Raw genomic sequence first — 55,437 nt, forward strand, 5'->3', positions numbered from 1 at the left:
CGGACGTGCGAGTCCCTCGTTTCGGCAGGCCGAGTTCCCCATTTCGGTAGGTGACCCCCCGGGCACCCCGACGAGCACGGCCTCGTTGCGGCCCTCTTGGCCGACAAAGCGCGACGAGCATCGGGGTGGCAGCCAGGCGACGCCTGCACACCCAAACCCCGTTCACCGACTCTTGTAAGGGAACCAAGTCTGAGGGTCGAGGTGTACAACGTACACACGGCTCGTGTACGTTGTACACATGCAGGAGGAGACCCCACGTCGTAAGCGTCGCTGGCCGCGGATCACCATCGTGGCCGGAATCGTGCTGGTCCTGCTCGCCGCCGCCGGGCTCTTCGGGGTCGCGTGGTGGGCGAGCGATCAGGCCGTCAAGCCGAACCACGACCCCGCCAACCACCCGACCTATCCCGACACCGTGCTCGACGTGCGGGACACCGGCTCCGGGAAGACCGTGGTGCTCAGCGCGTCCAGCCCGATGACCCACCGGCGCGGGACGTACTGGCTGGCGTGGCGCGAGGGCTCCGCGCGGATCGGGGACATCACCGCCCAGGCCCCGGATTCCGTGGAACGGCCGCTGCTCGACGGCCCGGTTCCGCCGAAGGGGACCCCGGTCGCGGTGACCATGGTGGTGCCCTCCGATCCGAAGATCGGGATCGGCCTCGATTTCACCGAGGTCTCGGTGCCGACCGAACTCGGCCCCGCGCCGGCCTGGTTCGTCCCGGCCACCGGGCCCGCGGAGTCGACCTGGGTGATCGCGGTGCACGGCCAGAACGGCCGCCGCAACGCCCTGACCCCGGTGCTGCCTACCTACCACCGGCTCGGCCTGCCGGTCCTCGCCATCACCTACCGGAACGACGACGGGGCCCCGGCCTCCGAAGACGGGCTGATGCACCTCGGCGAGTCGGAATGGCGGGACCTCGAATCGGCGGTCCGCTACGCGCAGGGCCAGGGCGCCCGGCGGATCTTCCTGCACGCCGCTTCCAACGGCGGCCAGATCGCCGGTCAGTTCCTCGCCCGCTCACCCCTGGCCGGGATGGTCACCTCGGTTCTCATGGACGCGCCGACGAGCAGCATGCGAAGGGTGGGCGAGCACAGCGCGGAACAGTACGGCGCACCGGGTTTCGCGACCTGGCTGACCGGTCAGGTGATCAAATGGCGCACCGGGATGGACCTCGAGCAGCTCGATCTGCTCAACCATCCGCCGGCCGTCAAACCGCCGACGCTGCTCCTCCAGGGCGACGCGGACACCCAGGTCCCCGTGCAGCTGAGCCGGGACTTCTTCGCCTCGGCCCAGCGGGTGGGGTGGCCGATGGAGTACCACGAGTTCCCGGGCGCCGAGCACGTCGAAACCTGGAACAGCGACCCCCTCCGCTACGAGAAGCTGCTCGCCGATTTCGTCACCCGCACCGTGCTCACGTCCCCGCCGGGCCAGCGCAACTGACCGGCGGGGGCGTGGCCCGGATCAGCGCGGACTGTCGTGCATGAACAGCACGGCGAACACCAGGAACACCATCCCGGCGACACCGAGGACGGCGATCACCGTGCTGCGCACCCAGTCGGTGAACCGCTTCCCGATCCGCGTCCGGTAACTGCTGAACTGCGCGTGCGCTTCCCGGGCGGCGTTGACCCGGCTGCCCACGTACAACCCCGCGGCCAGGACGAGCAAAATGCTGACGACGACTGGCACGATCTACTCCCCTTATCCGGCTGTGATCACGGCTGACCAGTGCCTCGCGACCAGACCTCTTGTTTAGCGCGGCAGATTCTCAGCAACTACGGCCGACAGTCCCGGCGACTCAGGGACCTGTGGCCTTGTGTTCAAGCTTCCCTCTCGGTCCGTAGTCCGTTCGTCGCTCCGGGCACATCCGAGCGGACCTGTTGACGGGTCCGCTCGCCGCCGTTATATTCAACGCATCGGTTGATAAACGAAACGGTTGATAAAGATGGCGGTTGACGACGACTGGCTGGATCGGGCGTTCACGGCACTGGGCGATCCCGTGCGCCGAGCACTGATCGCGCGGCTTTCCCGCGGTGAGGCGACGGTGAACGAACTCGCCGAGCCGTTCGAGATCACCAAGCAGGCGATCTCGCGGCACATCCAGGTCTTGGAGGCGGCCGGGTTGATCACCCGCAGCCGGGACGGCCAGCGCCGGCCCTGCCACCTGGACCCGGCCGCGCTGGAAGCGCTGACCAGCTGGATCGACGACTACCGGCTCACTGCCGAACGTCGCCACCGCCGGCTCGATGCCGTACTCGACACCTTGAAGGAGAAGGAAAAATGACCAACCCCACCACCATCACCGCGCAGCCGGGCACCCCGTTCATCGAGATGCGGCGCGAGTTCGACGCGACACCCGCGCAGGTGTTCCGCGCCTACACCGAGCCCGAACTCGTCGTCCAGTGGCTGGGCCCCCGCGACCTGAAGATGGACCTCCTCGAATTCGACGCCCGGCCGGGCGGCAGCTACCGCTACGTGCACCGCGACGACCAGGGGAACGAATACGGTTTCCGCGGGGTCTTCCACACCGTGCTCGACGGCGAACGGATCATCCAGACCTTCGAATTCGAAGGGGCGCCCGGCCAGGTGACCCTCGAGTACGCCACGTTCGAGGAGCGGAACGGGCGCACCCTGCTGCGCACGCACGCCGTGTTCCCCTCGGTCGAGGCCAGGGACAGCGCGGCCGCCTCCGGTATGGAGAGCGGCATGCGCGATTCGATGGACCGCCTCGCCGAACTCCTCCCGGCGCCGGGCGAGTGACCGCGGGAAACGTCGTTTCCAGCTTTTCGATGTCCCTGGACGGTTCGAACGGGTCGAGGTCGTCGAGGGCGTGCGCGTGACGCACCTGCGCTACCGCGTGGCCTATCCCTGACCCCGCTCGCCGGTCCTTTGTGGACGCTCGGCGCGGGCTTTGACCGCGGCGAGGGTGTGCTCGATCGACTCGACGTTGAAGCCCGGCCGATCGGCCCGGCCGGTGACGCGGGGGCCCAGGAAACGGCGGACGAACCAGCTGCCGACCCGGTACCAGTTCTCGGTGAGGACGCAACCGTCCCCGGCCGGGGTGATCTCGTAGGACCAGCGGGACACCCGCACGCCGATCGGCGCGCGCACGTCGAAGGTGAACAGGCGGCCGGGCCGGCAGGCGATCACCCGGGCCGTGGTCTCCCACCGCTTGCGGCCGTTGCGGTTGACGCCGCGGAACTCCGCGCCCAGGGCCGGTCCGGTGGCACCGCCCAGCCAGCGGCCGCCGATGTTCTCCGGGCTGAACGCGCCCATCCCCGGCAGATCGGTGACCAGCGACCACACCACGTCCGGCTCGGCGGCGATCTCCACACTGCGCGAGATCGACGGTTCCATCCGGTCAACGTAACCAGTGCGGGGCGACGGCGACAACACCCGGGCAGCGACCGCGCACTCGGGGAGAAATGTAGTGGTGTCAAGAGATCGGCAGTTCGACGTCCGCGGGTTCCTTGTCCGGCCGCAATCCGCGCCAGGCCGAATGGCGGAGGCGCCGTTCCTCGGTCGTCGAGTTGCCGGTGAACTTCCGGTAGACGACCTCGCCGACCAGGCGGGGTTCGACCCAGCGGGCGTCGCGGACGCGGTCGCGCGGCACCGGGTTGGCGAACGGGCTGGTCGGACGTTCCAGCGGCCGGAGCCGGTCCAGCAGATCGTGCAGGGCCCGTTCGGTGAACCCGGTGCCGACGTGACCGATGTAGCGCAGGTCGCCGCGCTCGTCGTGCGCGCCGAGCAGCAACGAGCCGATCATGTCGGTGCGGCGGCCTCCACCGGGCTGCCATCCGCCGATCACCACCTCGTGCGTTCTGACCAGGGCCCGTTTGATCCAGAACCCGGACCGTTTCCCGGGCTGGTACGGCGAATCCAGCCGTTTCCCGACGATGCCCTCGAGGTGCCGATCGGCCACCACTCGGAGCAGTTCGGCGGGCGTGATCTCGGCGTCGGTGTAATGCGGCGGGACCACCACCCGGCGGGCGTCCGCGAACTCGAGCCCCGCCAGGTGGTCCCGGCGTTCCGCGTACGGTTCGCGCACCAGCGAAGCCGAGCCGAGCCGGAGCAGGTCGAACGCGAAGAAGGTGACCGGGTACTGCCGCAGCAGCGCGGTGGCCGGGCCGCGCTGGTGCCGGATCTGCATCCGCCCGAAATCCGGGTGCCCGCGCTCGTCCACGACCACCAGCTCACCGTCCAGGACCCCGGCCCGCCCGCCGAGCGCGTCGGTGAACGCGCCGCCGAGTTCGGGGTAGGTGGCGGTGATGTCGTTGCCCAGCCGGCTGGTCAGCCGCGTGGTGCCGTCCGGCGCGACCTGGACGCAGCAGCGGAAACCGTCCCATTTGATCTCCAGGCCGTAGCCGCCGGAAGGCACCTCCCCGTCGACCGCGAGCATCGGAGCGACCGGCTCGGGAACCGCGGCCATGGTCACTCCCTTCCGGTGCACCTGCACAAGTGCGGACGCCGTGCCAGCAGCGTAACCCGAATGGCCTAGTAACGCCGGATCATGCCCCGTCGGTATGGTCGCCGGGTGGCCCAGCCGACCTTGCGCGTGACGTCGGTGTCGATCTCGGCGCCCGACCCGCGGGAACTCGCCGCGTTCTACAGCCGGTTGCTGGGATGGCCGGTGACCGCGACGGAGCCGCCGCGCGACGGCTGCCCGCCCGAGGACGGGTGGGCGCAGATCCGGCCGCCCGAGGGTGCGGCGGGGCCGACGTTGAACTTCGAGTACGAATCCGGGTACCTGCCGCCGGTGTGGCCTTCGGTCGCGGGCGAGCAGCAGGCGCAGACGCACCTCGACATCGCCGTCGACGAACTCGAGGCCGCCGTGGCGTGGGCCCGGCAGGCCGGTGCGACGCTCGCCGAATTCCAACCACAGGACGACGTCCGGGTCATGCTGGATCCGGTCGGCCATCCGTTCTGCTTGTTCTTGGCGGGTTGACCGGAGTCCCGCGCGCTACCCGGCGCAGGCGCCGCTGTCCCGCACCGGGCACTGAAGCTCGACCACCTCGTGGTCGTCGTCGGTGTCCCGGAGGTGGACCAGCCGGTACGTCCCGTAGGACTCGAGGCCGCGCTCCGCGAGGGCGACGTCGACGGTGAGCCAGGGATCAGTGGTGTCTTCCGCCGCGCGGCGGTGCGTCACCACCGCCGCCCGTTCCTCGGCGGGCAGCTCGGCCAGTTCCAGCCCGGTCACCGGATCGGCGTCCGGGGCGAGCGGCACCCCTGCCGCGACGTCGATCTTCGACCCGTCCGGGCGCCCGTAGTAGGTGCGGACGCCGCGCCCGCTCATCGGCACCCCGGCCGCGGCCAGCCGCGCGGCGAGGGTCTCGGACAGGGCATCCACCATGTCGCCGATCTCGCTGACGTCGTTGACCTCGCCGCTGACCTGGGCGAGGCGGAGCGCGGGCAGCGGTTCGAGCCGCAGCGTGCTGGTGGTCATGGTCAGCCCTTCCTCGATCGATCGGAGCCGCCGCTCGACCTCCGCGAGCCGCCGCGTGTCGGTCTCGATGCGCTGTTCGAGCTCGGCCTGGCGCAGGAGCAGCATGCCGCGCAGCTGTTCGACGGTGACCCGGTCGTCCAGGACGGTGCGGCACTGGTCCAGGGTGAACCCGAGCTCCCGCAGCGCGACGAGGCTGTTGACCCGGCCGATCTGCGAGGTGGCGTACCAGCGGTAGCCGGTCACCGGATCGACCCGTTCGGGCACCACCAGCCCCACAGCGTCGTAGTGGCGCAGCATCCGGACCGAGACCCGGGCGCGCCGAGCGAGTTCTCCGATGCTCAACATGACGAACCCACTGCAGACCATGACACGGTGTCAGGGTCAACTACGCTCACTTCCGTGGGTTCGGCATTGCTGATCATCGATATGCAGGATGCCATCGTTCCCGGGATCTGGCGGGGTGCGGAACTGGTCGATCGGATCGCCGCGCTGGTGGAGTCGGCCCGTGCTCGAGGGGTGCCCGTCATCGCCGTGCAGCAGACGGGGCCGGCCGGTACGCCGCTGGCCGAAGGGTCGCCCGGATGGCAGCTCAGCCCGCGCCTCGGCGTGCGCGAAACCGATCCGCGGGTGCGAAAACAGGCCACCGACAGCTTCTTCCGCACCGAACTGGCCGACCTGCTGGCGGCCCGGGCGGTGGACACCGTGGTGATCACCGGGGTGGCCACGGACTACTGCGTCGATGCCACGGCTCGCTCGGCGCTCAGCCATGGCCTGGATGTCGATCTGGTCAGCGACGGGCACGCTCCCATGACCGACGGGGATCCCGCCGCCGGGCTCACGCCCCAGCAGGTCGTCGAGCACCACAACGGGGTGCTCAGCCGCGCCGTCCACCCCGGCGGGCGGCTGCGCCTGGTTCCCGCCGCCGACTGCTGGTGAAGCTCAGCGCGCGGAGAGGGTTTGCCGCCAGTGCTCGGCCGCCTGGATCATGTCGTGGCCGAGGTGCTGGAAGAACTGGCTGGTGGCGTGCAGCCGGGCTCCCGCGGCGGTGCCGGCGCCGAACAGGTCCGCGCCCCGCTGGGCGAACTCCGCCCACTGGGCCATGGACTGGACGCTGGCCAGCCACGCCTGGTACCAGACGTGGTCGTCGATGAGGTACCGCTCTCGCCGGCCGTCGCGTTCGCGTCCGACCAGGCCGCGCTGCTCGAGCCAGGCGACGGCCTTGGAGACGGACGCGGGGCTGACCCGCAGCCGGGCGACGAGTTCGGCGGCGGTGAGGCTGCCGGTCTCGCTGGTGAACAGGCAGGCGAGCACCTTCGCCATCATCGCCGGGACCCCGGTCCGGGTCATCATCTCGGCGAATCCCGCCTCGAATTCGTGGCGTGCCAGCGGTTCGCCACCGCGGCTGCCGGCGGCCGGCGCGACCGGTTGCGGGACCGGCTTGCGGCGGCGGGACCGCCACTTGGTCGCCTGCTGTGCCTGGTTGGCCCGATAGGCGTGCGCGCCGCCGTTGCGCGCCACCTCGCGGATGATCGTTGACCGGGGCCGCCCCAGCCGGTGGGCGATCTCGGCGTAGCTGAGCCGCGCGGCCAGTCCCGCGGCGATGCGCTGGCGCTCCTCGTAGGTCAGCCGTTCCCCCGGCATCCGTCCTCCCTCGGCCCGAGTGCACCCCTTGGTGCATTCAGCTGCAGGGTCATTGCATCAATTGCATCGATCCTACCTCGCTATTTGGGAATCTTTGGTTGCCCGCTTCGGAAAATCGCTCCTAGTGTTTCGCATATCGCAAACGAAAAGGAGGCGCACATGGCCCCATCACTGCCGACCGAGCGGCTCGCCGGCCGGCCGTTCGATCCACCCGCCGGGCTGGCCGAACTGCGCGAGCAGCGCCCACTGAGCCGGCTGAGCTACCCGGACGGGCACACCGGGTGGCTGGTGACCAGCCACGCCCTGGTGCGCGAGGTGCTGGCCGATTCGCGGTTCAGCGTCCGGCCCGAGCTGCGGCATCTGCCGGTTCCCGGCGCCCCCGGCGGCAACCAGCCCGCACCGCCCGGGATGTTCTCCGGCATGGACGAGCCGGAGCACGGCCGCTACCGCCGCCTGCTCACCGGCCAGTTCACCGTCCGCCGCATGCGCCGGCTCACCGAGCAGATCCAGAAGATCACGGACGAGCACCTCGACGCCATGGCGCGGCACGGCGGACCGGTGGACCTGGTGCGGGCGGCGGCGCAGCCGATTCCCGCGCAGGTGATCTGCGAACTGCTCGGCGTGCCGTACGCGGACCGGGCGCGCTTCCAAGGGCACGCACTGGATTTGTTCCGCCTGGACGCCTCGCCGGAACAGTTGGCGGCGGCCTACTCGGCGGTGCACGAGTTCATCCGCGAACTGGTGGCGGCCAAGCGCGCCGCGCCCACCGACGACCTGCTCAGCGGCCTGACCACCAGCGACCTCACCGACGAGGAACTGGTGAACATCGGGTTCGTGCTGCTGGGCGCGGGTCTGGACACCACGGCCAACATGCTCGCGCTCGGCGTCTTCGCCCTGCTCAGCCACCCCGGCCAGCTGGCCGCCCTGCGCGCCGACCCGGGCCTTGCCGGGCACGCGGTCGAGGAGCTGCTGCGCTACCTGAGCATCATCCCGTTCACGGTCCGCACCGCGCTGACCGACCTCGAGCTGCACGGCGAGCGGATCTCGGCCGGGGAGACGGTCACCGTCTCGGTCCCCGCGGCCAACCGCGACCCCGCGCGCTTCGCCGATCCGGACACCCTCGACCTGCTCCGCCCGGCGAGCGGGCACGTGGCGTTCGGTCACGGCGTCCACCAATGCCTCGGTCAGCAGCTCGCGCGGGTGGAGTTGCAGGTGGTGCTGCCCGCGCTGCTCACCAGGTTTCCGGCGCTGCGCCTGGCGATTCCCGCCGAAGACGTCGCCCTGCGCGCCGACATGCTCATCTACGGCGTGCACGAACTGCCCGTCAGCTGGGAGGAATGAACGATGAAGGTGTGTCTCGTCACCGGGGCCTCGTCCGGGATCGGGCTGGCGACCGCGCTCGAGCTGCTGCGCGCCGGGCACCGGGTCTACGGCGCCGCGCGGCGTGTGTCCAAAATGGACACCATTCGCGCCGCAGGCGGCCACGCACTGGAGATGGACGCGCGGAAGGGCGCGGACCTCGAGCGGGCGGTCACGACCGTCCTCGAGGCCGAGGGGAGGATCGACGTCCTGGTCAACAACGCCGGGACCGTGCTGCACGGCGCCGTCGAGGACGTGCCGATCGACCGGGCGCGCGACCAGTTCGAGGTCAACCTCTTCGCACCGGCCAGGCTGGTCCAGCTCGTCCTGCCGGGGATGCGCGCGCGGAAATCCGGCACGATCGTCAACGTCTCCTCGATCGGCGGCGAGATCTCGCTGCCGCTCGGCGCCTGGTACTACGCGTCGAAACACGCGCTCGAGGCCTACTCCGACACGCTCCGCATGGAGGCCGAGCCGTTCGGCGTCGACGTCGTGGTCATCCAGCCCGGCATCATCAAGACCGAGTTCGAAGACCAGACGGCCGCGCAGCTGACGGAGTTCTCCGGCAACGGCGCCTACCGGGAGATGGCCGAGGCCATGGCGCGGCGCGGCGAGACCGGGCTGAGCGAGGGCTCCGATCCCGCGGTCGTCGCGGAGACCATCCGGCGGGCCGTCGAGTCCGGCCGCCCGGAGACCCGGTACGCCGTCGGCCACCTCGCCGACGAACTGCTGCGGCTCAACCGGACCTTGCCGGATCGCGAGTTCGACGAACTGGCCACCCGCTCGATCAAGTAGGAGAACCCGCGCTGCCCGCGGCCGGATAGCCTGGACCGATGCGTATCGGCGTCAACGTGCCCAACTTCGGCCCCGGAACCGACCCCGGCGTGCTGCGCGGCTGGGCGCAGACGGTGGAGGGGCTCGGCTTCGACCGGCTCATGGTGTCCGACCACATCGCGGTGACCGCCGATGTCGCCGACAAATACCCGGCGCCGTTCTACGAACCCTTCACCACGCTCTCCTGGCTGGCCGGGAGCACGCACCGGATCCGGCTCGGGACCACGGTGCTCATCGTTCCCTACCGGCACCCGTTGCTCATCGCGCGGATGGCCGCCAACCTCAACCAGCTCAGCGGGGGACGGCTGGTCCTCGGCGTCGGCGTCGGCTGGGCGCGGCAGGAGTTCGACGCGCTCGGCGTTCCGTTCCGGCAGCGGGGAAAGCTGACCGACGAGCACCTGCGCACCCTGCGGACCGCGTGGGAGAACGACCAGGACTACCGGAGCGGGCGGATCCCGATCTGGGTCGGCGGCAACAGCGACGCCGCACTGCGCCGGGCGGTGCGCCTCGGTGACGGGTGGCATCCGCTGCACTCCACACTCCCCTGGCTGGAAGCGGCGGCGGACCGGTTGACGGCCGCCGCGGCCGAGGAGCGGCGGCCGGTGCCCGCGCTCGCGCCGCGGATCGTCCTGCGGCTCACCGAAAAGCCGTGCACCGAGCCCGGCCGCCTCGCCGGCGAAGGCTCGATCGACCAGATCATCGACGATCTGGACCGGTTGCGCCTCCTCGGCGCCGAGGAGGTCCTGCTCGACCCGTTCCGCGGCGACCCGCGGGAAACACTCCACCCGGAGGCGGCCTGGCAGGCACTCGCGACCGTGGCCGCCCACCGGAACGGCCCGGACGTGGAGCGTCGCTGACCGGTGCTCCGTTCCGTCCTGTGGATCGGCGGGCCGCCGGGCGCCGGCAAGTCGACCGTCGCCCGGCTGCTCGCCCGCCGCCACGGCCTCCGCTGGTACAACGCCGACGCGCACACGTGGGAACACCGCGACCGGGCCATCGCGGCCGGTCACCCGGAAGCGATCCGGTGGGAGGCGATGACGCCCGAAGAGCGGTGGGCGGCGCCTCCGGCGGAGAAGCTCGCGATGTCCCTGCACCACGAACGCGGACCGATGATCGTCGACGATCTCCGCGTGCTGCCGCCGTCGCCGCTGACCGTCGCCGAGGGCACGCCGGTCACGCCGCCGGTCGCCGGGACCGGGGACCGCGCGGTGTGGCTGCTGCCCTCGGCCGAGGTGCAACGCGATCGGCTCGCGGAACGGAACCTGTCGCCGCGCGTGCTCGAGCTGTACACCGCGCTGGTAAGGGAAATCGGAGAGCAGGTGACCGAGTACGGCGGCCGGAAGCTGATCGTCGACGGCCACCGCGGCGTCGAGGAGACGGTCGCCGCGGTCGAGGACCACTTCGCCGCCGCGCTCGCCGAAGGCCCGGTGGCCACCAGCGCGGCGGAACGAAGCCGGCTGCTGCGGTACGCCAACCAGGCCATCGTCGCCCAGCACCGGGCCTACTTCGCCCGGCCCTGGGCGAGCGGGGACCCGCGCGAGGCGGTCCGCGCGTTCGCCTGCGAATGCGGGCGGGCCGGATGCGAGGAACAACTCGAGTACGTTGTCGCCGACTTCCCCGCACAGCCCGGGATCCTGGCGCCCGGGCACGAGCCGGGCCGGTCACCGCGGTGACGGCGCCTCCGGGCGCACGACCAGCACCGGGCAGCGCGCGTGCTGGATCAGCGCGTGGCTGGTCGAGCCGAGCCGCAGCCCGCGGAACCCGCCGAGACCCCGGCCGCCGGTGACCACCAGCTGCGCCTTGTCCGACCACGCCAGCAGCTGACGCCGCGGATTGTCCCGCACCACCACGCGTTCGACCCGGACGTCCGGGTACTTCTCCTGCCAGCACGCCAGCCGTTGCGCCAGCACCCGCCGCTCGTCCTCGGCCAGCAGGTCCCAGTCGACGAAGGACCAGGCGCTTTCGCCGCCGGCCTCGTGCCACGCGTGCACCGCGACCAGCGGCGCGCCCTTCGACGAGGCCTCGTCGAAGGCCAGCGCGATCGCCCGTTCGCCGTCCGGGCTGCCGTCGACCCCCACCACCACCGGACCGTCGCCCGCTCGCGGATCGGGGCCCCGGATCACCGCCGCCGGGCAGTGCGCGTGGCTCGCCACCGCGTTCGCGGTCGACCCGATCCGCATCCCGGCGAAGCCGCCGCGACCGGACGAACCGAGGACCAGCGCCCGCACCGAGCGGGAAAGCCCCAGCAGCAACGGGATCGGCGGTTCCGGGCGCGCCGACGTGGTGACCGTGAGCGCGGGCGACACCGCACGAGCCGTCCAGGCCGCCGCACGCAGGATCTCCCGGGCATCCCGCGCGGCGATGTCGAACACGTCCCCCGGTGCGGGCGGTTCCCCGGCGGAGCCGACGGCGTGCACGATCCGCAGGCGGAGTTTCCGGTTGGCCGCGAACGCGGCGGCCCAGCGCAGCGCGTGCTTCGACGAATCCGATCCGTCCACCCCGGCAACGATCGACCCGTTCATCGGCCTCACCCGCTCGCCCTTCCGATCGCTCCCACGCTAGGGAGGCGGTCCGGCGGGGCGCTGTTGGCCTTCGTCGCGTGACGGAGGGACCTCCGGCCCTATCGGCCCGGCGCACACCGATCTGTCATGATCGTGGGTCATCCTGCCGTTCGTCAGGGCTTGCCAATTAACACGCCACTGTCACGGCGGCGTGTCTATTTGACACCGATCCGGGCACGGTGATCACAGTCACCATATACTCGCGCGTAAAGAAACGGGGCCCGAGCCGAAGTATTGTTGACTCGACCGATTCACCGGGAGCGTGACCTGTCTCATTGGGAAAACAATATGGAAACAAGCCTTCGGCCAGACCGGAATCTAGCACATCGTCCGCACGCGATGCGCTGTGAGTTTCCGGCCGACTACACCTCGTAGTCCGCACGAATGGTCGTTCCCCGACGCGGTCGTGGTGAACTTGAGACATGCCTTACGGGTCCTGCCAGGTCGCCGCCGATCTGCTTTTGTTGGGAGTTTCCTTTGGGGTCGATCGATGTCCCAGGAAGACAGTTAGACGTCCGCGCGATCCGCCGCCTCCGGCTCGACGGACGGCAGCAGTACCTGCGTACCATCCTGGAACTCGCCGGTGCGCCCGGCGCGGACCAGGCCATCACCTGGGTCGGCGATCTGCAGCAGGGCGACGGCGGCAAGGGCGCGATGACCGACCGGCTGGCCGCCGTGCACCAGCTGGTGGTGCGCGCCCAGGGCGGGGACAACGCCGGCCATACCACCGTATTCGAGGATGACACCGGCCGTCAGGTCGTCTTCCGGAATCACATTCTGCCTTCCGGAATGCGGCATCCGGGCCGGATCGGAATTCTCGGAAATGGCGTGCTGATCAACCCGGAAAGATTGTCGCGGGAATTCGAGGCGATCGCCGAGCAAGTGCCGGACGCGCTCGACCGTTTATTGATCAGCGGCCGGGCGCACCTCGTCTTGCCACTGCACCGGGAAGTGGACGAGCGGCAGGAGCACGACAAGTTCGGCCGGACGGTCGAGATCGGGACCACGCAGCGCGGGATCGGGCCCGCCAACATCAGCAAGATCAACCGGGTCGGCGTCCGGGTCTGGGACCTGCGCGATCCACACCGCGTCGAGCAGCGCATCCGGGACAACGTGCAGTTCTTCGCCCTGCCCGAGGCGAAAGTCCGGGAAAACGTCGACTGGCTGCTGGCGTACCGCGACCTCCTGCTCGCCCGCGCCGTCGATTCGGTGCCGCTCATCAACGCCGCCGCGAACGCCGGGTACTCGATCCTCTTCGAGGGCGCGCAGGGCCCGCTCATCGACCCGGAGCACGGGATCTACCCGTACGTGACCACCTCGCCGACGGCGTTCTACTCGGTCGCGAGCGGCAGCGGCCTGGAGCCCGGCCGGGTCAACCACCGGATCGGCGTGCTCAAGGCCTACCAGACCATGGTCGGCAACGGCGCCTTCGTGACCGAGGACCTCAGCCCGCTCGGCGCCCGCATCCGCGAGGTCGGCAACGAGTTCGGCACGACCACCGCCCGCGAACGCCGGTGCGGCTGGCTCGATCTGGTGCAGGCCCGCTGGGCCGCCGAATTGAACCGGTACACCAGTGTCGTCCTGACCAAACTCGACGTGCTGGACACCTTCGAACAGATCGGCGTGTGCGTCGCGTACGAGCACAACGGGAACCTGGTGACGGACTTCCAGCCCGAGCACGAATTCCTGTCCGCGTGCACGCCGGTGTACCGGTTCTTCCCCGGCTGGCTGCGCGACACCCGCGGCCTGACCCGGTACGCGGATCTTCCGCCGCAGGCCCGGGAATTCATCGATTTCATCGAGGACTACCTGGACACCCCGGTCGGCGCCGCGACCAAGGGACCGCGTGATACGGACATGCTGATGAAACCCGCGTCGGAGATCGCCGGAATCCTTGTCGAGACTCCAGGTCTCGTCAAGCGGTAGAATGCCGCCATGGCTAGCGAGCGGCCGCACACCGGCAGGCGGCGCAACGAGGCCGCCCGGGAGGCCATCCTGGACGCGGCCGTGGACCTGCTCGGCCGATCGGGCCCGGCGGTCACCATCGGCATGATCGCCGAGGCCGCCGGGGTCGGCAAGCAGACGATCTACCGGTGGTGGCCGTCGAAGGGCGCGGTGCTGCTGGAGGCGATGAGCCGGCGCGCCGCCGACACCGCCCCGGGCACCGACACCGGCACGCTCGCCGGAGACCTGACCGCGTTCTTGACCGACACCTTCCTCGGCGCCGCCGAGGAATCGGCCCGTGCCGCGCTCCGGGCCGTCATGGCGGAAGCCCTGCGCGACGAGCCCGCCGCCGAGGTGCTGGCGGAGTTCACCGCCCGGCGCCGGGGCGCGCTGCGCGAGATCCTGGAACGCGGGCAGGCCCGGGGCGAACTGCCCCGGGACGCCGATCTGGAACTGATGATCGACCAGGCCTACGGGCTGCTCTGGTACCGCGTCCTGATCGGGCACGCCCCGCTCACCCGGGAGGTCGCCCGCTCGCTCGCCAGGACGCTCGCGGGTTGACGAGACCGCTGGTCTCGGTAAGCTTTGTCGAGACAGCCAGTCTCGGCAACCCCCTGGGAGGTGCCATGTCAACGGCGCGGAAACGGCAAGTGGTGGGCTGGTTCCACAAGTACCTGGCGAACCCGGTGATGCGGCGGCTCGCTCCGGTCATCCCCGGCCAGGCCGTGCTCGAGACCACCGGTCGCCGGAGCGGGCTCCCGCGCCGGACCCCGGTCGGCGGCCGCGTCGAGGGCACCGGCTTCTGGCTGGTCGCCGGGGACGGCCGGGACGCGCAGTACGTCCGCAACATCGAGGCGAATCCGCGGGTCCGGTTGCAACTCCGGGGCCGGTGGCGGCCGGGCACCGCGGTCCCGCTGCCCGACGACGATCCCCGGCTGCGCCTGCGGCGGTTGCCGCGGACGAACGGCCTGCTGGTCCGCGCGCTCGGCACCAACCTGCTGACCATCCGGATCGACTTCGACTGATCCACCCGCGAAAGTCGGCGATCGGCCGCCTAGTCGGGTGGTCGCCTCGTTCGGTCGCCCCGAAAGTGCGCGCACTTTCGGGGCGTGTCGCGGCGGCACGTCCCATCGTGGTGACCTCCTTGCCCGCGTGAGCGAGGGGGACCGGGGGCTGGGGGTCGTGAGTGTTCAGACCGGCTAGAACCGGCTCAAACGCTCACGACCCGCGCGCGGTCAACGCGGTGAGCGCGTCGCGGACGTAGGCTTCGCGCGCGGCCGCCGTTTTCGGCAGGCGGTCGGGCAGCGCGCGCTGGAGCGCGACGTTGCCGACGTAGGTGCTGTAGGCGAGCACCGCCCGGCGCCGCGCCTCCGCCCGCCCGAAGCCCAGATCGGCGAAGAGCGATGCCAGGTAACCGATCCGGCGATCGGTGACCCGGTTCAGGATCGGCGAGACCACCGGATGCTCGGCGGCGGCCAGCATGGCCGCGAGGACCGTGCTGCCCCGGGACAACCGCAGTGCGGCGCCGAGCAGCGCGTGCAACCTGTCCCGCGGATCCGGCCGCGACTCGATGTACTCGATCACCGCCTCGGTGTGCTCGGCCTCCCAGCGTTCCAGCGTGCTGCGCAGCAGTTCGTCGCGGTTGGCGAAATGCCAGTACGCGCTGCCCTTGGTCGTGCCGAGCCGAGCGGCGAGCGGTTCCATCGCCACCGCCGCGACGCCGCCTTCGGCGAGCGCATCGAGTGCGGCCGCCGTCCAGTCCGCCCGTGATTTGCGCGTCTTCCCGACACTCTTTTCCGCCACGACGCCATACGGTACCGTACGGACATACCATACGCAGCCGTATGGAGGAGGCGTCGTGTTGATGGTCAGCAATGTGCACCAGCGGGAATACCCGGTGCCGCCGGAGGAACTCGGCAGGCTGCTGGACACTCTGTCCGGTGTGGACGATCGGCTGTGGCCGCCCGGGTGGCCGCCGATGCGGTTCGACGCCCCGCTGGGGGTGGGCGCCGACGGCGGGCACGGCCAGATCCGCTACCGGGTGACGGCGTACCAGCCCGGGCGCCGCGTCGAGTTCCGGTTCGATCCCGCGGGCGGACTGGCCGGGGAGCATTTCGTGGAGGTGCTCGACGGCGAGCGCGCGGACCACAGCGTGCTGCGGCACACCGCGATCGGGCGGCCGGTCACCCCGCGGATGCGCGTGCTCTGGGCACTGGCGATCCGGTGGATGCACGACGCCGTCCTGGAGGAGCTCCTCGATCGCGCGGCCGACGAGCTCGGTCACCCGCCGCGTCGGCGAGCCCGCAGGTCGCCGTGGGTTCGCTTGCTGCGCAAGGCGATGCGCGTCGCGTGAACCGCTACCCGGGCAGTCCCAGCCCCCGGGCCAGCACTGGCCACGCGGCGTGGAATTCCCGCTCCCAGTAGGGCCAGGCGTGCGTGCCGGGCCCGTAGTAGTTCGTGGTGACCGGGATTCCCCGCTCGCGCAGGCGATCGGTGAAGCTGAGGGACGAGGCGAGCGCCATGGTCTCGTGCGGCTCGGGTTCCGCGCCGGGCGGGTCCAGCGGCCCGGGGGTGCCGTCACCGGCGGACACGTACAGCCCGATGCCGCGGAAGGCGTCGACGTGGTCGGCCGGGTTGTGCTCTGACCACAGTGGACGGTTCTGCCACTCGTCGCCCCACAGGGCGTTGGGGTCCAGCCCCACGTTCTTCAGGACTCCCTTGGTGCCGCTGGGCGTGAACCCGTGGAGGCTGTCGATCGAGCCGCTGAAGGAGGCGGCCGCGCCGAAGGTCCCCGGGTGCCGGAAGGCGTAGGCCATCGCCCCGTACCCGCCGATGGACAACCCGGCCGCGGCGCGTTTCGTGCCCGCCCGGTAGCCCCGTTCGAGGATCTGCCGGACCTCGGTCACGTGGAACGTCTCCCAGTCCGGAATGGACGAACGGCCGTAGTTCCACCAGCGCGAGTACATCCCGGCCGGACCGTCCGACGGCAGGACGGTCAGCACGTCCTTGTCCGCCAGGAACTGCTCGGCGTCGGTGAACTCGGTCCAGGACCGGTAATCGGGGTCCGCGCAGCACCCGTGCAGCAGGTACAGCACCGGCCAGGTCCGTCCCGGTTCGGCGCGCCAGCGCGCGGGCAGCAGCAGCCGCACCGAAGCGTTGGCGCCCAATGCGGGCGAGGCGATCTCCAGATCGATCGTCCGCGCGTCCACCGCGGTTTCGCGCACCACCCGCGCGCCGTCGTCGGCCGAAACCACGGGAATCGCCGGGGCGGCCGCCGCGCCCGGCAGGAGGGTTCCCGCCGCGAGCACCACCAGACCGGCCAACGCCCCGCATGCCTTCCCACGTAACCTCATGACCCGGGCACGGTAGTGGGGAAATGACCGACCGCACAACGCTCACGCACGACCTTCACCGGCATTTCGAATGGCTTGTCACGGAAGTGCGGTTCCCGCGATTCCGGCTCTGCTCCAGATGATTGTTTTTGTTTTTCGCCGGTCACCGACGCGCGTAGCTCGCCGGCGGCCACGATCCCGGTGACTCGCGGGGCGATGCCGGACCGTCCCCGCGGATCGGCCAAGATCCTTGAGGTGGACGAGAAACACCTGGCCTACAGCTGGATCGTGCGCGACGGCGCGATCCTGTTCCTCCGCAGGCAGGCCGCCGCGTTCCTCGGCGGCACCTGGGAACTGCCCGGCGGAACCGTGGAGCCGGACGAGCCGCCGGAACTGGCCGCGGTGCGGGAGACCGCCGAGGAGACCGGCCTCGGTGTGCGGATCATCGGCGAACGCAGTCACCACACCTGGATGGACGTGGCGGGGCGCGCCCTGCGGATTCGCGCCCGCACCTACGACGTGCGCGAGGACGCTCGCGCCGAGGTGGTGCTCAACCCCGCGGAGCACGACGAATTCGCCTGGCTGTCCCCGGCGGAGGCGGCCGGGCTCGACCTGATGTGGCACGTGCGCCAGACGCTCACGAACACCCGCTGACCCGGCGACCGTCCAGCGCGGCGATCGCCCGCGCGGTCCAGTGCCCGGCGGCGCCTGGCAGACCGGCGAGGTAGGCGGCCGCGGTGTCGATGTCCCAGCCGTGCCCCTCCACCAGGCCACCGGCCAGCATGCGCAGGTAGGCCGCCGAGGGCGGGTTCGGTTCGACCTCGGCCGCCGACCAGGGCGCGGTGAAGGTCAGCACCGGATATCCGTCGAGGTCCGCGACGTGGTGCAGCGTTTCGTACCGCCCCTCCCCCAGCGCGTGCCGTCCGGTGGCGAGGACCGGGGTCAGGTCGAGGTCGGCGGCCGGATCGCGGTACATCTCCTGGGCGGCGATGTCGGAGAACTGGCCGACGGTCACCAGGTACGCGCGCATCGCCGCGACACCGGGCAGCGCCGGATCGAAGAACGCGCGGCCACCGCCCCACACCTGCGATTCGGTCGCGAAGTAGACGCCGCCGGGCACGCGGCACGCGGTCGTGCGGCGCGGTGGACGGGGATCGCGGCACCCGGGGCAGCGCAGCTTCCCGCCCGGCGGCGTACCGCCCTCGAGGTAGCTGCGGAGCCGCTCGGCATACATGTTCGAGCCGTAGCTGGCATACCAGATCCACTGTGGAGGCGATCCGGGTTCCGGCTCATCCATTTCGGTCACCTCGGCGGGCGTATACGACGTGATCTCGTCGCACTACGCTACGTTAGGCGGGTTCACGACGAGGACGACCCGCCCCTACGAGGTAACGATGCCCGATCAGGCCTCCAAATACTCCTCCCCCACCACCGTGCCGGTCGGCGTCGACCCCACCCGCGCGAGCATCGCCCGGGTCTACGACGCCGCGCTCGGTGGCAAGGACAACTACGAAATCGACCGCCAAGTGCTCAAGCAGGTCGCCAAGGCCGCGCCGCAAGTCCGCGACCTCGCCGTCTCCAACCGCGAATTCCTCAAGCGCGCCGTCCGCTTCCTCACCGAGCGAGCCGGGATCACGCAGTTCCTCGACTGCGGGTCCGGCCTGCCGACCGCGGAGAACACCCATCAGGTCGCGCAGCGGGTGAACCCGGACGCCCGCGTGGTGTACGTGGACAACGACCCGGTCGTCATCGCCCACGGCCGCGCCCTGCTCGAGGACAACGACAAGAGCTTCTTCGTCGACGCCGACATCTTCCAGCCGTCGCAGGTCCTGGACGACGTGAAGGTGCGCACCTACATCGACTTCGACGAGCCGCTCGCGCTGCTGCACGTCGGCACCCTGCACCACTACACGGCCGACAACGGCGGCGACCTCATGCGCGAGTACGTCGACGGCATGCCGACGGGCTCCTTCGTGGTCATCGCCCACTTCTTCAACCCGGAGACCCCGGAGCTGTCCGAGCTGGCCCGCAAGATGGAATACCACTTCATGCACAGCCCGATGAAGTCCGGCCGGTTCCGCACCCGCGAGGAGATCCTGGCCCTGCTGCCGGGACTGGAACTGATCGCGCCGAACCCCGACAAGGGGCCCGGCCTCGAACTCTGCGACCAGTGGTGGCCGGACGGCCCGAAGGTCCTGAACGACGTCGAGAAGTGCATCGTCGGGGTGGTCGCCCGCAAACCGTGACGCCCTGTGAGCCGCCCCACGCGTTGTCACGCGTCGTCCCGCTCGCCGGTTCTCCACACCGTCGAAGGGAGAACGTGATGGCAACCAGGATCGTGGTTCTCGGCGCCGGGTATTCGGGGCTCATCGCCGCCAAGCTCGCGGCCAAGCGGACGAACGCGGCGGTGACCCTGGTCAACGCGGCCGACCGGTTCGTCGAGCGGGTGCGGCTGCACCAGCTCGCCAGCGGGCAAACCCCGCGGGACCTGCCACTCGCGGACCTGCTCAAGGGCACCGGCGTCGATCTCGTCGTCGACCGCGTGACCGGGATCGACGCGGCGGAGCGGACCGTCCGGCTGGCCCGGGAGGCGCGCACCCTCGGGTACGACGTGCTGATCTACGCCCTGGGCAGTCAGGCCGATCTCGACCCGGTGCCCGGCGCGGCCGAGCACGCCTACGCCGTGGCGGGGGCCGAGGACGCGCTGCGGCTGCGGGACCGCGTCGCCGCGGGCGGGACCGTCGCCGTGGTCGGGGGCGGGCTGACCGGGATCGAAGCCGCCACCGAGCTGGCCGAGACGCATCCGGAGCTGAAGGTGCGGCTGGTGACGAGCGGCCGGTTCGGCGAGGCGCTGTCCGAACGCGCGCGCCGCCACCTGGGCCGGGTCTTCCGGCGGCTGGGGATCGAACTGCGCGACGGGGTCCGGGTCGCCGAGGTCCGCGCGGACGGCCTGGTGCTGACCGGCGGGGAGCACGTCGGCGCGGACACCGTCGTGTGGACCACCGGCTTCCGGGTGCCGCCGGTGGCACGCGAGGCCGGCTTCGCCGTCGACGCCCGCGGCCGCATGATCGTGGACGAAACCCTGCGCTCGGTCTCGCATCCGGAGGTCTACGGGGTCGGCGACGCCGCGGCCGCCCGCCTGCCCGGCGGCGGCCAGGAACTGCGGATGGCGTGCGCGACCGGGCTGCCCGCCGCGGTGCGGGCGGCCGGTGCGCTCGCCGACCGCCTCGCCGGGCGCGAACCGAAGCCCCTGCGTTTCCGGTACCTCAACCAGTGCGTCAGCCTCGGGCGGCGGGACGGGCTGATCCAGTTCGTCCGCGCGGACGACAGCCCGGTCGAAGCCGTGCTCACCGGCCGCGTGGCGGCGTTCTACAAGGAGCTGATCGTGCGGAGCACGGTGCCGGCCCAGCGCCACCCGGTGGTGACCAAGGTGGTGTCCTGACCGTCAGCGGTAGCCGGTCACGTCGGCGGGTTTGCCCGCGTCCTGGACTTCGACGAGGTAGCGCCAGGCGTCCGGCCGGCTCCCGTCGAGGTCGGTGAAGCCGTAGACCTTCGCGAGTTGCCCGCTGGACAGCGACTGCCCGGTCCAGCGGGCCACGTCGGGGTCACCGGCGAGCGCCGCGACGGCCCGGCCCACGTACGCCGGGGTTTCCGAGATGGCGAAATGCGGTGCGCGTGCGGTCGCGTCCCGCCAGTTCTCCTCGGTGACGCGATAGGCGTCGAGCATGGCCTCCGAACGCAGCCAGCCCGGGGTGAGGGAAACCGCCGTAGCCCGGTGCGGCCGCAGTTCGTGCGCCAACGCGGAGGCCATGCGGTTCACCGACGCCTTGGCCAGGTCATAGAAGAAGGACACCCGGTAGTTGGCCGCGTTGTACTCGTCGGTGCCATCGGTCACCTCGACGACCAGTCCGCCCGGCGTCTCGATGAGCAGCGGGAGCGCGAAATGACTGGTGATGGCGTGGGTGTCCACGGCAAGGCGCAGGGTGTGCAACCCATTGTCCAAAGAGGACTCCCAGACCGGCTTGTCCCACTCGATCCGGGCGCCCCAGATGTCGTTCACCAGAACGTGCAGGCGGCCCTGTTCGGTCCGGATGCGCTCCACCAGCGCCCGCACCTCCGCGGGCACGAGATGATCCGCCCGGACCGGGATCCCCCGCCCACCGGCTTCGTCGACCAGGGCCGCGGTCTCCTCGATGGTTTCCGGCCGGTTCATCTCCGAACGCAGCGACCCGCTCGTCCGGCCGGTGACGTAGACGGTCGCCCCGGCCGCGCCGAGCTGCACGGCTATTCCCCGGCCCGCGCCCCGCGTCGCCCCGGCGACCAGCGCGACCTTGCCCGCCAGCGGTCTTTCCATCACGGGAGTGAACCACCTCGGCGCCGCCGGTTCAATCGGAGGATCGCGGCCAGGGCGGCGAGCGCCACCACGGCGACGACGACGGTGAACGCCATGGCGGCGGTGTGCAGGCCGACGAATGCGGCGGCGACGCCGACCAGGACGACGGGGACCGAGATGCCCAGGTAGGCGACCACGGTGAAGGCGGAAACCGTTTCGGCGCGCCGATCGGCCGGGCTGTGCTCGGTCACCGCGGTCATCCCGGCGCGGAAGCTGACGCCTTGCCCGATCCCGACCACGAACGTGGCGAGCACCAGCAGCACGGGCGAACCGGTGGTCAACGCGGTGCCGATCCCGGCGAGGCCGAGCACCAGGACGAGGCAGCCGGCGGGCAGCGCGGTCCGCGCGGTCCGGCGCACCGAGGCCACCTGGCTCAGCGCCGACCCGGCGAACATCGAGAACACGACGGCACCGGCGAGCAGGTGACCGGACCGGGGCAGGAGGGTGGCGAGCAGACCGGGTTCGACGGCGGTGAGCAGCCCGAAGACGGCGAAGGCGGCGAAGACCGCGATCGCGGCAGGGATGAACACCGCCCGCGTCGGCTCGGGAACGGCCGGCCACCGCGGGCGGAGCGCGGCACGCAGCGGCGCCTTATCCCGGGGCGGCACGGTTTCCGGGACGCGCCACAGTCCGGCGACGGCGAGCGCCAGCAGGGCCAGGTGCACCAGGAACGGCAGCCGCAGCGGGGCCGGTGCGTGGTCGGCGAGCAGCCCGGCCAGCAGCGGACCGCAGCCCAGCCCCAGCATGTTGACCGCGGTGGCGGCCATGGTGGCCCGGGCCCGGTGCCGGGGCGCGGCCAGTTCGGCCATCGCCACGGTGGCGGCGGCCGTGACCAGTCCGGCGGAGAACCCGGACACGATCCGGCCGAGGAACAGCACCGGCAGTCCGGCATCGGTCAGGAACACCAACGAGCTGAGGGCCGAGGTCGCCAAAGCGGTCAGCAGCAGCGGACGGCGACCGAGCGCGTCGGAGGCCCGCCCGAACAGCAGCAGCATCGCCACCACACCGGCCGCGTAGACCGCGTAGATCACCGTGGTGAGCAGGCTGCCGAATCCGAATTGTTGCTGGTAGAGCTGATAAAGCGGGGTCGGCAGGGTGGTACCGGCCATGGTCGCGGCGAACGCGTACGCCACGAGGCCGACCGCCAGGCCGGTGCGGCGGTGCTGGGCCTCGACCGGGAATAGTGCCGTGCTCATCGTTCCTCCGTGTGGGTAACCGTCACCCGCAGTGTGTGCCGCGCGGAGTCATCGACGCCAACTCGTAATTCCGCAGGCAGTGATCGGTACCATCACTGAATGGAGCTCCGCCAGCTCAGCCACTTCGTCGCGGTGGCCGAACACCGGCACTTCACCCGCGCCGCCGGGCAACTGCACCTGACCCAGTCGAGCCTGTCCGCCTCGATCCGATCGCTGGAGCGCGAACTCGGTGGCGAACTGTTCGTGCGCAGCACCCGGCGCGTCGAACTGACCGAGGCCGGCCGGGCGCTCCTGCCTTCGGCCCAGCGTGCCCTGGCCGCCGCGGAACAGGGCAGGGACGCGGTCGCCGGGGTGCACGGTGTGCTGCGCGGCCGGCTCACCATCGGCGCGATCCAGACGCTCGGCCTGGTGAACCTTCCGGCGTTGCTCGCCCGCTACCACCGGCGCCACCCCGGGGTCTCGCTTCGGCTGCGCCACAGCAATGTCCGCTCCCTGGTCCACGAAACCCTGGCCGGAAAGGTGGATCTGGCCTTCGTCGACCGCCCGCTCGGCGATCAGGAGGACCGGGTGCGCGCGCACTCGCTCGGCGCCGAGAACCTGGTCCTCGCCGTGGCGGCGGACGATCCCCTGGCCCGCCGCGGCCGGGTGCGCCTGGCTGAACTCGCCGACCGCGACTTCGTGGAGTACCGCGCGGACTCGGCCCTGCGCGCCAGCATCGACGCCGTCTGCCGCGACGCGAACCTGCGGCGCCACATCTGCTGCGAAGTCGACACGATGCCCGTCCTGGTCGATCTGGTGGCGCACGGCCTGGGCGTCGCGCTGCTGCCGCCGATCGCCGTGCGCAACGCGGCCGACCGTGTCGCGACCCTGCCCACGGATCCCGCGATCCACCAGGAACTGCTCGTCGTCACCGCCGGGAACCGGGAGCCGAGCCAGGCCGCCACCGCCCTGCTCGACCTGCTGAAGGACCGTTCAGGGCGAGGACCAGCTCCGGTCGTCGCCCCAGACCGGGAATGAACCCACGTGGGGCCGCAGCAACGCGGTGAGTTCGGCGTCGCCCTGTCGCCTGAGTTCGTCCGAGGCGATCCGGCGCGCCACCCCGGCGAGGAAATCGGCGACCTGCACCCGGGGATCCGCGCGCGAATCGACGAACCTCAGGGCCGCCAGCCGACCGCCGAGGATCTCCCCGAGTTGCGCGACGCGGTCCGCGGTCAGCGCGGCCTGTTCGTCGTGGACCAGGGAAACCGGCCGGCCACCGGCACTCCAGTAGCCGACCGTTTCGACGATCGCGGGCATCAGCGGATCCAGCGCCGGAATCATCTTCGGCCGATCCAGCAGTTCCGCCCGAAGCGACTCGGCACGCGCTCGCGCCCGCCGGAACCGTTCCAGGATTTCGCGCACCCGGACCGGTGCACCGGTGCGCAATTCGTCGACCAGCCGGAAGAACGAATCGGCGGGCGCGCCCCCGCCGCCCCGGTTCGCGGCCCGCACCAGACCGAGGAACGATTCCAGAAACGCCACCCACCGCTCCTGCCCGAACGCCCGCGGCCCCTCCCGGTACAGGGTGAGCGCCATGGCCCTGGCCGGTGGATCCTGGTGCCGGCCGATACTCGCCGAACAGGAAATCCCCGCGATCAGGAAGTCGATGGCCTTGCCGACGAGGAAGAAGGTTTTGTCGGTGAGATGAACCCGGGCCTTCCCGTGAATCGGCCCCGACATTCCCAGCAGCCATTCGAGGGTTGACCGGTTTTTCGCGCGCAGCAGGTGATTCGCCTTGTACTCCAAGGCGGGAGAACGGATCCGGTCTCGGATTTCCCGGACGCAGTCGGCCGCCGCTTCGCTGGTCAATCCGACGCTGGCATGCGTGAACACGTCGGTTTCCCCGCCGATGAGGTTCTCGCCCTCCGAACCGGACTCGTCACAGGCAACCTCGTCGCCCCGCATCCGCCCGATCCTGGCAGATCACCCCGCCGGGGTCGACTCACTTACCGGCCACCCGGGGTCCTCCCGGGTTGACGGGGCCGACCGGCTGAGCACCACCCTCGCCGATCCGACCCGCCGGGCGATCCTCGCCCGGCTGACCAGCGGCGAGGCGAAGGCTACGACCCCGTCCCCGGTTCCGAGCGGAACTGTCCACCATGGCCTCGTGGTAGGCGCGGCGCCGATTCTCGGGCTACCTTTTCCGCATGGCCAAGGACGGCGCGGTAGAACTCGAGGTCGGGCACCGCACGGTGCGGATCTCCAATCCGGACCGGGTGTACTTCCCGGCCCGCGGCGAGACGAAGCTCGATCTGGTCCGCTACTACCTGTCGGTCGGCGACGGCATCGTGCGCGCGCTCCGGGAGCGGCCGTGCATGCTGCACCGCTTTCCCTCGGGCGTGGCGGGCGAGAAGGTCCACCAGAAGCGGGTCCCGCACGGTGCTCCGCCCTGGCTGGAGACCGTGCGGGTGGACTTCCCGCGCTACCACCGGCACGCCTACGAACTGTGCGTCACCGAACTGGCGAGCGTGGTGTGGGCGGTGCAGATGTCCACGGTGGAGTTCCACCCGTGGAACTCCCGGCGAGCGGACACCGAACGCCCGGACGAATGGCGGATCGACCTCGACCCGATGCCGCGGTGCGGGTTCGACACGGTCCGCCGGGTGGCCCATGTCGTGCACGAAGTGCTCGACGAACTGGGCGTGGTCGGGTGGCCGAAGACCTCCGGCGGCAACGGGATGCACGTCTACGTGCGGATCGAGCCCCGCTGGGAGTTCTCCGAGGTCCGCCGCGCCGCGCAGGCGTTCGCCCGCGAGGTGGAGCGCCGGGCGCCGGATGAGGTGACGACCACCTGGTGGCGGAAGGACCGCGACCCCACCATGCTGTTCGTCGACTACAACCAGAACGCCCGGGACCACACCATCGCGAGCGCCTATTCGGTGCGCGGCGTACCGGAGGCGACCGTGTCGACCCCGATCACCTGGGACGAGATCGACGACGTCGAACCGCGCGAATGCACGATCGCCACCGTGCCGGACCGCTTCGCCGCCCTCGGCGATCTGCACGAGGGCATCGACGACACGGCGTACTCACTGGAAACCCTGCTCGAATGGGCCGACCGCGACGGCCTCGACTAGGTCGCACTTTGTCGGCCAAGTGCGATAACGCGGCGACCGAGGTGGCCAAGGCCACGCACTTGGCCGACAAAGTGCACGAGTACCGGGGTTACAAGGTGTGGGCCAGGCGGTCGGCCAGCAGGCGCATGAAGCGGGACGGGTCGCTCAGTTCGCCGCCCTCGGCGAGGAGCGCCATGCCGTAGAGCAGTTCGGCCGTGTCGGCCAGCCCGCTGTCGTCCTCGCGCTCGGCGTGCGCCTTCCGCAGGCCGCTGACCAGCGGATGTGCCGGGTTGAGTTCGAGGATGCGCTTGACCGGCGGCAGTTCCTGCCCCATGGCGCGGTACATCTTCTCCAGGGTGGGCGTCACGTCGTGCGCGTCCCCGACGATGCAGGCCGGTGAGGTGGTGAGGCGGGACGACAGCCGCACCTCCTTCACGTTCTCCTCCAGCTTCTTCGTGAGCCAGGACAGCAGGTCGGCGTAGTCCTTCTGCTGCTGGTCCCGTTCGGATTCGGCCGACTTCTTCTCTTCCTCGGTGTCCAGATCGACCTGGCCCTTGGCGATCGACTGGAAATGCTTCCCGTCGAATTCGTTCACCGAGTCGACCCACATCTCGTCGACCGGATCGGTCAGCACCAGGACCTCGAACCCCTTGGCGCGGAAGGCTTCCATATGCGGCGAGTTCTCGATGATCGACCGCGAGGCGCCGGTCAGGTAGTAGATGTGCTCCTGGCCTTCCTTCATCCGCTCGACGTATTCGCGCAGGGTGGTCGGCTTCTCCGCGTCGTGCGTCGAATCGAAGGAGGCGATTTCGAGAATGGTTTCGCGGTTGTCGAAATCGTTGACCAGGCCTTCCTTGACGGCGGGGCCGAATTCCTTCCAGAACGTCTGGTAGCGGTCGGGGTTCTCGGTCAGCATGGTCTTCACCGTGCTGAGCACCTTCTTGACCAGGCGCCGGCGCATCAGCTGGATCTGGCGGTCCTGCTGCAGGATCTCGCGCGACACGTTGAGCGAGAGGTCCTGCGCGTCCACCACGCCCTTGACGAAACGCAGGTATTCCGGCATGAGCGCTTCGCAGTCGTCCATGATGAACACGCGTTTGACGTACAACTGGACGCCGCGCTTGCGCTCGCGCAGGTACAGATCCAGCGGCGCGTGCGACGGAATGAACAGCAGGGCCTGGTACTCGAAGGTCCCTTCCGCCTTCATCTGGATGATTTCCAGCGGATCGGTCCAGTCGTGGCTGATGTGCTTGTAGAATTCCTTGAATTCTTCCTCGGAGGCCTCTTCCCGGGAACGCGCCCAGAGCGCCTTCATCGAGTTGACGGTCTGGAGTTCACGCGTGGTCTTGCCCTCGCCGTCCGTGCGCTCGACTTCCATCCGGATCGGCCAGGTGATGAAGTCGGAATACCGCTGGACGATTTCCTTGATCTTCCAGTCGGCCGCGTAGTCGAAGAGGTGGTCTTCGGAGTCCTCCGGTTTGAGGTGCAGGGTGACCGCGGTGCCCTGCGCCGCGTCGTCGACCGGCTCGATGGTGTAGGTGCCCTCCCCGCTGGACTCCCAGCGGGTGCCCTGGTCCTCACCCGCGCGGCGGGTCACCAGCGTGACCTTGTCGGCCACCATGAAACTCGAGTAGAAACCGACGCCGAACTGCCCGATCAGCTCCTGCGAGGCGCCGGTGTCCTTCGACTCCTTCAGCTTGCGCAGGAGTTCGGCCGTCCCCGACTTCGCGATGGTGCCGATGAGGTTCACCACCTCGTCGCGGGACATGCCGATGCCGTTGTCGCGCACGGTGAGCGTACGCTGCGCCTTGTCGACCTCGAGGTCGATGTGCAGATCGGCGGTGTCCACCTGCAGGTCCTTGTCACGGAACGCTTCCAGGCGCAGTTTGTCCAACGCGTCCGAGGCGTTGGAGATGAGCTCGCGCAGGAAGATGTCCTTGTTCGAGTAGATCGAATGAACCATCAGCTGCAGGAGCTGGCGCGCCTCGGCCTGGAACTCGAGCGTTTCGGGCTGGGTGTCCACTGACTTCCTTTCTGATGAAACTCGCGGATTGCGCGGATGCGTGCCAACCCGGCGATTATCTCAAACGCCGGGTTGGCACGATGCCGGTTCCGGTGGATCAGCCCGTGGACCGGTCAGCTGAGGTCGAAGACCGCTCCGGTGGCGGCGTGCAGCTCGCAGCTGTTGCCGAACGTGTGCTGCCAGTGCAGCGGCTTGCCGTTCCAGGTGCCGGTCACCGTGGCCTGCACCGGCTCGTATTGCTTGGTGCAGACCATGCCCGGAACGCCGGTCAGCCGGTCGGGATCGCCACCGGCCGCCGCGAGCTGCCGGCATGCCTCGTCGCCGTACCGATGGTTACCGGTGCCCTGCGGGCAGTCCAGGGTCGCCGCCGCGGTGCTCCCCGCGGCGTCGGTCACCGAGAGGTTCAGGTGACCAGCGGGCGCGGCCTGCGCCAGCGCCGCCGCACCTGAAAGTGCCGCGGCGGTCAGCGCCGCGAGAGCGAAGATCCGACCGTTTCGGCTGGGCGTGCGCATCGCAACCTCCCATGTCGTCGTGCATCTTCGGACCAACGGTCCCGGCACGACCCCGTGCCGGGCCGCAACCTTCCGAGTACCCGGCGGGCTCCGGCGGCAATTCCCGAAGTCACCCGTTTGGCCCCGGCGACCGGTTCACAGGCGTTCGGGGGCTTCGATGCCGAGCAGGGCGAGCCCGAGGGTGAGCACCCGCGCGGTGAGTTCGGCGAGCGCGAGGCGGGAGCGGCGGATCTCGCCCGGGGTGGCCGGGGCCAGGATCGGGCAGTTCTCGTAGAAACCGGAGAACGTGGTGGCGACCTCGTAGAGGTAACCGCACAGCCGGTGCGGCGCGAGGCTTTCGGTGGCCGCCGCGCACGCCGCGGGCAGTTGCAGGATCTTGAGCAGCAGCGCGCGTTCGGCCGGTTCGGCGAGGACGACCGGGGTGCCCGGACCGGGGGTTTCCCCGGCCTTGCGCAGCAGGGACCGGATGCGGGCGTGCGCGTACTGGAGGTAGCCGGCCGTATTGCCCTCGCACGCAAGCATGCGGTCCCACGCGAAGGTGTAGTCCTTCTCCCGGTCGCCGGAGAGATCGGCGTACTTGACCGCGCCGATGCCGACCGCGCGGGCGACGGCGGCGCGTTCGTCCTCGCTCAGTTCGCCGCGTTCGGCCACGACCGCGGCCGCCCGGTCCACCGCCTCGGTGAGCAGTTCGACGAGTTTGACCGAACCGCCGGCACGGGTGCGGATGGTCCTGCCGTCCGCCCCCAGCACGGACCCGAACCCGACGTGTTCGGCGTGGTGGTCCGCGGTGAGCCACCCGGCCTGCCGGGCCGCGGCGAAGATCATCGCGAAGTGCTGGGCCTGCGGATTGCCGACGACGTAGCGCAGATCGGTGACCCCGCGCTCGCGGGTCCAGTAGCGGATGGTCGCCAGATCGGTGGCGGCGTAGCCGTAGCCGCCGTCGCTCTTGCGGACGATCAGCGGCAGCCGATCGCCGTCCCGGTTCCGGAAGCCCGGCGGGAACACGCAAACCGCGCCGTCGCTGGTCTCGGTCAGCCCCTTGGCCTCGAGTTCGTCGAGGACCTCGGCCAGGTACGGGTTGTAGAAGCTCTCGCCGTACGCGTCCGCCGCGGTGAGGCCGATGCCCAGCAACGTGAAGACCTGGTCGAAGTGCCGGGCCGACTCGTCGACCAGTTGCCGCCACAGCGCGAGGGTCGGTTCGTCACCGCCCTGCAGCAGCACGACCCGGCGGCGGGCCCGGTCGGCGAAGCCGGGGTCGGCGTCGAACTTCTCGCGCGCTTCGCGGTAGAAGCCGGACAGGTCGCTGATCCCGTGCCCGCCGTGGGCCCCCTCGTCGACGAGGTGTTCGATGAGCATCCCGAACGGGGTGCCCCAGTCGCCGAGGTGGTTGTGCGGGATGACCTCGTGGCCGGAGAACCGCAGCATCCGCACGATCGCGTCCCCGATGATCGACGACCGCAGGTGCCCGACGTGCATCTCCTTGGCCACGTTGGGACCGCCGTAGTCGACGGCGAACCGGCGCGGCCGCTCGGTACGCGCGACCCCCAGCCGCTCGTCGCCGAGCAGCGCGGCGGCCCGGTCCTCCAGCCACGAACGCCGGAGGATCAGGTTCACGAAACCGGGCCCGGCGACCTCGGCCGACTCCAGCAGGTCCGCGGAATCCAGCGCGGCCACGATCCCGGCCGCGACCTCGCGCGGCGGGCGGCCGAGCCGCTTGCCCAGGCTCATCGCCACATCGCACTGGTAGTCGGCGCGGGCCGAGGGCCGCACGAGCGCCTGCGCGGGGGTGCTGTCGACGTCCATCGCCGCCTTGAGCGCGGCCGCGACCCGGCGCCCGAGCTCAAGTCCCACGTCCCCGTACGGCACCGATCGGCCTCCCGAGTTCCGCCACGGCGGCTACCGTGGGTGTACGTGCTTCCAGTTTCACGACGAGCACAACCGATATTCGGGGGGCGAACGAACCGATGCCGATCTGGCTGTGGATCACCTTGCTGGCCGTGCTGTTCCTGACCACCGGGGTGGTCGGCGTGCTGAACCGCAAACGCGGACGGAGCCTCGGCGGCGACCCCGCGAGCGGGCGGCGGGAGCGGCTCTCCCAGGTGGATCCGCACACCACGAACCACTCGCCGGACCAGCACGGTCCACCCCTGTGACCCAGGACACAGCTGTCGTGGCTCAACCATTTCCCCCGCTCGCTCGTAACTCGGGGACATGAGGGGACTCCATGGCCCGAGGTGACGCCGAGTTCGTCGAGTTCGTGCAGGCCTGTTCGGCGCGGCTGGTGCAGGCGGCGTACTACCTCGTGAGCGATCGCCACCTCGCCGAGGACGCCGCGCAGACCGCGCTCGCCCGCACCTACGCGGTATGGGCGCGGGTGAGGAAGAAGGACGCCTATGCCTACACGCGGACGGTGCTGGTCAACCACGTCATCGACACCTGGCGGCGGCCGATCCGCGAACGTCCCGCCGAAGAACTCCCCGAACCGCCCGCCGGGGACCGCGGGCTGGACACCAAGGTCGTCGAGCGAAAGTGGCTGATGGAGATGCTGGACGGGTTGACCGTGCGGGAACGTGCCGTCGTCCTGCTGCGGCACTACTACGACCTCACCGAGGCCGAAGTGGCCCGGGAGCTCGGGGTGTCCGTCGGCACGGTGAAGAGCACGAGTTCCCGGGCGCTCGCGAAGCTGCGCGGCTCGCACGATTCCTCCGGCGAACCTGTCGCGCAGGAGGCGGCACGATGACCGAACTCGAAGCACTGCGCAACGCGCTCCGCGAATCCCCGCTCGAGTCCTTCCCCGCCCTGGACGCGGAGCCGATCATGGCCGCCGGTCGCCGGATCCGCCGCCGAAGGCGGGTGCGCGCCGCCGCCGGAGTCGGCTCCGTGGTGGCCGCGGTGGCGCTCGTCGCGACCGGCGTCACCTGGCTCGGCGGCGCCTCCGCCCCGCGGAACGTGGCCGTCCAGCCGCCCGCGCCGACGGCCTCCCGCGAGAACAACGTCCCGCTGGGCGGGGTGATCGCCACCGGCCTCCACGACCCGGCCGGGGAACGGGTGCTCTACGCGGTCCGGATCGCCGCGCCCGAACTGCCGCAGACCACGTTCGGCGTGATGGCCGGGCACCGCACCGCGGCCGGGAACCTGACCGCCGATCTGCTCGTGAACGAATCCCGCAGCCCGGACCGGCGACCGGGATTCCACGCGCTCGACGGCGGGGAGCAGATCAACGGCCAGTACGTGCCGGTCTTCGGGTACTACGCCGGGCCCGCCAAGCGGATCGCCTCCACCGTGCACGGACGGACGGTGTACGCGAACCTGGCCCCCTGGAGCGAGGATCCGAACGTGTGGATCTTCTGGTTCACCCCGGCCGACGTCCCCTCGAACGACGTGCTCACCCCGCCGGTCGCCTACAGCGCCGACGGCGGCAAGCTGCCCAGCTGACCAGTCAGCGTCGTCCCGCGCGTTCGAAGCGGGGGTCCGGGCCGGGCAGCGGCAGGGGCGGCTGGCCGTCCAGGATCCTCGACACCGCGCCGAAGAACGTGCGCGCGGGCGTCTTGCCGCCGAACATGTTGCCGTCCTTGCCGACGGCGTGGACGTTGCCCGGGTTGACGAAACGCAGGCCGCCGAAGGGGGCGTCGGGGCGGAACACCATGGCCGCGCCCGCCAGTTGCGGGGTGGCGCCGACGAAGGTCGCGGAACCGCTCACGTCGGTGGTTCCGGTCTTGCCGATCATCGGGCGGTCCCAGCCCGCGAACCGGGCGGCCTCGCGCGCGGTGCCTTCGCTGGCGTCCTTGCTCATCCCGACCGCGAGCGTGTTGGCCAGCCCCTCCTCGACGACCTGCTCGCAGGGCGCCTCGGTGATCACCTTCGGTCTGCCGTCCCGATCGGTGATCTGCCCGATCGGCGTCGGCGGGCACCACATGCCGCCGCTGATGATGGTCGCCGCGACGTTCGCCAGTTCCAGGCCGCTGGTGGGGCTCACCCCGAGGGTGAACGAACCCTTCCCCGGGGAGGTGCCGGTCGGTCCGAAGAACGCGGTCTGCGTGCTCTTCTCCTCCGCCGTCTTCCCGTTCGGGTTGACGGCCCGGCCGTTGGCGGCGTTGGACGCCATGGTCTCGCGCATGCCGAGCTTGCGCGCCATCTCCACGACCGGCCCCATCCCGGTCAGTTCCTCCAGGATGACGAATCCGGTGTTCGGCGAGGTGGCGAGCGCCTGCTGCAGGCTCATCGACGGGCCGTAGGTGTCCTCGCCGTAGTTGCTCAGGCAGTACGCCCAGGTGCCCTGCCCGACCTTGGGGCAGCCCGGTTTGAACCCGCTGACGAACACCGGCGAGGCATGGCTCTGCGGGGTCGGGATCGTGCTCGCGATCCCCGCCTTGCGCTGCTCCAGCGCCGCCGCGGCGGTGAAGATCTTGTAGCTCGACCCGGCCCCGGTGACATTCGAGACTTCCGAGGGCAGCCCGGTCATCGTCTGGCCCTGCGCGGCGTCCGGGCCGTAGTCCCGGTTGGCCGCCAGCGCGACGACCTCGTGCCGCTGCTTTCCGGGCCGGATCAGCGACAGGGTGTTCGCCACGTTCGGCTGGGTCTTGCGGACCTGTTCCTCCGCGGACCGCTTGGCCTCGGCATTGGCCCGCTGGTCCAAAGTGGTCCGGATGGTGTAGCCGCCGGTGTACAGGTCGTCCTGGGACATCCCGGACTTCAGCAGGTAGTCCTCGACGTACTGGCAGAAGAACCCGTTCTCGGGACCGGCACCGACGCAGTTCGCGGCCGGTTTCTTCGGCCCGCCCGGCGCCACGCCCAGCGGTTCGGTCTTGGCCTTCTCCGCGTCCGCGGGGGCGAGCTTGCGGTTCTCCACCATCCGGTCCAGCACCAGGTTGCGGCGCTGGATGGCCTCGACCGGGTAGTTCCACGGATCGAGCTTCTTCGGATTGTTCACCACCCCGGCCAGCAGCGCGGACTGGGCGACGGTCAACTCCTTCGCCGTGGTGCCGAAGTAGGCCCGTGCCGCGGCGCCGACGCCGTAGACGTGGCCGGAGAACTCGACGACGTTCAGATACCCGGCGAGGATCTGCGCCTTGGACATCTTGGTCTCCAGCTGAATGGCGACCCGCGCCTCCTTCAGCTTGCGCACGATCGACTGCTCGCGGGCCCGCTGCTGGCCGATCGTGGCGACCTCCTGGTCGATCTTGCCGTCGCTCTTGGCCCGGTGCACGACGTTGATCAGGTAGTTCTTCACGTACTGCTGGGTCAGCGTGGACGCGCCCTGGGTGGTGCCGCCGCTGGTGCTGATCGCCGCGCGCAGGGTGCCCTTCCAGTCCACGCCGCGGTGCTCGTAGAACCGCTTGTCCTCGACCGAGATCAGCGCCCACTTCATCGCCTCGGAGATCTCCTCCGGCGCCGCGGGAACGCGGTACTGCTTGTAGAGCGTCGCGATCGGGGCGCTGGCCGAATCGGTCACCGTGGTCACCAGCGGCGGCGGCACGTTGGTCAGTTCGGACGACATGGCCTCGACCGTTTCGCCCGCGCGGTTCGCCACCAGACCGGCCGCGCCGACCGCCGGGAACAACACCCCCGCGGCGAGAAGTCCCGCGAGCACGCACAGCGCCAGGAACCGGACCACGGACACCGCACGACCAGCAGCCGCCGCCATCTTCGCTACCCCCAAAGTGCGATCTTGATTCACATTAGCGCGAATCCGACTCCAAGCGGAGGGTGAAACCGACGCCGTGCACGGTGTGCAGCAACCGCGGCGCACCCCCGGCTTCGGTTTTGCGGCGCAGATAGCCGATGTAGACGTTCAGGTTGTTCGTGCCGTAGTGGTGCCCCCAGACCCGCGCCTGCAGGTGGGCCCGCGTCAACACCTTCCCGGGCGCGGCCAGGAACTGGCGCAGCAGGTCGAATTCCGTCGGGGTCAGCGCGATCGGGCGGCCCGCCCGGGTCACCTCGCGCGTGCTCGTGTGCAGTTCGAGGTCGGCGAAGCGGAGCACTTCGGGGGGCCGGCACGCCCGGTTCTGCTTGAGCAGCGCCCGCAACCGGGCGAGCAGTTCCTCCAGGGCGAACGGTTTGACCAGGTAGTCGTCCGCGCCCGCGTCCAGGCCGGTGACCCGGTCCCCCAGGCCGTCGCGGGCGGTGAGCATGAGCACCGGCATCCGCTCGCCACCGGCCCGCAGCCGACGGCAGGTCTCCAGGCCGTCGGTCCCCGGCATCATCATGTCGACGATGGCGAGATCGGGCCGCGCACCCCGATCGGCCGGGAAGACCTGGCGCAGGGCCTGGTCCCCGTCGCACGCCGTCAGCACCTGGTAGCCCTCGAATTCCAGGCTGTGCCGCAGGCTCTCCCGCACATCCGGATCGTCGTCCACAACCAGCACTCGCATCGAGGAACAACATAACGCGGTTCGCCGGGAAATCGGGTTTCTCTCACGAACTTCTCAGCATCCCGCCAGGGATCTCTCACCGGCCCGGCGGCATTGTCTGAAGAATGGCGACGGTCGACATCATAATTCCGGTATTCAACGAAGAACGGGCGCTACCGGGCTGCGTTCGCGTTCTCCGGAAATTCCTGCTCGAGCAATTCCCCTTCGAATGGACGATCACCGTGGTGGACAACGCCAGCACGGACGGGACCTTCCGGGCCGCCCAGTCGATCGCGGCGGAAACCAGCGATGTCCGGGTACTGCACCTGAACCGCAAGGGGCGCGGGCTGGCCCTGCGCGAATCGTGGGGAGCGAGCGAAGCCGACATCGTCGTGTACATGGACGTCGACCTTTCCACCGGACTCGACGCCCTGCTGCCGCTGGTGGCCCCCTTGGTCAACGGGCATTCCGATATTTCGATCGGCTCGCGGCTCGCGCCCGGCGCCCGCACCGTGCGCGGACCGAAACGGGAATTCCTCTCCCGCTGCTACAACCGGCTCATCCGGCTCACCCACGGCGCGCGGTTCTCCGATGCCCAATGCGGTTTCAAAGCGGCCCGGACCGAGGTCATCCGCCCGCTGCTGCGGCAGGTCCGGGACGACGCGTGGTTCTTCGACACCGAGTTGCTGCTGCTGGCCGAGCACAACGGGCTGCGGGTGCACGAGGTTCCGGTCGACTGGGTGGAGGACACCGACAGCCGGGTCGACGTCGCCGGAACCGCCCTGGACGATCTGCGCGGCCTGATCCGGGTGGCGCGGGCCAAGGCCTCCGGTCACGCGTGGGTCGCCGACCTGCCGCGGCGCCCGGAACCGCAGGCGACCCATCCGGACGCGGTGCTCGGCCGCCGGAGCGGCGGGCTCTCGTGGCAACTGCTGTCGTTCACGGCCGTCGGCGCGATCTCCACGGTGGCCCATCTCGCGCTCTACGCGGTGTTCCGGCTGTGGTGGCCGCTGCTGCTCGCCAACCTCGTCGCGCTCGTGCTCACCACCCTGTTCAACACCGAGGCCAACCGCCGCTTCACCTTCGCCGCGCCGCGGGCCTCGACCGGCCGGATCCACGTGCAGGGGCTCCTGGTTTTCGGCCTCTACTACCTGTTCACCTCGGCGGCCCTGCTGATCCTGCACGCGGTCGACCCCGCTCCCGCGCGCACGCTCGAGCTGACGGTGCTCCTGGTCTCCGCCGCGATCGGCACCGCGGGCCGCTTCCTGCTGCTCCGGAACTGGGTTTTCCCGGGCGCCCCGGCGCGACCTACACGCGATCGGAGTTCTGTTCGGGGATGATCACCGGTGGGGTCGCGGCCGAGTAGAGCACGACCTGGTCGCGGCCGTTCGCCTTGGCGTGGAACGCGGCGTCGTCGGCGGCCTGCAGGAGCGGGGTGTACTCGGTGGCGTGCTCGGGGAACACGGCGCCGCCGATGGAGGCGCTCAGGCCGGTGACCGTTTCGCGTTTGCCCGGCCGGACGACCGGGACCGGGACCTGGAGTTCGCGGATCGCCGTGCGGATCCGGTCGGCGATGGCGAGGAGTTCGTCGCCGTTGGCGCCGGGCAGGACGACGGCGAACTCGTCCCCGCCGAAGCGGCCGACCGCGTCCCCGGCGCGGACCTGCCCGCGGATGGCGGTGGCGACCGCGCGCAGCACGGCGTCCCCGGTGACGTGGCCGTCGCCGTCGTCGATGCTCTTGAAGCGGTCCAGGTCGATGAGCAGGATGCCGAGGCAGGAGCCGATCTGGCGGGCGCGGGCCAGTTCGCGGTGCGCGAGCTCGGCCCAGAACTCGGGATCGAGCAGGGCGGTCTTGGAATCGGTGCGCGCGGCGAGTTGGAACTGCGGCAGCAGCAGGCCCAGGTGCAGGGCGACCGGGGTGACCATGAGCACCGGCAGCAGCCAGGGCCGGACGGTCACCACGAGCGCGATTCCGCAGCCGATGCCCACCGCGGCCAGCACGATCAGCACGTCCGAGGGGTTGCCGAGCGCGATCCGGCCGGGCTTGTCCGGGTTGGTCATGATGATCATGAAGACCACCAGGACGTAGTTGAGCCCGAAGTAGACCACCCCGGCGAGCAGCAGCGCGACCATCCCGCCGGGCCCGTCCAGATGCGGCATGAACGGGGCCAACCGGCCGCCGGTGCCCACGGACAGCACGGCGCCCGACGCGACGCACGCCAGGATGACCGTCGCCGCCGAGAAGACCTTGCGGTGCAGGACACCGCGCCGCCGGTACACCCGGATCCAGGAATGCCCGTAGCTGACCGCGATCACCACACCGGCCAGCGAGGGCGGCAACAGCAGCAGCCCGGCGAAGATCCAGATCGACTGCAGGTGCATGTGCGGACGCCCGTCCGCGCTCAGTTCGCGGATCCGCTCTATCCCCTGCGCCGCTTCCAGGTGGATGATCTCAGCGGCGACGAGCAGTCCGCACCACAGCAAGGCCTGACCGGTGACCGGCACCAGCCCGGCGGTGGCGACGATCGACACCACCGCCGCTGCCTCGACGAGCGCGAGGTAGAGCAGCACCGGCCGGGACAGCGTCCATAACGCCCAGTGACGCGGATTGCAACCCGACCGTGGGCTGATCGAGCTGGGCAGGCGTCTTCGTGCCTTGGACAATTCCACGCGGAGCCCCTCTCCAGGTGGATCGCCAGCGGAGATCCGTCACTGTAATCGCATAGGCGCTGTGTGTCACTAGGCCGGACGATCGACTGTGCGCTCACGCAGCGTGTCGCCCTTGAATGCCGAGGAGGCAGAAATCCATGATCGCCATCCCCGTTCCGCAGTTCGGTGCCCCCGTCCGCCGTCGTCACCAGCAGCGTCCGACCGACTGGACCCGGTCCTGCCCGACCGACTGGACCCGCTCGGCCCCCACCGACTGGACCGCGCCCGCGTGCCCGACCGATTGGACCCCGCGCACCGGTCCCACCGACTGGACCCCGCGCACCTGCCCGACCGACTGGACCCGTTCGCTGCCCACCGACTGGACCCCGCGGTCCTGCCCGACCGACTGGACGCGGTCCTAAGCCGGCCGGTTCCCGGGGCTCGGCGCGGCGACGTCCGCCCGGCCCCGGGTGCGGTGCCACAGCCAGCCCGCGCCCGCGGCGGCCACCACACCGGTCGCCCCGGCCATCGCGACCACGCGATGGGGCGCGAAGTGTTCGGCGACCAATCCGGCCCCGACCACCCCGAGGCCCTGGGTGACCCGCAACGCGGTCAACGCCAGGCCGAACGCCTGCGCGCGCCGCGCGTCCGGGGTGAGCCGCACGAACGTCGTGCTGGCCACCAGGTTGTAGGCGCTCGCCGCGCCCGAAACCGCGAACAACGCGAGCGCCACCACCAGGCCCGGCCGCGCCGCGCAGCCGATGAGCGGCGCGCAGGCCGCCACGGCCAGTGGTCCGAGCAACCGTCCGCGGCGAGGCTCGGGCACCCGGGCGAGCACCGCCATGCCCGCCACATTGCCCACCGCGTAGGCGCCGAGCAGCAGCCCCACCACCTCCGGTCCGCCTCCCAGCTCCGCGGCGAACGGGGCCGCGACGGCCTCGCCCGCGATGTAGAACCCGGACACGCAGGCGAGCACCACCAGGGCGAGCAGCCGCCGATCCGTCCACACCAGCGCCGCCCCCGCGCGAATCCGGCGCCACCACCGGCCGCCGGTTTCCGGATCGCCGGTGTCCGTCGGCGCGGCCCGGTGCCGGACCCCGAAGCGCACCAGCACCGCCGACACCGCGAAACTCCCCGCGTCCACGGCGAGTGCCCCGCCCGGCCCGAGCACGGCGACGAGCAGGCCACCGGTCGCGAAACCGACCACCTGCCCCACCTGCATCACCATCGACAGCAGGCCCATGCCCGCCACGAACTGCCGGTCCGGCAGCACGTGCGGCAGCAACGCCGCCCGCGCCGCGTTCCACACCGGATTGAGCGCCTGCACGCCCACCAGCAACGCCCCCACCACCGGCAACGGCATTCCGGGCAGCGCCATCGCGCCGACGAGCACGAACCGGGCCAGATCCGCGGCCACCATCACCGCTCGGCGCGGATGCCGGTCGGCCAGCCCGGACAGCAGCGGCCCGCCGAGCAGATCCGGCAGGAAGGTCAGGGCGTAGACCGCCGCGGCCCAGCCGGGCGAACGCGTGCGGTCGAACACCAGAATCGACAAAGCCACCCGGGCGAGCTGATCCCCCGCCACCGACACCAGCTGCGCCGCGAACAACGACCGGAATTCCGCCACCCGCAGGGCCTGCAGCAACCCCCCGCCGCGCGATCGTGGTTCAGCCATCCAACCCCCTCCCCGGGGCCAGCTTCGAACACGATGTCCAGGCGATGGTAGGGCAAGAAATGCGCGGCATCGCCGGTTTCGGCAGCGTTGTGCTCGCGGCTCGGGTGGTATTCGATCGAATGCGTGACCAACTCCCCCACCGCCCGCGAACTCGCCGATGACCTGCTCGACGCGATCGCCGTCGAGGCGCCCGTCGAAGCCACGCTGCTCGGAATTCCCGGCCACGATCACGAATTGCCCGATCTTTCCGAGGCGGCCGCTCGACGGCTGCGGGAGCGGGCCGCGAAAATCGCCGAGCGGGCCGCCGCGTCCGCGGACCCCGACCGCGTCACCCTCGGGGTGGTCGCGCAGCAGGCCGAGGCGATGATCACCCGCCTCGACTCGCGGAAGGTGGAGTTCGTGCTCGCCGACCCGTTCGACTCCGCCTGCGGCAACCTGCTGGCCTCCCTGCCCCAGCTCACCCCGACCGGCCCCCAGGCCGAGGACGACTACCTGGCCAGGCTGGCCGCGATACCCGAGTTCCTCACCACGCTGGCGCAACGCCATCGCGAGGGAATCCGGGCCGGGCGCACCCCGGTGGACCGGATGGCGCGCAACGCGGTCACCTACGTCGAGCGCTTCCTCGGCCAGGACGCGCCGTTCCCGCAGCCGCTCAGCGGGGACCGCGCGGAGCGGCGCGAGCGGCTGGTGGCCGAGCGGATCCGCCCGGCCTTGCTGGGCTACCGGGACGTGCTGGCCACCGAGGTGGTCGGCCGCGGCCGTCCCGACGAGCGCCCGGGGCTGTGCTGGCTGGAAAACGGCGAGGCCACCTACGCCGCGCTCGCCCGCCAGCACACCACCACCGACCACACACCGCGCCGGTTGCACCAGATCGGCCTGGACCTGATCGCCGCCCTGGATCGGGAATTCCGGGAGGTCGGTGGCCGGGCGTTCGGGCTGGACACCGGCGAGCAGGTGCGCGCGCGGCTGCGCACCGATCCCGCGCTGCGCTGGCGGGACGCCGACGAGATGCTGGCCACCGCGCGCGAGGCCGTGGCCCGGGCGACCGCGGCCGCGGCCGACTGGTTCCACCGCACCCCGGAAGCGGAATGCGTGGTGCGCGCGGTCCCGGCCGCGGAAGCGCCGGTCGCCGCCCCGGCCTACTACCTGCCGCCCGCGCTCGACGGCAGCCGGCCGGGCCTCTACTTCACCAACACCCACCAGGTCGAGACCAGGGACCGGTTCATCGCCGAAGCGGTCGCCTTCCACGAAGCCGTTCCGGGCCACCATTTCCAAGTCGCGCTCGCCCAGGAACTCACCGGCCTGCCGATGTTGCGCACACTCGCGCCGGTGACGGCGTACCTCGAAGGCTGGGCGCTCTACACCGAGCGGCTGGCCGACGAAATGGGCCTGTACTCCGATGACGTGATGCGGCTGGGCATGCTCGCCGAGGACTCGGTCCGGGCCGCCCGCCTCGTGGTGGACACCGGTCTGCACGCGCTGGGCTGGACCCGCGAGCAGTGCGTGGAGTACCTGCGCGCCAACACGGTGCTGAGCGAGGTGGAGGTGCAATCGGAGACCGACCGCTACATCGAATGCCCCGGGCAGGCCCTGGCGTACATGGTGGGCCGGTTGGAGATCCAGCGCCTGCGGGCACTGGCCGAGGCCGAACTCGGCACCTCGTTCGACATCAAGGACTTCCACGCCGTCGTGCTCGGCGACGGCTCGCTCCCGCTGCCGGTCCTCGGCGAAGTGGTGCGCGAATGGCTGAACCAGCCGTGACCGAAACGGGGAACTCGCACGTCCGGAACGGGGGACTCGCGCTGCCCTCGGCGGGCACTGCCCTGGATCAGTTGCTCCTCGCCGCCCTCGACGTCCGGTTGGCCAGTTTGGGGTGCCGCCGCAGAGCTTGACCTCAACCCGGGTTGAGCAGGCAGGGTGGCCCTGCCCAAGATCGCTCCCAGTGGCCGCGGAGGAACCCGGAAGGTGACGAGCGCCGGTACGACGAACGGGGCGCCCGCCGTGCTCGAGCTCGCCGCGGTCGAGGCGGATCGGATCGAACTGACCGGTGGCAAGGGCGCGAACCTGGCCACCATGCTGGCCGCCGGATTCCGGGTCCCGAACGGGTTCTGCGTGACGACCTCGGTGTACCGCGAGGTCATCCGGATCGACGCGGTGCTCGACGAACTCGGCCGGACCCCGGCCGGGGATTCCGCGCGCCTGGCCGAACTCGCCGGGCGCGCCCGGGAACTCATCCTCCGGACCGCGTTGCCGCACCACGTGGAGGCGGCGATCGTGCGCGCGTACCACCGGCTCACCGGCGGGCAGCTGGGGGCGGTCGCCGTGCGGTCGTCGTCCACCGCCGAGGACCTGCCGGACGCCAGTTTCGCCGGTCAGTACGACACGTACCTCGACGTGCGCGGGGTCGACGAGGTGCTGGCCGCACTGCGCCGCTGCTGGGCGTCGCTGTGGTCCGACCGGGCGGTCGTCTACCGGGCCGCGAACGGGGTGGACCACCGGGCCGCGGAGATCGCCGTGGTCGTGCAGCTCATGGTCGACGCGGCGAGCGCGGGTGTCCTGTTCACCGCCAACCCGGTGACCGGCAACCGCACCGAAACGATCGTCGAAGCCGCGCCCGGACTGGGCGAAGCCGTGGTTTCCGGAACGGTGAAACCGGACCACTACCGGATCGCCGCCGACGGCGGAGTCCTGGCGGGTGACGGAATCCTGTCCTCGGCCCAGCTGTCCGAACTGCGCGCCACGGGCGACGCGCTGGCCGCCCGGTTCGGGGCGCCCCAGGACGTCGAGTGGGCGATCGACCGGGACGGCCGGTTGTGGCTCACCCAGTCCCGGCCGATCACCACGCTCTTCCCGGTGCCGAACGCCGACGATCCGGCGCCCCGCGTGTACTGGTCCCTCAACGCGTACCAGGGACTCGGGAAACCGTTCACCCCGATGGGGGCGCATATGCTGCGCCACCGGCAGGACGCCATCCAGCGCGCCGTGGGGCGGCTCGGCGTGATGCGGGAAATCGCCGAGGTGGACGGGTGGCTCTTCTGGGAACTCACCGACGGCGTGCGCGACGAGGCCAAGCGGAAACCGTTGGGCGCCTTGGTGGACGCCTTCACCGCACCCGCGGGCCAGGCGATCGTGCGGCTCGGGAAGGACCCGAGGTTCCGGGCGTCGCCCGGCGGCCCGGCGGAAGCGGATTCCCCGCCGCGCAAGCGCCGGATCCGCTGGCCGCGAACGGAACTGGCGCTGGTGCTGCCCGCGGTGACCCGCCGCCGGGTGCTCCGCCACGCCGACCGCCTGGTACGCGGATTCACCGGGCCGGCGCGGGCGGCCGCGGAGGAACGGCTGCGGTTCGTCGAACGGGTGCATCCGGCGGCCTGCCGGATCGAGCTCGATCTGCCGCCGGAGAAGGGGGCCGGTCTGCACGCGGAACGGTTGGCCGCGAACCTGCTGAGCGGGATCGCCGGCGAGGGCGAGCTGAACTCCGTGTTCCGCGGCGTCCCGCACAACCCCACGACCGAGATGGACCTGCTGCTCTGGCGGCTGGCCTGGGAGTTCCGCCGGGATCCCGCGCTGACCGGGCTCCTGCGCGACTCAGCGCCCGCCGAGCTGGCGCGCGAACATCTCGCGGGCACCCTCCCCGCGGCCGTGCGGAACGGGGTCGCGGACTTCCTGGCGGAGTACGGCTGCCGCGCCGCGGCGGAGATCGACTTCGGCGTGCCGCGCTGGGCTGACGACCCCGAACCCGTTTACGCGATGCTGGCGAACTACCTGCGCGCGAACGGCGCGGGCCAGGACGCCGAGCTGCGGTTCGCCCGTGCCGCGGCCGCGGCGCGGGCGAAACTCGACGAGCTGGTCGGTCGCTTTCCCCGGCGGCAGTGGCCGAAGGCGTGGCTCGTCCGGTTCCTGCTCCGCCGGTCCCGGGCGTTGCGCGGCCTGCGCGAGCTGGGCAAGTTCTGCCTGGTGCGCGGCTGGGCGCTGCTCCGCGAACAGCTCCTGCTCATCGGCGCGGAACTCGTCGCGGCCGGACGCCTGGACCGGCGCGAGGACATCATGTTCCTCGACCTCGCCGAAGTGCGCCCGGCCTTGCAGGGCAAGGATTTCCGCGCGGTGGTCGCCCAGCGGCGAACCGTCTACGAGCGCGAATGCCGGCGGCCGCGCGTGCCCGCGATCCTGCTCTCCGACGGGACCGTCCCCGAATCGGACACCCCGGCTCCGCTGCCCGGGGTCCGCACCCTCACCGGGCTCCCGGCCGCCGCGGGCCGGGTGACCGGGGTGGCCCGGATCGTCCGCGATCCGGGTGACGCGCACCTGGAGCCCGGCGAAATCCTGGTCGCCCCGTCCACCGACCCCGGCTGGACGCCCCTGTTCCTGACCGCGGGGGCGCTGGTCACCGAGACCGGCGGCATGGGTTCCCACGGCACGACCGTCGCCCGGGAATACGGGATCCCGGCGGTCATCGGGGTCGTCAACGCCACCGGGCACCTCCGTTCCGGGCAGCGCGTCACCGTCGACGGCTCGACCGGAACCATCAGCGTGCACGAGGAGCCATGCGGTTCGGCGTGATGTCCGGAATCCGCCAGCCCCGGACCGCGCCGGTGGGCACACTGCGTTCCATGGGCACCTTCACCGACGGACTGCTGGAACGATTCGTCCTGGCCAGTTCCGAGTTCGAACGGAAACTACGGGCGGTGCGATCCGGCCAGTGGTCCTGGCCGACCCCGTGCACGGAGTGGAACGTGCGCCAACTGGTCAACCACATGGCCCGGGGAAACCTCAGCTACCTGCACCTGCTGCGCGGCGGCACGAGTGCGGACTTCCTGCGCCTGCGCGACGCCGACGCGCTGGGCGCGGATCCGCTCGCCGCGTACACCCGTTCGGCGCGGGAGTGCGCCGAGGCGTTCGCCGAACCCGGCGCCCTGGGCCGCGTTCTCGACTACCCCCTGGGCCGGGTGCCCGGATACCAGGCACTCGCCGTGCGGACCACGGACAGCGCCATACACACCTGGGATCTCGCGCGCGCCACGGGCGACGACGACACCCTCGACGCGGGCCTGGTCGCCTGGATCGACGACCATCTCGAGGAGATCTACGCCGGGCTGGCGGAAACGCCCACCGCCGCCGACACCACCCACCGCTTCTTCGCCGCCCCCGGTGACCGCCTCCCCCACGCCGCGCCCCGGCAACACCGGCTGCTGCACCGCATGGGCCGGAATCCCGGGACACCGTCGAACGCGATCTGACGGTCGGCGCCCGTTCGGCATTGTCGACCGGTGGCCGTTGCTGCCGGGCGGCGGCCTTCCTAACGTGGGCGGCACGAGGGCGAGGCGCTCGCCGACAACCTGGACCGGATGCGCTCGTTGTGGCGGGTCCTCGCGGGCGTGCGGAAACGCAGGCAGTTGACCGAACGCGACGCCGAGGAACCGACCTGATCACCACCGCGTCCTGCCCCAGGGCTTGTAGGCCGACAACGCCGTCGCCGTCCACAGCAGCAGGGTGAACACGACGAAGCACACCCACAACCGCAGATCGGTGCCGGCCAGCTCGGCCGCGCGGTCGGCCCGGGTGACCTCGACCGCTTCGCGAACCCAGAAACTCTCCTGCAGACCGGCGAACACCGGAATGCTCAGCGCGAGCACGAACTTGACCAGCACCCACCAGTACCGCACCAGTCCCCACCGGGTGCCGAGCGAGACGACCAGCCCGGTGCCCAGGGACAGCAGCACCAGCGGGATCACGATCGCCAGATCGAAGATGTGCATGATCTCGTAGGCGTGGTGCCGCAGTTCCCGATCCGCCGCGGTCGCCCCCACCACGGCCAGTACGAGCATCGCCATCGCGGCGCCGAGCCAGCCCACCGAGAACCCGATGTGCAGGGTCAGCCACAGTTTCCGGGCACGCGGGCGCAAGGACCCGAACTTCGGGCGCAGCGACCCCAGCGCCGCCGACGTGGTGAGCAGCCCCAGCAACGCCGGCGGCGCAGGCAGGCTGCACGCGACGAACAGCGGGATCATCGGCCAGGAGACCCACAACGCGATCCGCCGGACCCGGTCCACGTGCACCGGCAGCAGCACGGCCAGCAGCAGGTTCCCGAACGCCGCCACGCCCGCGGCGAGGGAAAACCCCCGGTTCGCCGGATCGCCGCGCAACAGGGCCAGGCACAGCAGCGCCACGACGGCCTGCGCGAAAAGCGCCAGCCGCGCCCGGCTCGGCTGGAGCGCACCCGGCTCCGGCCGCCGTTCGCGCTGCCGTTGCGGCGAAGAGACCATGCCCGCGATCGTCCTGGAGCACCCGCGTACCCGGCATCCGGGAAAAACCCGGACGGAACCCGGAATTCACGAGACCGGGCACGACACTCACGAGAGCGCCGTGGCGGCGCGGGTGACGGCGGCCGCCAGGCGCTCGTTCTCGGGGGCGTTGAAGGCGAAGGCGGCGCGGCGGCGGGTGTAGCCGTAGGCGATGCCGGTGCGGGGGTCGGCGAAGCCTTCGGATCCGGCCGAGCCGTTGTGGCCGAACGCGTGGGTGCTCAGAAACGGGTACGACTGCCCCTTGGCCTGGAAGCCGAGGGCGTAGGAGACCGGGCCGCCGACCAGATCGGTGCCGACCGAATGGAGCATCGCGAACTCGCCCGCGGTGTCCGGCTTCAGCATCGGCGCCCGTCCGTCCACTTCGGACACCGCGGCCGCGTACAGGGCGGCCAGTCCCCGGGCACTGCCGACGCCACCGCCCGAGGACTGCCCCTTCGCCCGCACCACGCGGGCGTTCGGGAAGGCCATGACATCGGCCGGGGTGAACGCGGGTCCGAGGTTGTACGAGATTCCGGCGATGCTGTGCGGCGCCGGTGAGTACGCCTCGAATTCGGCCCGCTGCTCGGGGGTGGCCAGCCACGGCTGGATCGGCAGGTAGCGCGGTTCGTGCTCCGCGGGCAGCCCGAGGAACAGGTCCAGACCGTACGGCTCGCGGATCCGAGCCTCGAACAGCTCCTGGATCGTGCTCCCGGTGATCCGGCGAACGACCTCGCCGAGCAGCGCGCCGGTCACGAAACCCCCGTAGCCGTAGGCGGATCCCGGCCTCCACAGCGGACGCTGGCCGGCCACCCGCGCGGCGATGACGCGGTCGTCGGCCAGTTCCTCGACGGTGAAGCCGTCCTCGGCGCCGATCACCCCGGTGCGGTGGGTCAGCACGTCCCGCAGCGTGATCCCGGCCTTGCCCGCGACGGCGAACTCGGGCCAGTGCCGGGCGACCGCCTGGTCCAGGTCGAGCACCCCGTCCTGCACCAGCAGCGCCACCACCAGGTAGGTGGCGCCCTTGGTCGAGGAATGCAGTCCGGTCAGCGTCTCGCCGGTCACGTCCGCACCGGCCCACAGGTCGACCACCTGCCGCCCGTGGTGGAACACCGCGAGCTGCGCGCCCGGCTCGCCGTTCTCCTCGGCGACGAACGCGGTGAACTCCTCACGCACCTCGCCGAAGCCGTCGGCGACGGTCCCGTGCACCTCGGTCTTGCGCATCGCTTACCTCCTCGGTTCCGGCCCCGGGAAAGCGCCCGGGGGGCATCGCCGCACCGACGGAGCACGGACTCCGGATGTGACCGCCGCCGGTGCCGCGTGATCCACGACACCGGCCGGTCACATCGGTCGCCGCCGATCCGTCAGGGCAGTGCGAACACCGAACGACCGAGGAACGAGGCCCCATGAACGAGCACGAATTGCTGGCGGAGCAGTTCGAGGCCAACCGGACCGACCTGCGCGCGGTGGCCTACCGGATGCTCGGCTCGCTGAGCGAGGCCGACGACGCCGTCCAGGAAGCCTGGCTGCGGCTGAACCGTGCGGCCCCCAGCGGCATCGAGAACCTCGCCGCGTGGCTGACGACCGTGGTCGGCCGGGTGTGCCTGGACATGCTGCGCGCCCGCCGATCCCGGCGCGAGAACGCGCTGGAAACCGCCGCGGCCGACCCGCCCGCCCACGGCGAGCACGGCGATCCCGAGCGCGAGGCGCTGCTGGCCGACTCGGTCGGCCTCGCCCTGCTGGTGGTGCTGGACACCCTGGACCCGGCCGAGCGCCTCGCGTTCGTTCTGCACGACATGTTCGCCGTGCCGTTCAACGACATCGCGCCCATCGTCGAGCGCACCCCCGAGGCGACCCGGCAGCTGGCCAGCCGCGCCCGCCGCCGGGTGCGCGGAGCCGATCGCGGCGCCGACCCCGATCTCGTCCGGCAACGCAGGGCCGTCGAAGCGTTCCTGACCGCCGCCCGCGAGGGCGACTTCGACGCGCTCGTCGCGGTGCTCGACCCCGGCATCGTCGCGCGCTCCGACGGCGGCCCCGCCGCGTCCCTGGTGCGCGGCGCCACGGCCGTCGCCCAGGGCGCGGTCACCTTCGCGGCGATCGCCGGAGCCGCGACCCTGGCCCTGGTCGACGGTCGCGTGGGCGTCATCTCCGCCCCCGGCGACCGGCCGTCCCGGGTGCTGAAGTTCACCGTCGTGGCGGACCGGGTCACCGAACTCGTCGTCATCACCGATCCGGACCGGCTCCGCGAACTCGATCTGGAACTCCTCGGTTCGGTCGAGCGATAAATATCGGTAATGCGTACTCCGAACGGCAGAGCGGGTCATTGACCTACCGCGCCGAAGATCAGTAGCTTCCCGATGCCGATTCGATTCGGGACGGACATTCCCGGATCATCCGGTGCTTTCCGCGACGCCCCAACCTCGGCGTCGCTCGACCAGATGGGGGAAACCGCCATGCCCATTCGGCAGCGGAGCACACGTTCCCGGAGAATTCGCGCGCTCACCGCCTCCTGCGCGGGCCTGCTCGCCCTCACCGGCCTGCCCTTCGGGGGCACGGCCGCCGCGGCACCGGGCGTCAACGCGGAAGGCGTCTTGCGCGGAATGACGCTGGAACAAAAGATCGGGCAGTTGTTCGTGGCCACGGTCTACGGCAAATCGGCGAACGAGGTCCACCCGGGCAACCTGAAGGCGTACGGCGTGGGCACGGCCGCCGAGGTCGTCAGGAAGTACGGGGTCGGCGGGGTCATCTACTTCAACAACTCCGACGCCGACAACGTCGACGACCCCGCGCAGGTCGCCCGGTTCTCCAACGGCCTGCAGCGCGCGGCGCTCACCTCCGGCTCCCACCTGCCCCTGATCATCTCCATCGACCAGGAAGGCGGCCAGACCACCAGGATCAGCGCACCCGCCACCGAGTACCCGAGCAGCATGGCCCTCGGCGCCGGCCGGAGCACTCCGGACGCCCGGCAGGTCGCCGCGATCAACGGCCGCGAACTGCGCGCGATGGGCATCAACCAGGACTTCGCCCCGGTCGCCGACGTCAACTCCAACCCGCTCAACCCGGTGATCGGCACCCGGTCCTTCTCCGCCGATCCGAAGCTGGCGAGCGAGTTCGTCGCCGCCGAGGTGGACGGGTACCAGCGCTCCGGCCGGGCGACCGGCACGGTGTCCACCGCCGCCAAGCACTTCCCCGGCCACGGGGACGCGGCCGAGGACAGCCACAGCGAACTGCCGGTGATCAAGCGGACCGAGGCCCAGTGGCGGCAGACCGATCTGCCCCCGTTCCAGGCCGCCATCGCCGCCGGGGTCGACTCGATCATGACCGCGCACATCTCCGTGCCCAGCCTGGATCCCTCCGGCAATCCGGCCACCCTCTCCAAACCGATCATGACCGGTTTGCTGCGGAACGAACTGAAGTACGACGGCGTGGTCGTCACCGACGCGCTGCGGATGGACGGGGTCCGCAAGATGTACCCCGACTCCGAGGTGCCGGTCCTGGCGCTCGAAGCGGGTGTGGACCAGATGCTGCTGCCCCCGGACTTCGGCGTCGCGGTCAAGGGCGTGCTGGACGCGGTGCGCAGCGGCCGCCTCACCGAGCAGCGCATCGACCAGAGCGTGCTGCGCATCCTCAAGCTGAAGTTCAAGCGCGGCATCCTGGCCAAGCCGCTGGTCGACGAGCGGGCGGTGCACCGGATCGTCGGCACCCGCCAGCACCTCGACGCCGTCGCGCGCATCACCGGCAAGACCACCACCGCGCTGCGCAACGACGCGGGCCTGCTGCCGTTGAAGAACCCGGGCAAGGTGCTGGTCACCGGCTGGAACAACCCCGAGTTCCCGGGCTACCCCGCCGATCCGGTGACCGCACTGGCCAAGCGGATGTCCGGTACCGCGCTGCCCACCGGCGCCGATCCGGCCGCGGCCAAGGTCGACCAGGCGATCGCCGCGGCGAAGAACGCCGACACCGTCGTCGTGCTCACCAACGGGCTGCGCACCAGCACCGGGCAGACCAACCTGGTGAACGCGCTGCGCTCGACCGGGAAGCCGGTGATCGCGGTCGCCATCCAGGAACCCTACGACCCCGGCTTCGCCGACATGCCGACCTGGCTGGCCACCTACGACTGGCGCGACGTGACCATGTCCTCCCTCGCCAAGGTGCTGCGGGGCGAACTCGCACCCCAGGGCAAACTGCCCGTCGACGTGCCCGCCGGAACCGATCCCGGCAAGATCCTCTTCCCGTTCGGGCACGGGCTGCGCTGGTAGCGGCCCGGCTTCACGGCTGGGGTTTCTGCTCCTGGTCCTGCCGGGAGAACAGGGGACCGGCGGCGCGTCCGGTGACGAAGATGGCGACCACCGAGACCGCCCCGGTCCCCAGGGCGATGCTGGCTTGCATGGGTGCGCCGTGCTCGAGGAAGCGCACGGCCACCAGCGCGAAGATGATCAGGGCGCTTAATCCGAGCAGGGCCATGAACACCCGGAAGGCGAACCACGCCCATTCCAACCGGCACCGGTGCCGCTGCTGGGTTTCTTCGGTTTCGCGTCGCTGCCGCAACCGGTTGTCGACCATCTGCAGGACGCGATCGGCGGTCTCGGGGTTCGCCTTGTGCAGTTCCCGCACGTGCTCCAGGACGCGCATGCCGAGCCATTCGTCGGTGAGCGAGGTGCTCGGCGTTACCGGCTCGGTCATGTCCTGTCTCCCACGTGGCGTGCCGCCGCGTCCCACTCGGCGAGGACCAGTCCCCCTTCGCGGAGGACTTCACCGTAGGCGGCGGCGGTGTCTTCGACGGCGGCGAGCACCTGGGCGTCGCCGCTGATCGGATTTCCGGGCGGTGGTGGCGCGAGGCCGAAGAAGTCGAGGAACGCGCCGAACCGGCCGCGGCGTTTCTCGCGTGCGGGCGGTGCGGCGGCCGTGCGGCGCTCGAGCTGGCGGATGCGGTGGCGAAGCTCCGGCGCCGCGTTCGCGCGTGGCACGCGGGTGAGCGCCGCACGAGCCCGGTGCAGGTCGGCCGGATCGTGCCGCTGCTCGTACCGGGTGCTCAGCGCCTCGGCGAGTTGCACCGCGATCAGCGCGGCGTCGCGGTTTGGCGCCTGGCCGAACCTCGTGCGGAGGTCCCGGATCACGTCGTCGAGGGCCGCCGGATCACCCGACCGCGCGCGCAGGGCGTACTCGAGTTCCTCGCGTGCGGTCAGCGGCCGGGGCCCCGCCACCGGCACGGGTTCTTTCACCGCCTCCACCTGCCGGTACGAGGTGGTCGGCGTGGCTTCTTCGGCGTCCAGCAGCTGTCGCAACGTGTGCAGGCAGCGGCCCCGGGTCGGTCCGACGCTGCCCCGGGGCATGTGCAGGGCTTCGGCGACCGCGCGGTACTCGGCACGACCGGCGAGGACGGTCAACCGCAGCAGGTCCTGGCATCTCTGCGGCAGTTTGGCAAAAGCACGCCAGATTTGGCGATCCCGGTCCGCTCGGAGCGCGTCGGCCTCCGGTCCGGGGCGTGGATCGACGAGGACTTCGGCCAGTTCGTCGGTCAACGGCATAAGTCTTCGGCCGAGGGAACGCCGCGCTTCCCGGCGGGTGGTGGTGATCAGCCACCCGGCCAGTGCCCTCGGGTCGTCGAGCCGATCGAGTTGGCTGAACAAGGTCAGCCACACCGTCTGCACCACGTCCTCGGCGGTTTCCCGGCCCAGCCCGCTTCCGCGGGCAACGTGCCACACCAACGGCGTGAGGGACGCGACCAGCTCCGACATCGCCCGGCGGTCGCCCGAGCGCGCGGCGTCCAGGAGCGCGTCGTCCCGCGCCCGGCCGCTCAGCTCCCACCACGACGGTGGATCCACGGAGGTGGGCGGGGCGCCGTTCATCCCGGCTACTCTGACCGCAAACCGCTGCCGGAGCAAGTACCCGATGGCGCGATGTCCGCGCTACCGGATCACGGAGAGCGCGCCGACCGCTCGGTGAACGATTTGACCGCGTCCAGGAACCGTTCGCGCCGGAATCATCCGTTGCAGCGCCGGACCTCGCGCTCGGCCGGGAACGCCGCCGTCCGGGACGCGGCGAGTTCTTCCGCGGCGTCAACGGAAAGTATTCCCGCCGCTCGAGCCACCTGTTCGGACCTGGTGGGGTTCGTACCGCCCGCGTCACCGGGCGGGGCAGCCATGGCCGCCCTGTCCTTGTGTTCCTGCCCCGTCATCCGTCCACCTCCGCTCCGGTCAACCGGTGGTCGAGTAACCCGGCGACCCGATGCGGAAACCTGCGCCCCGGGCGGTTCGCGGGTTTCATCCCGATTTCATCGCCCGTGACTACTTTGACGCCGCCGAAGAACTGTGTTCGCGCGGAGGTTCGGCGCGCCGGGCACGAGACGAGAAAGTGGACGATTCAATGGTTTCTGCACGAGTTTCCCGCGGCGCCCTGGTCGCCGGCGCGGTGTTGTCGCTCGGGCTGGTGTTCGCGCCGAGCGCGGGCGCCGAAGACAAGGTCGTGGTCACGAACGGGCTGCGGATGGACCACGGCTCGGGGGTGACGCTGTGCACGCTGGGGCCGGTCGGGACGGACGCCGCGGGCAGGCTGATCGGGATCACGGCCGCGCACTGCCACGGCGGTGACGACGTCTACTTCCCGGGCAAGCGGGAACTGGGGCCGATCGGGCGCTACGCCCACGTTTCGCAGGAACAGGCGTACCACGACTACGCGGTGATCGAATTCGACCCGGCGAAGGTGACGTTGAGCAGCAACGGCCCCGAGCTGCGGATCGACCGCACCTTCGAGGGCGGGCTGCCCCCGGTCGGGGCCAATGTGTGCAAGGACGGGCGGACCACCGGCAAGACCTGCGGGCTGGTCGGGGCGAACGACGGCGGCCTGATCGCGTCGTTCGCGGTGAACCTGCCCGGCGACTCCGGTGGCCCGCTGGTGGTCGCCCGCGACGACGGGACGGCGACCGAATGGGCCGGCATCGTGACTCGCGTCGCGCTGACCATCCCGCCCTTCATCTTCACCAGCGCCAAGAACATCCTCGACGACCTCGCCACCCGCGGCCCGGACGCCCCCGGCGCCGGATTCACCCCGATCAACAACTGATCCGTTGGGAGACAACGCGTTGCGAAAGACAGCTGCGCTGTTCGCGGTGGCGCGGGCTGGCGCGAGTCCCCCGTTTCGGACGTGCGAGTCCCCCGTTTCGGTCTACCGAGTTCCCCGTTTCGGTAGGTGAGTTCCCTACCCGGGCGCCCCCATGAGCACGGCTCGAAACCGCACATTGAGAAGAGACCCTCAGTGTGCGGTTCGCCGTCCTGAATGTGGACACCGGCCACATACGGCCGGTTCCTGGCCTCGTCCCCGGACCGATCCGAACGCCACCATCGGTCCTGCACCGGCCAGACAGTCAAGATCGGAGAGTCCGCCGTGGCGCCGACCACATTCGAAGACAAGGTTCCCGCCCTCGACCACGGCGTGGTTCCGATGACCGGCTCGCGACTCCGGTTGTCGGTGCTCGGCCCGATGCGGGCGTGGCGCGGCGGGGAGCAACTGGACCTGGGACCGGTGCGGCAGCAGGCGCTGCTGGCCGCCCTGGTGCTGCGGCCCGGGCTGCCGGTCAACCGGCAGGAACTGCTCGACGGGGTGTGGGGCCTGGAACCTCCGGCCACCAACGTGGTGCCGGTGTACGTGTACCGGCTCCGCAAATGCCTGCGGCCCGGGGGCGGCCCGCAGGACTCGATGATCGACCGCGACCGGAGTGGCTACCGCTTCGTCGGCGAGGGTGTCCGGGTGGACGCGACGCGGTTGGAGGAACTCGCCGCCGAGGCGGGCACCGCGAAGCGGGCCGGTGACCTCGCCGCCGCCGTCGACAAGTACACCAGCGCCCTGGAACTGTTCCGGGGCGAGCCGCTGGCCGGGCTGCCCGGGCCGTTCGCGGAGGGGCAGCGGCGGCGGCTGACCGAGCGCAGGATCGCGTTGCTGCAGGAGAAGCTGGAGTGGCAACTGCTGCTGGGCCGGCACGCCGCGGTGATCGGCGAACTGTCCGCCCTGACCTCGGCCCACCCGCACCACGAGCCGCTGGCCGCGCTGCTGATGCGCGCCCTGCACGACAGCGGCCGACAGGCCGACGCCCTGGCCGTGTTCACCCGGCAGCGCCGCCGCCTGGTGGAGGACCTGGGCGTGGAGCCGGGCGAGGTGCTCCGGCGCGCGCACCGGGCCGTGCTGCGCGGGGAAAGCGACCTGGGCGCCGGAGCCGCACGATCGAAAGCCAGCTGATCGCCCCGGTTCTGTTACCGGGTCAGAGGGGAGCCGGTGCGGGCCCGGCGTCGCGCCACACCACGCCGCGGCGCTCGTGGGCGAACAATTCCTCCACCGCGTGCGCGACTCGCGGCCCGATCTCGCGTTCCAGCAGGTACAGGCCCAGGTCCAGGCCCGAGGTGACGCCCGCCCCGGTGACCAGGTCCCCGTCGTCCACGACGCGGGCGCGCACCGCGTGGGCGCCACCGCCCTCGAGCAGGCCGATGGCCAGGTGGTGGGTGGTCGCATGGCGCCCTGCCAGCAAACCGGCCATGGCCAGCACCAGGGAACCGCCGCACACCGCGGTGACGATCACCTCGGGGTGCCCCATCGCCGCCTTCAGGAGCGCGGGTAGCTCGGTGGTCAAGGTCCGGCGGAGAAGCGCGGAAATGTGCTCGTCACCTCCGCCCTCCCCGGGGGCCTCGTCGAGTTCCCCGACGCGGCCGGCCGCGCCCGGCACCAGGACGAGACCCGGCCGGGCCGGATCGAGCGCGGTGGTGGCGTGCAGCGTCAAGCCGATCCCGCTGCGCACCGCACGCGCCCCCTCGGCGGAGACCAGTTCGACGGTCACCGCTCCCCCGGAGGCGATGCCGCCCGCGTGCAGCACCTCGTAGGGCGCGATGACATCGAGCGGATCGAATCCGTCGAACAAAACGATTTGGGCATGCATATGGGCGCCTTTCAAAATGAATCAGGATTATCGGCGACTCGAACGTTAATCGGCGCCCATTCGATGGACCATCGGCGGCAAAGACAATCTTCAACGGGATAATGCCAACCGCGCCTCACTCAGCGCAGCGGGGTGCGGCGGGCGTGCCGGCGTTCGCGCCAGTCGGTGATCGTGGTGGCCAGTTCCCGCCGCGCGGTGGTGAGCGTGTCGCGGAAGCCGCCGCCCGGCCGGGTGAGGGCGCGCGCGGTGAGCAGCAGCGTTTGCGGCAGGGACAGGAACTCGGCCGGACGCCGGACTCGGGAGAACACCTCGAGCATCTTGCGCGCCACCGGCGGGTGGCGCTGGGCATAGCGGTAGAGCTCGGTTTCGAGGGCGTTCATCGGCTCGCCGCGGGCGAGGGTGTTGGTCCACTGGTAGACGTCGAGGCAGTCGTGTTCGCGGGCGCGTTCCCAGTCCAGCAGCCGCTGGTCGAGGGCCGCGGGATCGTCGAGAACCGGGGCGGCGGTTTCGCCGAGGAGGCGGCCGTAGCGCAGCGCGTCCCGGATTCCCTGGGCGGTGACGGGGTCCTTGAAATGACCGGCGTCGCCGGGCAGTGCCCAGCCGGGGCCGGAGGAGCGGCGGAAATAGGATTCGATCCCGGTGGCCGAACGGACCTTGCCCACCAGGGTGCAACCGGCCAACCGCGCGGCCAGGGGCGGGATGTCGGCGATGGTGGCGCGGTAGGCGGCTTCGGCGTTGCCACCCCGGAAGCGCGGGGCGTCCTCGGCGGGCGGTTGGAGCAGGCAGAGGACGAGCCCGTCGTCGCACGGGAACGCGGTGCCCAGCTGGGGTCCCGCGCGCCATTGCGCGGCGATGTGCCGCCATTCGGGGCGGGTGTCGTGCCAGTAGGCGAAGAAACACGCGCGCCCGCTGGGGGCGGACCGGTAGGGCGCGGCGGCGCCGGCGAGCCGGGCGACGGTGGAGCGCCGCCCGTCCGCGCCGATGACCAGAGAAGCCCGGATTTCCCCGGTTTCCCCGCCGCGTTCGGAGTAGCGGACACCGGCGACCCGGCCGCCGTCCCACAGCAATTCGGTGACCTTGACTCCTTCCCGCACTTCGGCGCCGGCTCGGCGGGCGGTGTCGACCAGCGCCATGTCCAAACCGGACCGGCGGACGCACATCCCGTGATCGATCCCGTCGACCGGGGGGTAACCGGTGCGGATCTCCTGACCGGCCCCACCGGCCAGGGCCAGGCTCA

Annotated in this window: 55 protein-coding genes and 1 pseudogene (1 of these 56 only partly in view); 30 read left to right on the forward strand and 26 right to left on the reverse strand. The window is 70.9% G+C overall.

The features are described from left to right. Positions 1–238: 238 nt before the first annotated feature. A complete protein-coding gene (locus FXO23_RS37650) occupies positions 239–1,438 on the forward strand; it encodes an alpha/beta hydrolase family protein (protein WP_158891330.1) in 1,200 nt (399 codons plus the stop codon). Between the two features lie 21 nt (positions 1,439–1,459). Here FXO23_RS37650 and FXO23_RS37655 read toward each other — a convergent pair whose 3' ends face one another. Further along, positions 1,460–1,684 (reverse strand): hypothetical protein, encoded by a 225-nt coding sequence (locus FXO23_RS37655; protein ID WP_158891332.1) that lies wholly within the window; start codon positions 1,682–1,684, stop codon positions 1,460–1,462. Between the two features lie 256 nt (positions 1,685–1,940). Between FXO23_RS37655 and FXO23_RS37660 the strand changes: the two genes are divergently transcribed. Next, positions 1,941–2,279 carry an ArsR/SmtB family transcription factor gene (locus FXO23_RS37660; protein WP_158891334.1) on the forward strand — a complete coding sequence of 113 codons (339 nt, stop codon included), beginning with the start codon at positions 1,941–1,943 and terminating at the stop codon, positions 2,277–2,279. Continuing rightward, a complete protein-coding gene (locus FXO23_RS37665; protein WP_158891336.1) occupies positions 2,276–2,755 on the forward strand; it encodes an SRPBCC family protein in 480 nt (159 codons plus the stop codon). Before FXO23_RS37660 ends, FXO23_RS37665 begins: the two co-directional genes overlap by 4 nt. 102 nt (positions 2,756–2,857) lie before the next feature. Here the strand turns inward: FXO23_RS37665 and FXO23_RS37670 are convergent, their stop codons facing one another. Both FXO23_RS37670 and ligD (FXO23_RS37675) read right to left on the reverse strand, forming a co-directional pair. Then, positions 2,858–3,352: an SRPBCC family protein gene (locus tag FXO23_RS37670; RefSeq protein WP_158891338.1), complete on the reverse strand. Its 495-nt coding sequence runs from the start codon at positions 3,350–3,352 to the stop codon at positions 2,858–2,860. A gap of 79 nt (positions 3,353–3,431) precedes the next feature. Next, the gene (ligD, locus tag FXO23_RS37675) at positions 3,432–4,424 is read right to left on the reverse strand and encodes a non-homologous end-joining DNA ligase (protein WP_158891340.1); all 993 of its coding nucleotides are present in this window, start codon (positions 4,422–4,424) and stop codon (positions 3,432–3,434) included. Positions 4,425–4,529: 105 nt separating this feature from the next. Here ligD (FXO23_RS37675) and FXO23_RS37680 point away from each other — a divergent pair, with 105 nt between their 5' ends. Beyond that, positions 4,530–4,940, forward strand: coding sequence for a VOC family protein (locus tag FXO23_RS37680; RefSeq protein ID WP_343034551.1), 411 nt, complete (start codon positions 4,530–4,532; stop codon positions 4,938–4,940). Between the two features lie 15 nt (positions 4,941–4,955). Here the strand turns inward: FXO23_RS37680 and FXO23_RS37685 are convergent, their stop codons facing one another. Next, complete coding sequence (locus FXO23_RS37685) at positions 4,956–5,783, reverse strand: MerR family transcriptional regulator (RefSeq protein WP_158891342.1); 828 nt, start codon at positions 5,781–5,783, stop codon at positions 4,956–4,958. A 54-nt stretch (positions 5,784–5,837) separates the two neighbouring features. Between FXO23_RS37685 and FXO23_RS37690 the strand changes: the two genes are divergently transcribed. Beyond that, entirely contained in the window at positions 5,838–6,374 is a 537-nt protein-coding gene (locus FXO23_RS37690; RefSeq protein ID WP_179956987.1) for a cysteine hydrolase family protein, read from the forward strand. A 3-nt stretch (positions 6,375–6,377) separates the two neighbouring features. Here FXO23_RS37690 and FXO23_RS37695 read toward each other — a convergent pair whose 3' ends face one another. Further along, positions 6,378–7,079, reverse strand: a complete 702-nt coding sequence (locus FXO23_RS37695) for a helix-turn-helix domain-containing protein (protein WP_158891344.1) — start codon at positions 7,077–7,079, stop codon at positions 6,378–6,380. A 159-nt stretch (positions 7,080–7,238) separates the two neighbouring features. Here FXO23_RS37695 and FXO23_RS37700 point away from each other — a divergent pair, with 159 nt between their 5' ends. The 4 genes from FXO23_RS37700 to FXO23_RS37715 are packed head-to-tail and all read left to right on the forward strand — an operon-like array spanning position 7,239 to position 10,945. Beyond that, positions 7,239–8,420 (forward strand): cytochrome P450, encoded by a 1,182-nt coding sequence (locus FXO23_RS37700; RefSeq protein ID WP_158891346.1) that lies wholly within the window; start codon positions 7,239–7,241, stop codon positions 8,418–8,420. Between the two features lie 3 nt (positions 8,421–8,423). Next, positions 8,424–9,233, forward strand: coding sequence for an oxidoreductase (locus FXO23_RS37705; protein WP_158891348.1), 810 nt, complete (start codon positions 8,424–8,426; stop codon positions 9,231–9,233). Positions 9,234–9,271: 38 nt separating this feature from the next. Beyond that, entirely contained in the window at positions 9,272–10,129 is an 858-nt protein-coding gene (locus FXO23_RS37710) for an LLM class flavin-dependent oxidoreductase (RefSeq protein WP_158891350.1), read from the forward strand. Between the two features lie 3 nt (positions 10,130–10,132). Further along, entirely contained in the window at positions 10,133–10,945 is an 813-nt protein-coding gene (locus FXO23_RS37715; RefSeq protein WP_158891352.1) for a P-loop nucleotide/nucleoside kinase family protein, read from the forward strand. On the opposite strand, the gene FXO23_RS37720 is transcribed toward FXO23_RS37715, so the two are convergent. Continuing rightward, a complete protein-coding gene (locus tag FXO23_RS37720) occupies positions 10,934–11,794 on the reverse strand; it encodes a universal stress protein (RefSeq protein WP_158891354.1) in 861 nt (286 codons plus the stop codon). The two genes, FXO23_RS37715 and FXO23_RS37720, sit on opposite strands and share 12 nt — an antisense overlap. A gap of 516 nt (positions 11,795–12,310) precedes the next feature. On the opposite strand from FXO23_RS37720, the gene FXO23_RS37725 reads away from it, so the two are divergent. From FXO23_RS37725 to FXO23_RS37735, 3 genes are all read left to right on the forward strand, one after another. Continuing rightward, positions 12,311–13,759 (forward strand): adenylosuccinate synthase, encoded by a 1,449-nt coding sequence (locus tag FXO23_RS37725; protein ID WP_158891356.1) that lies wholly within the window; start codon positions 12,311–12,313, stop codon positions 13,757–13,759. 9 nt (positions 13,760–13,768) lie between these two features. Beyond that, positions 13,769–14,338, forward strand: coding sequence for a TetR/AcrR family transcriptional regulator (locus FXO23_RS37730; RefSeq protein WP_158891358.1), 570 nt, complete (start codon positions 13,769–13,771; stop codon positions 14,336–14,338). Between the two features lie 65 nt (positions 14,339–14,403). Further along, a complete protein-coding gene (locus FXO23_RS37735) occupies positions 14,404–14,802 on the forward strand; it encodes a nitroreductase/quinone reductase family protein (RefSeq protein WP_158891360.1) in 399 nt (132 codons plus the stop codon). A gap of 193 nt (positions 14,803–14,995) precedes the next feature. On the opposite strand, the gene FXO23_RS37740 is transcribed toward FXO23_RS37735, so the two are convergent. Next, on the reverse strand, positions 14,996–15,580 hold the full coding sequence (locus FXO23_RS37740; RefSeq protein ID WP_158891362.1) for a TetR/AcrR family transcriptional regulator: 585 nt from the start codon (positions 15,578–15,580) through the stop codon (positions 14,996–14,998). A gap of 61 nt (positions 15,581–15,641) precedes the next feature. Between FXO23_RS37740 and FXO23_RS37745 the strand changes: the two genes are divergently transcribed. After that, on the forward strand, positions 15,642–16,130 hold the full coding sequence (locus FXO23_RS37745) for an SRPBCC family protein (RefSeq protein WP_425484946.1): 489 nt from the start codon (positions 15,642–15,644) through the stop codon (positions 16,128–16,130). Between the two features lie 4 nt (positions 16,131–16,134). Here the strand turns inward: FXO23_RS37745 and FXO23_RS37750 are convergent, their stop codons facing one another. Then, a complete protein-coding gene (locus FXO23_RS37750; RefSeq protein ID WP_158891364.1) occupies positions 16,135–17,130 on the reverse strand; it encodes an alpha/beta hydrolase in 996 nt (331 codons plus the stop codon). Between the two features lie 234 nt (positions 17,131–17,364). Between FXO23_RS37750 and FXO23_RS37755 the strand changes: the two genes are divergently transcribed. Further along, complete coding sequence (locus FXO23_RS37755) at positions 17,365–17,763, forward strand: NUDIX domain-containing protein (protein WP_425484945.1); 399 nt, start codon at positions 17,365–17,367, stop codon at positions 17,761–17,763. Here the strand turns inward: FXO23_RS37755 and FXO23_RS37760 are convergent. Continuing rightward, positions 17,747–18,406, reverse strand: coding sequence for a histone deacetylase (locus FXO23_RS37760; protein WP_158891366.1), 660 nt, complete (start codon positions 18,404–18,406; stop codon positions 17,747–17,749). The two genes, FXO23_RS37755 and FXO23_RS37760, sit on opposite strands and share 17 nt — an antisense overlap. Positions 18,407–18,503: 97 nt before the next feature. Here FXO23_RS37760 and FXO23_RS37765 point away from each other — a divergent pair, with 97 nt between their 5' ends. Beyond that, a complete protein-coding gene (locus FXO23_RS37765) occupies positions 18,504–19,355 on the forward strand; it encodes an SAM-dependent methyltransferase (RefSeq protein ID WP_158891368.1) in 852 nt (283 codons plus the stop codon). 77 nt (positions 19,356–19,432) lie between these two features. Further along, the gene (locus tag FXO23_RS37770) at positions 19,433–20,551 is read left to right on the forward strand and encodes an NAD(P)/FAD-dependent oxidoreductase (RefSeq protein ID WP_158891370.1); all 1,119 of its coding nucleotides are present in this window, start codon (positions 19,433–19,435) and stop codon (positions 20,549–20,551) included. Between the two features lie 3 nt (positions 20,552–20,554). Here FXO23_RS37770 and FXO23_RS37775 read toward each other — a convergent pair whose 3' ends face one another. Both FXO23_RS37775 and FXO23_RS37780 read right to left on the reverse strand, forming a co-directional pair. Beyond that, positions 20,555–21,463: an SDR family oxidoreductase gene (locus FXO23_RS37775; RefSeq protein WP_158891372.1), complete on the reverse strand. Its 909-nt coding sequence runs from the start codon at positions 21,461–21,463 to the stop codon at positions 20,555–20,557. Continuing rightward, entirely contained in the window at positions 21,463–22,698 is a 1,236-nt protein-coding gene (locus FXO23_RS37780; RefSeq protein ID WP_158891374.1) for an MFS transporter, read from the reverse strand. The genes FXO23_RS37775 and FXO23_RS37780 overlap by 1 nt, the downstream gene beginning before the upstream one ends. A 99-nt stretch (positions 22,699–22,797) precedes the next feature. Here FXO23_RS37780 and FXO23_RS37785 point away from each other — a divergent pair, with 99 nt between their 5' ends. Continuing rightward, the gene (locus FXO23_RS37785; protein WP_158891376.1) at positions 22,798–23,715 is read left to right on the forward strand and encodes a LysR family transcriptional regulator; all 918 of its coding nucleotides are present in this window, start codon (positions 22,798–22,800) and stop codon (positions 23,713–23,715) included. Here the strand turns inward: FXO23_RS37785 and FXO23_RS37790 are convergent. Further along, entirely contained in the window at positions 23,671–24,642 is a 972-nt protein-coding gene (locus FXO23_RS37790) for a DUF3800 domain-containing protein (RefSeq protein WP_158891378.1), read from the reverse strand. The two genes, FXO23_RS37785 and FXO23_RS37790, sit on opposite strands and share 45 nt — an antisense overlap. 242 nt (positions 24,643–24,884) lie before the next feature. On the opposite strand from FXO23_RS37790, the gene ligD (FXO23_RS37795) reads away from it, so the two are divergent. Next, positions 24,885–25,814: a non-homologous end-joining DNA ligase gene (gene ligD, locus FXO23_RS37795; protein WP_158891380.1), complete on the forward strand. Its 930-nt coding sequence runs from the start codon at positions 24,885–24,887 to the stop codon at positions 25,812–25,814. Positions 25,815–25,902: 88 nt separating this feature from the next. On the opposite strand, the gene htpG is transcribed toward ligD (FXO23_RS37795), so the two are convergent. The 3 genes from htpG to argS all read right to left on the reverse strand — a co-directional run bounded on the left by htpG (position 25,903) and on the right by argS (position 30,194). Further along, a complete protein-coding gene (gene htpG / locus FXO23_RS37800) occupies positions 25,903–27,816 on the reverse strand; it encodes a molecular chaperone HtpG (RefSeq protein WP_158891382.1) in 1,914 nt (637 codons plus the stop codon). A gap of 113 nt (positions 27,817–27,929) precedes the next feature. Beyond that, positions 27,930–28,328 carry an SSI family serine proteinase inhibitor gene (locus FXO23_RS37805; protein WP_158891384.1) on the reverse strand — a complete coding sequence of 133 codons (399 nt, stop codon included), beginning with the start codon at positions 28,326–28,328 and terminating at the stop codon, positions 27,930–27,932. A 135-nt stretch (positions 28,329–28,463) separates the two neighbouring features. After that, positions 28,464–30,194, reverse strand: coding sequence for an arginine--tRNA ligase (gene argS / locus FXO23_RS37810; RefSeq protein WP_158891386.1), 1,731 nt, complete (start codon positions 30,192–30,194; stop codon positions 28,464–28,466). Positions 30,195–30,292: 98 nt separating this feature from the next. Between argS and FXO23_RS37815 the strand changes: the two genes are divergently transcribed. From FXO23_RS37815 to FXO23_RS37825, 3 genes are all read left to right on the forward strand, one after another. After that, positions 30,293–30,481, forward strand: a complete 189-nt coding sequence (locus FXO23_RS37815; RefSeq protein ID WP_158891388.1) for a hypothetical protein — start codon at positions 30,293–30,295, stop codon at positions 30,479–30,481. A gap of 71 nt (positions 30,482–30,552) precedes the next feature. After that, on the forward strand, positions 30,553–31,068 hold the full coding sequence (locus FXO23_RS37820; protein ID WP_158891390.1) for a SigE family RNA polymerase sigma factor: 516 nt from the start codon (positions 30,553–30,555) through the stop codon (positions 31,066–31,068). Continuing rightward, the gene (locus FXO23_RS37825) at positions 31,065–31,763 is read left to right on the forward strand and encodes a hypothetical protein (protein WP_158891392.1); all 699 of its coding nucleotides are present in this window, start codon (positions 31,065–31,067) and stop codon (positions 31,761–31,763) included. The genes FXO23_RS37820 and FXO23_RS37825 overlap by 4 nt, the downstream gene beginning before the upstream one ends. A 4-nt stretch (positions 31,764–31,767) precedes the next feature. Here FXO23_RS37825 and FXO23_RS37830 read toward each other — a convergent pair whose 3' ends face one another. Next, entirely contained in the window at positions 31,768–33,972 is a 2,205-nt protein-coding gene (locus FXO23_RS37830) for a transglycosylase domain-containing protein (protein ID WP_158891394.1), read from the reverse strand. 34 nt (positions 33,973–34,006) lie between these two features. Then, the gene (locus FXO23_RS37835; protein ID WP_158891396.1) at positions 34,007–34,699 is read right to left on the reverse strand and encodes a response regulator transcription factor; all 693 of its coding nucleotides are present in this window, start codon (positions 34,697–34,699) and stop codon (positions 34,007–34,009) included. A 104-nt stretch (positions 34,700–34,803) separates the two neighbouring features. Here FXO23_RS37835 and FXO23_RS37840 point away from each other — a divergent pair, with 104 nt between their 5' ends. Further along, a complete protein-coding gene (locus FXO23_RS37840) occupies positions 34,804–36,018 on the forward strand; it encodes a bifunctional glycosyltransferase family 2/GtrA family protein (RefSeq protein ID WP_158891398.1) in 1,215 nt (404 codons plus the stop codon). Here the strand turns inward: FXO23_RS37840 and FXO23_RS37845 are convergent. Beyond that, on the reverse strand, positions 35,987–37,348 hold the full coding sequence (locus tag FXO23_RS37845) for a GGDEF domain-containing protein (protein WP_246258263.1): 1,362 nt from the start codon (positions 37,346–37,348) through the stop codon (positions 35,987–35,989). The two genes, FXO23_RS37840 and FXO23_RS37845, sit on opposite strands and share 32 nt — an antisense overlap. 137 nt (positions 37,349–37,485) lie before the next feature. Between FXO23_RS37845 and FXO23_RS37850 the strand changes: the two genes are divergently transcribed. After that, the gene (locus FXO23_RS37850; RefSeq protein ID WP_158891400.1) at positions 37,486–37,749 is read left to right on the forward strand and encodes a hypothetical protein; all 264 of its coding nucleotides are present in this window, start codon (positions 37,486–37,488) and stop codon (positions 37,747–37,749) included. Here the strand turns inward: FXO23_RS37850 and FXO23_RS37855 are convergent. Next, positions 37,746–39,002 (reverse strand): MFS transporter, encoded by a 1,257-nt coding sequence (locus FXO23_RS37855; RefSeq protein ID WP_158891402.1) that lies wholly within the window; start codon positions 39,000–39,002, stop codon positions 37,746–37,748. The two genes, FXO23_RS37850 and FXO23_RS37855, sit on opposite strands and share 4 nt — an antisense overlap. Before the next feature lie 123 nt (positions 39,003–39,125). Here FXO23_RS37855 and FXO23_RS37860 point away from each other — a divergent pair, with 123 nt between their 5' ends. From FXO23_RS37860 to FXO23_RS37870, 3 genes are all read left to right on the forward strand, one after another. Next, positions 39,126–40,763, forward strand: coding sequence for a DUF885 domain-containing protein (locus FXO23_RS37860; RefSeq protein ID WP_158891404.1), 1,638 nt, complete (start codon positions 39,126–39,128; stop codon positions 40,761–40,763). Positions 40,764–40,967: 204 nt separating this feature from the next. Next, positions 40,968–43,559, forward strand: a complete 2,592-nt coding sequence (locus FXO23_RS37865; RefSeq protein WP_246258264.1) for a PEP/pyruvate-binding domain-containing protein — start codon at positions 40,968–40,970, stop codon at positions 43,557–43,559. Beyond that, on the forward strand, positions 43,544–44,236 hold the full coding sequence (locus FXO23_RS37870) for a TIGR03086 family metal-binding protein (RefSeq protein ID WP_246258265.1): 693 nt from the start codon (positions 43,544–43,546) through the stop codon (positions 44,234–44,236). Before FXO23_RS37865 ends, FXO23_RS37870 begins: the two co-directional genes overlap by 16 nt. 189 nt (positions 44,237–44,425) lie before the next feature. On the opposite strand, the gene FXO23_RS37875 is transcribed toward FXO23_RS37870, so the two are convergent. Continuing rightward, entirely contained in the window at positions 44,426–45,262 is an 837-nt protein-coding gene (locus FXO23_RS37875; RefSeq protein ID WP_158891406.1) for a hypothetical protein, read from the reverse strand. Positions 45,263–45,349: 87 nt separating this feature from the next. After that, complete coding sequence (locus FXO23_RS37880; RefSeq protein ID WP_158891408.1) at positions 45,350–46,501, reverse strand: serine hydrolase domain-containing protein; 1,152 nt, start codon at positions 46,499–46,501, stop codon at positions 45,350–45,352. A gap of 182 nt (positions 46,502–46,683) precedes the next feature. Between FXO23_RS37880 and FXO23_RS37885 the strand changes: the two genes are divergently transcribed. Both FXO23_RS37885 and FXO23_RS37890 read left to right on the forward strand, forming a co-directional pair. Next, positions 46,684–47,562, forward strand: a complete 879-nt coding sequence (locus tag FXO23_RS37885; RefSeq protein WP_158891410.1) for a sigma-70 family RNA polymerase sigma factor — start codon at positions 46,684–46,686, stop codon at positions 47,560–47,562. 168 nt (positions 47,563–47,730) lie between these two features. Further along, positions 47,731–49,536: a glycoside hydrolase family 3 protein gene (locus tag FXO23_RS37890; protein WP_158891412.1), complete on the forward strand. Its 1,806-nt coding sequence runs from the start codon at positions 47,731–47,733 to the stop codon at positions 49,534–49,536. A 10-nt stretch (positions 49,537–49,546) separates the two neighbouring features. Here FXO23_RS37890 and FXO23_RS37895 read toward each other — a convergent pair whose 3' ends face one another. The 3 genes and pseudogenes from FXO23_RS37895 to FXO23_RS37905 all read right to left on the reverse strand — a co-directional run bounded on the left by FXO23_RS37895 (position 49,547) and on the right by FXO23_RS37905 (position 51,455). Continuing rightward, positions 49,547–49,960, reverse strand: coding sequence for a hypothetical protein (locus tag FXO23_RS37895; protein ID WP_158891414.1), 414 nt, complete (start codon positions 49,958–49,960; stop codon positions 49,547–49,549). 578 nt (positions 49,961–50,538) lie between these two features. Further along, a pseudogene (locus FXO23_RS51920) lies at positions 50,539–51,126 on the reverse strand (RNA polymerase sigma factor); the annotation flags it as partial. Between the two features lie 134 nt (positions 51,127–51,260). Beyond that, entirely contained in the window at positions 51,261–51,455 is a 195-nt protein-coding gene (locus FXO23_RS37905) for a hypothetical protein (RefSeq protein ID WP_158891416.1), read from the reverse strand. Between the two features lie 188 nt (positions 51,456–51,643). Between FXO23_RS37905 and FXO23_RS37910 the strand changes: the two genes are divergently transcribed. After that, positions 51,644–52,339 (forward strand): chymotrypsin family serine protease, encoded by a 696-nt coding sequence (locus FXO23_RS37910; RefSeq protein WP_158891418.1) that lies wholly within the window; start codon positions 51,644–51,646, stop codon positions 52,337–52,339. Positions 52,340–52,660: 321 nt separating this feature from the next. Beyond that, entirely contained in the window at positions 52,661–53,509 is an 849-nt protein-coding gene (locus FXO23_RS37915) for an AfsR/SARP family transcriptional regulator (RefSeq protein ID WP_246258266.1), read from the forward strand. A 22-nt stretch (positions 53,510–53,531) separates the two neighbouring features. Here FXO23_RS37915 and FXO23_RS37920 read toward each other — a convergent pair whose 3' ends face one another. Beyond that, positions 53,532–54,200, reverse strand: coding sequence for a DJ-1/PfpI family protein (locus tag FXO23_RS37920; protein ID WP_158891420.1), 669 nt, complete (start codon positions 54,198–54,200; stop codon positions 53,532–53,534). Positions 54,201–54,319: 119 nt separating this feature from the next. Then, positions 54,320–55,437, reverse strand: partial view of an NAD(P)/FAD-dependent oxidoreductase gene (locus tag FXO23_RS37925; protein ID WP_158891422.1) — the 3' portion only. Its footprint extends 220 nt past the window's final position; the window shows 1,118 of its 1,338 coding nt (coding positions 221–1,338); its start codon lies beyond the right edge, outside the window; its stop codon occupies positions 54,320–54,322.

This window comes from Amycolatopsis anabasis (assembly GCF_009765355.1).
GTDB lineage: Bacteria > Actinomycetota > Actinomycetes > Mycobacteriales > Pseudonocardiaceae > Amycolatopsis > Amycolatopsis anabasis.

What these genes read in the sequence shown, in the direction of transcription:
- FXO23_RS37870 (WP_246258265.1), top strand. Translation starts at nt 43,544, where the DNA reads ATGCGGTTCGGCGTGATGTCCGGAATCCGCCAGCCCCGGACCGCGCCG.
- FXO23_RS37665 (WP_158891336.1), top strand. Translation starts at nt 2,276, where the DNA reads ATGACCAACCCCACCACCATCACCGCGCAGCCGGGCACCCCGTTCATC.
- FXO23_RS37700 (WP_158891346.1), top strand. Translation starts at nt 7,239, where the DNA reads ATGGCCCCATCACTGCCGACCGAGCGGCTCGCCGGCCGGCCGTTCGAT.
- FXO23_RS37910 (WP_158891418.1), top strand. Translation starts at nt 51,644, where the DNA reads ATGGTTTCTGCACGAGTTTCCCGCGGCGCCCTGGTCGCCGGCGCGGTG.
- FXO23_RS37790 (WP_158891378.1), bottom strand. Translation starts at nt 24,642, where the DNA reads ATGCGGGGCGACGAGGTTGCCTGTGACGAGTCCGGTTCGGAGGGCGAG.
- FXO23_RS37720 (WP_158891354.1), bottom strand. Translation starts at nt 11,794, where the DNA reads ATGAACGGGTCGATCGTTGCCGGGGTGGACGGATCGGATTCGTCGAAG.
- FXO23_RS37750 (WP_158891364.1), bottom strand. Translation starts at nt 17,130, where the DNA reads ATGAGGTTACGTGGGAAGGCATGCGGGGCGTTGGCCGGTCTGGTGGTG.
- FXO23_RS37825 (WP_158891392.1), top strand. Translation starts at nt 31,065, where the DNA reads ATGACCGAACTCGAAGCACTGCGCAACGCGCTCCGCGAATCCCCGCTC.
- FXO23_RS37920 (WP_158891420.1), bottom strand. Translation starts at nt 54,200, where the DNA reads ATGCATGCCCAAATCGTTTTGTTCGACGGATTCGATCCGCTCGATGTC.
- FXO23_RS37745 (WP_425484946.1), top strand. Translation starts at nt 15,642, where the DNA reads ATGGTCAGCAATGTGCACCAGCGGGAATACCCGGTGCCGCCGGAGGAA.
- FXO23_RS37735 (WP_158891360.1), top strand. Translation starts at nt 14,404, where the DNA reads ATGTCAACGGCGCGGAAACGGCAAGTGGTGGGCTGGTTCCACAAGTAC.
- FXO23_RS37685 (WP_158891342.1), bottom strand. Translation starts at nt 5,783, where the DNA reads ATGTTGAGCATCGGAGAACTCGCTCGGCGCGCCCGGGTCTCGGTCCGG.
- FXO23_RS37670 (WP_158891338.1), bottom strand. Translation starts at nt 3,352, where the DNA reads ATGGAACCGTCGATCTCGCGCAGTGTGGAGATCGCCGCCGAGCCGGAC.
- FXO23_RS37890 (WP_158891412.1), top strand. Translation starts at nt 47,731, where the DNA reads ATGCCCATTCGGCAGCGGAGCACACGTTCCCGGAGAATTCGCGCGCTC.
- FXO23_RS37895 (WP_158891414.1), bottom strand. Translation starts at nt 49,960, where the DNA reads ATGACCGAGCCGGTAACGCCGAGCACCTCGCTCACCGACGAATGGCTC.
- FXO23_RS37815 (WP_158891388.1), top strand. Translation starts at nt 30,293, where the DNA reads ATGCCGATCTGGCTGTGGATCACCTTGCTGGCCGTGCTGTTCCTGACC.
- FXO23_RS37805 (WP_158891384.1), bottom strand. Translation starts at nt 28,328, where the DNA reads ATGCGCACGCCCAGCCGAAACGGTCGGATCTTCGCTCTCGCGGCGCTG.
- FXO23_RS37840 (WP_158891398.1), top strand. Translation starts at nt 34,804, where the DNA reads ATGGCGACGGTCGACATCATAATTCCGGTATTCAACGAAGAACGGGCG.
- FXO23_RS37775 (WP_158891372.1), bottom strand. Translation starts at nt 21,463, where the DNA reads ATGGAAAGACCGCTGGCGGGCAAGGTCGCGCTGGTCGCCGGGGCGACG.
- FXO23_RS37780 (WP_158891374.1), bottom strand. Translation starts at nt 22,698, where the DNA reads ATGAGCACGGCACTATTCCCGGTCGAGGCCCAGCACCGCCGCACCGGC.
- FXO23_RS37885 (WP_158891410.1), top strand. Translation starts at nt 46,684, where the DNA reads ATGAACGAGCACGAATTGCTGGCGGAGCAGTTCGAGGCCAACCGGACC.
- FXO23_RS37770 (WP_158891370.1), top strand. Translation starts at nt 19,433, where the DNA reads ATGGCAACCAGGATCGTGGTTCTCGGCGCCGGGTATTCGGGGCTCATC.
- FXO23_RS37855 (WP_158891402.1), bottom strand. Translation starts at nt 39,002, where the DNA reads ATGGCTGAACCACGATCGCGCGGCGGGGGGTTGCTGCAGGCCCTGCGG.
- FXO23_RS37730 (WP_158891358.1), top strand. Translation starts at nt 13,769, where the DNA reads ATGGCTAGCGAGCGGCCGCACACCGGCAGGCGGCGCAACGAGGCCGCC.
- FXO23_RS37765 (WP_158891368.1), top strand. Translation starts at nt 18,504, where the DNA reads ATGCCCGATCAGGCCTCCAAATACTCCTCCCCCACCACCGTGCCGGTC.
- FXO23_RS37820 (WP_158891390.1), top strand. Translation starts at nt 30,553, where the DNA reads ATGGCCCGAGGTGACGCCGAGTTCGTCGAGTTCGTGCAGGCCTGTTCG.
- FXO23_RS37835 (WP_158891396.1), bottom strand. Translation starts at nt 34,699, where the DNA reads ATGCGAGTGCTGGTTGTGGACGACGATCCGGATGTGCGGGAGAGCCTG.
- FXO23_RS37830 (WP_158891394.1), bottom strand. Translation starts at nt 33,972, where the DNA reads ATGGCGGCGGCTGCTGGTCGTGCGGTGTCCGTGGTCCGGTTCCTGGCG.
- FXO23_RS37660 (WP_158891334.1), top strand. Translation starts at nt 1,941, where the DNA reads ATGGCGGTTGACGACGACTGGCTGGATCGGGCGTTCACGGCACTGGGC.
- ligD (WP_158891340.1), bottom strand. Translation starts at nt 4,424, where the DNA reads ATGGCCGCGGTTCCCGAGCCGGTCGCTCCGATGCTCGCGGTCGACGGG.
- ligD (WP_158891380.1), top strand. Translation starts at nt 24,885, where the DNA reads ATGGCCAAGGACGGCGCGGTAGAACTCGAGGTCGGGCACCGCACGGTG.
- FXO23_RS37710 (WP_158891350.1), top strand. Translation starts at nt 9,272, where the DNA reads ATGCGTATCGGCGTCAACGTGCCCAACTTCGGCCCCGGAACCGACCCC.
- FXO23_RS37695 (WP_158891344.1), bottom strand. Translation starts at nt 7,079, where the DNA reads ATGCCGGGGGAACGGCTGACCTACGAGGAGCGCCAGCGCATCGCCGCG.
- FXO23_RS37905 (WP_158891416.1), bottom strand. Translation starts at nt 51,455, where the DNA reads ATGACGGGGCAGGAACACAAGGACAGGGCGGCCATGGCTGCCCCGCCC.
- FXO23_RS37785 (WP_158891376.1), top strand. Translation starts at nt 22,798, where the DNA reads ATGGAGCTCCGCCAGCTCAGCCACTTCGTCGCGGTGGCCGAACACCGG.
- FXO23_RS37850 (WP_158891400.1), top strand. Translation starts at nt 37,486, where the DNA reads ATGATCGCCATCCCCGTTCCGCAGTTCGGTGCCCCCGTCCGCCGTCGT.
- FXO23_RS37880 (WP_158891408.1), bottom strand. Translation starts at nt 46,501, where the DNA reads ATGCGCAAGACCGAGGTGCACGGGACCGTCGCCGACGGCTTCGGCGAG.
- FXO23_RS37650 (WP_158891330.1), top strand. Translation starts at nt 239, where the DNA reads ATGCAGGAGGAGACCCCACGTCGTAAGCGTCGCTGGCCGCGGATCACC.
- FXO23_RS37760 (WP_158891366.1), bottom strand. Translation starts at nt 18,406, where the DNA reads ATGGATGAGCCGGAACCCGGATCGCCTCCACAGTGGATCTGGTATGCC.
- FXO23_RS37875 (WP_158891406.1), bottom strand. Translation starts at nt 45,262, where the DNA reads ATGGTCTCTTCGCCGCAACGGCAGCGCGAACGGCGGCCGGAGCCGGGT.
- FXO23_RS37705 (WP_158891348.1), top strand. Translation starts at nt 8,424, where the DNA reads ATGAAGGTGTGTCTCGTCACCGGGGCCTCGTCCGGGATCGGGCTGGCG.